Source organism: Candidatus Magnetaquiglobus sp. (assembly GCF_058402785.1).
On sequence record NZ_JBZVFG010000003.1, the window covers coordinates 76,048 to 117,926 of the forward strand.

Here is a 41,879-nt window from a genome sequence, read left to right on the forward strand (position 1 = left end):
CTGCTCCATCTGCTGCTGGCGCTGCTGCTCCATCTGCTGCTGGCGCTGCTGCTCCATCTGCTGCTGGCGCTGCTGCTCCTGCTGCTGGCGGCGCTGCTGCTCCTGCTGCTGGCGCTGTTGCTCCTGCTGCTGGCGCTGTTGTTGCTCCTGTTGCTGGCGCTGCTGTTGCTCCTGTTGGCGGCGCTGTTGCTCCTGCTGCTGCTGGCGCTGTTGTTGCTCCTGTTGCTGGCGCTGCTCCTGCTGGGGGCGTTGCGGCTGCTCCTGCCGCGGGTGCTGACGGCGCTGCTGTTCCTGCTTGCACGCCTCGGGGTTGATATTGGGCGGGCACTCATCCTTGTCGTCCGGGACCGCCGAAGCGGGTGCCATCCGCGCCAGAAGGAGCAGGATCACGAGTTTCTGGATCAGACCGGATGAGAGGCGCATAAAGGAACTCCTGGTCGCGGGGGGATGATGATGTGCGAAAGGAATGCTAACGCATCTGTTCCATCGGGACAACCGGGGAATCGTTTGTGTGGCCGCATTGACCGCCTGGATGTCTGATGCGTCGCATCGATCCTGATCACGGCGGTGAGGTTTGGAGCGATTCATGCTTGCAGGCCGCCAGGAGTTCGAACGCCATGGCGCATCGAGGCTCTGGATCCAGCCACCCACGGAGGTCATCGACGTGTCATGAACCAGGAAGAGATCATCCAGACCGTGCGCGCGGCGTTGCGCGCCGGGGTGGAGCAGCGCGCGGCGGGGCAGTTGGTCGAGGCCGACGCATCGTTCGAGAAGGCGTTGGCCTTCGCGCCCCGCGAACCGGAGATCCTCTATCTTTCGGCCACCGTGATCCACGCGTTGGGGGATCCGGCCAAGGCGGTGCGCCGGTTGGGGATGGCCCTTGCGACCGCGCCCGACGAAGCCCGCTATCACCATGAACTGGCGCGGGCGCTGGTCTCCCTGGGCCGGTTGGAGCCGGCGGTCGAGCGCTTTGCCGAGGCGTTGCGGCTGGACCCCCGGGATGCGGGCATCCATGTCAACCGCGGTGCGCTGATGCAGCAACTGGGGCGGGTCGAGGAGGCGGTCGGCTCCTATCGACAGGCTTTGGCGCTGGATCCGACCCTTGCCGAGGCCCATTGCAACCTGGCGACCGCCCTCCAGGAACTCGAAAAGCCCGACGAGGCCGCCGTCCACTACCGCGCCACCCTGGCGTTGCGTCCCGAGCATGCCCGCGCCTGGTACAATCTGGGGGTGCTGGCCCAGAACGAGGGCAACGACGAGGAGGCCCGCGGGGCGTTCGGAACGGCGTCGCGGCTGCGTCCGGAGTACGAACGGGCGCGTTGGAAGAGTCTGCTCGATCTGCCGGTGCTGATTCGCGACGAGGAGGAGATCGCGCCGTTGCGGGCCCGCTGGCGGGCGGGGGTCGAGGCGTTGTCGGCGTCGATCCGGCTCGACACCCCGGCGCGCATCCGGGAGGCCTGGGAGGCTGCCGAGGCGGTCAGCAACTTCTATCTCAATTATCATGGTCTCAACGACCGTGACGAGCAGATCCTGTATGGAAAACTCCTGACCCGCGTGGCCAGGGCCGCCTTTCCGGGTCATGCGGACCGCCCGGAGACGCGGGTTCGGGAGCGTGGCGAAAAGATCCGCGTGGGGTTCGTGTCGAGTTTCTTTCATGGCCATTCGATCTTCAAGACCCATGGCCGCTGGCTCACCGGACTCGATCCCGACCGCTTCGAACGACTGGTGTTTCACACCGGCGCGCGGGTCGATCTTTCCAGCCGGTATCTTCAGGAACGGGTGGATCTTTTTCAACCGTTGCCGCCTTCGCTCCCGGCAGAGCGGATCATCGAGACCATCGCCCGGGCCAGACTCGATATCCTGATCTACACCGATCTGGGCATGGAGCCGCGTCTGCATCCGATCTCCGCGTTGCGCCTCGCCCCGCTCCAGTGCAACGGCGGCGGACATCCGATCACCTCCGGGCTCGAGGCCGTCGATGTGTTCTTGAGCAGCGATCTGATGGAACCGGAAAATGCGGAGGGGCACTACAGCGAACGGTTGATCCGCCTGCCGAATCTGGCCAGCAGTTACCCGACTCCGCGCGTCGGGCTGGCCCGTTCGCCGGAGGGGTTCGAACCCGGTCGGGTGAACTACGTGAATCTGCAAAGCCTCTTCAAGCTTCTGCCGCGCCACGACGATCTCTATCCACGCATCGCGCGGGAGGTGCCGGGCAGCCGGTTTTTCTTCGTCGGCTGGACCCCCACCATCACCGAACGGTTCCGTGCCAGGCTTCGGGAGGCTTTTGCCCGCCATGGCCTGGATGCCGGCGCGTTTTGCACCATCCTGCCGCGCATGCCCCAGGAGGCATTTTTCGGCCTGGCCCGCGCCGCGGACGTGATCCTGGACGGCATCGACTGGTCGGGCAACAACAGCTCCCTGGAGGCGTTGGCCTTCGGCACGCCGATCGTCACCCTGGCCGGTTCGTTCTTCCGGTCGCGACACACCCTCGGCATTTTCCGGCGTTTGGGGATCATGGAGACCGTGGCCAGGGATCTGGAGGATTATGTGGCCCTGGCGGTGCGCCTCGGTGAGGATGTCGCATGGCGTCAGCACTTGCGCGCCGCGATTCTGGAGCGGAACGTACGACTCTACGAGGATCCGGCGGTGCCGGCGGCCTTGGGAGCGGTGTTGGAGGAACTGGTCGGAAGGGGGTAGGGTGGCGCCACCCTTCGGGAGGGGATCCGATCAGGCGCCGGTGAAGCCGCAGAAGACCAGACGCGGCATCCAGGTGTCGCCGATGCGGTCCACGCGGATGCGTGCCAGGGCCGCGTAAGGGACGGTGATGCGGGAGAGATGCTCCAGCGGGGTGAGCAGCACCAGCGAGAGCAGCACGCGGATCACCCCGCCATGGGCGATGATCAGCACCCGTTCGCCGGGTCGATGGCCGTGCAGGGTGTCGTGCCAGAACCCTTGCAGTCGGGTATGCACGTCGCGCAGGTTGTCGCCGCCGGGCGGCGGATTTTCCAGGGGGTTTCTCCAGAAGCGGGTCAGACGGTCGCCGTCGGCGGCCAGGAGTTCGGCGGAGGTGCGCCCCTCCCAGTCGCCGAAGCTCATCTCGCGCAGTCGCGGATCGATGCGCGGGGTGAGCTTCACCCGTTCGCCCAGGGCATGGGCAAAGGCGGCGCAGCGGATCAGCGGCGAGGAGAAGAGGTGATCCCAGGGGCCGTGATCGCGGGTGGTGGCCCACATCGCCTCCCACCCTTCCGGGGCGAGGGGATCGTCGAGCTTGCCGCGATATTTGACGCCGCCCACCGGCGCGCCATGCCGCAACAAATCGATGACCAGGCTGCTTTCACCGGAGCGGTTCTTGAAATCGGGAGGGATCATGGCGTGGGAGGCGTCGATTCGTGCAGCAGGGCGCAGGCGGCGCGGATCAGGGGGATGGCGGCCAGGGCGCCGGTTCCCTCGCCGTGGCGCATGTCGAGGTTGAGGATCGGGCGTTTGTCCAGGGTGTGGAAGATGGCGAACTGACCCGGTTCGGCGGCGCGATGGCCGAAGATCATCCAGGATTTGAGCGGTGGATGGAGGGTGACCGCCACCAGTGCCGCGACCGACGAGCAGAAGCCATCGACGACGGCGGTGATGCCGAGTTGGCCGCAGGCGATGTAGGCGCCACACAGGGCGGCGGTATCGAAACCGCCGAGACGGCGCAGCACGTCGAGGGGGGTGGAGAAGAACCGTTGATGGTGATCGACGGCTTGTTGGATCACCGCGGCCTTGCGGACCAGCAGTTCCGGCGTGCCGTGGCCGGAGCCGGGACCGGCGATGCTTTCGGGAGGCAGGCCGAGCAGGGCGCAGGCGATGGCTCCCGCCGCGGTGCTTTTGCCGGCGCCGATCTCGCCGCCGCCGAACAGAACGCACCCTTGGTCCGCGGCCCGCTCCACCGCCTCGCGACCGGCGGTCAGGGCGGCGTGGAGTTGTTGATCGCTCATGGCCGGCGTGGCGCGAAAATCGGTGCTGCCGGGGCCGATGCGTCGGCGGACCAGGCCGGGGATGTCGCCCGGATCGTGCATCAGGCCCACATCGACCACCTCGAGTCGCGTGTCCAGGGCGCGGGCCAGCACCGCGCTCGGACTGCCGCCCTGGATGGCGTTTCGGACCAGGCCTGGTGAGACCTCCGGGGGCATGCCGGCCACGCCGGCGGCGCAGATGCCATGATCGGCGGCAAAGAGGGTGATCTGGCAGGGATCCGCCCTGGGATCGAGACGGTTTTGCATGCCGGCCATGCGTGTGGCCAGCTCTTCCAGGACGCCGAATGAGCCGGGAGGGCCGGCCAGACGGGCGAACTGGTCCCGCGCGGCCTGGGTTCTGGCGTTGGAGACGGGTTGGATGGGGTGTTGATGCCAGGCTGAAGTCAACGGGGATCTCCAGGGTTGTAACTTGGATCGGCACGACAAGACTCTCCCGGAGATCATAGCGCAGAAGCGTTTTTTTCGAAAGACCAAAGGGGCGCGGGGAAAAATTTCTTGATCAGACCATCGGCCCGGTTGCGGTCGGCGGGCGTGGCGGGTAAACTGAACCGTTCGTATTATCGTAACATCCGCTTTCGAAGGAGTCGTCATGCGGGAGATCGTGATCGGACTGGTGACCCAAGCCCTGGAGCGGTTGCGCGGCGAGGGGGTGCTTTCCGAAGAACTCAACGAGACCTTTTTGCAGCGTAACGCCGGTTTCAAGGTGGAGCGTCCGCGGGAGCGACTGCATGGGGATTTCTCCACCAATGCCGCGTTGATCCTGGCCCGTCCGGCGGGCCTGAAACCCCGTGATCTGGCCCAGCGTCTGCTCGCGGCCATGCCCGTGGAGGGGCTCCACGGCGTGCGTTGCGAGATCGCGGGACCTGGATTCATCAACTTCCACATCGCTCCGGAACGGCTGCGCGAGCTGATCCCGGAAATCCTCGCGCGCGGTCGCGCGTACGGTCGTTCCCGGCGCGGCGTGGGGGAGCGGGTGCTGGTGGAGTTCGTTTCCGCCAACCCGACCGGGCCAATGCATGTCGGTCATGGTCGCGGCGCGGTCACCGGCGATGCCATCGCCCGCCTGCTGGAGGCGATCGGTTGTCAGGTGGAGCGCGAATACTACATCAACGACGCCGGCGCCCAGATCGACGTGCTCGGTCGTTCGGTGCTCTACCGCTACCAGGAGTGTCTGGGCCGGGCGGTGACCCCGCCGGCGGATCACTATCCGGGCGAGTATGTCATCGACATCGCCCGCGATCTGGTCGCGCGGGACGGGGATCGCTGGGTCGAGGTGCCGGTGGATGTGGTCAGGCCGCCCGTCGAGGTCATCGATTTCGCCATCGCGTGGGTGATGCGTGAGATCAAGACCGACCTGGAGTCCATGGACATCCATTTCGACACTTGGTTCTCCGAACGCACGTTGCATGCCGGCGGCGGCATCCAACGCGCCCTGGACCATCTGGCCGCCAACGACTGGCTTTACGAAGGGGTGCTCGAACCCCCCAAGGGGCGCGAGGTCGCCCCGGAGGAGATGGACGGGCGGGTCCATCTGTTGTTTCGCGCCACGCGGGCGGGGGACGATTCCGACCGCCCGCTGCTCAAGTCCGACGGCTCGCCCACCTATTTCGCCGCCGACATCGCCTACCATTACCACAAGGCCCAACGCGGTCATACCCGTCTGATCGACGTGTGGGGCGCGGATCATGGCGGCTATGTCAAGCGGGTCCAGGCCGCCATCGAGGCCATGACCGGCCAGAAGGATCTTCTGGACGTGGTGCTCACCCAGATGGTCAATCTGACCCAGGGGGGCAGACAGGTGCGCATGTCCAAGCGGGCCGGCACCTTCGTCACCTTGCGCGAGGTGATCGACGAAACCGGTTCGGACGCGGTGCGTTTCTGGTTCCTGGGCCGCTCTTCGGGCGCGGGGGTCGATTTCGACCTCGATCTGGCCAAGTCCAAAAGCAACGACAACCCGGTCTACTACGTGCAATACGCCCATGCCAGGGTGCATGCCGTGCAGGTCAAGCTCAAGGAGCGTGCGTTGTCGGATGAGCCGGGCGATCTGGATCGTCTGACCGCCCCGGAGGAGCTGAATCTCATCCGCATGCTCGGGCAGTTCCCGGAGGTGATCGAGGGGGCGGCGTTGAGTCACGAGCCGCATCGGGTCACCTATTATCTGTCGGAACTGGCGGCGATCTTTCATGGTTATTACAATCAATACCGCATCCTCGACGAGGATCCGGCATTGCGAGGCGCTCGTTTGGCGTTGCTCCGGGCGACCGGACAGGTGATCGCCAACGGGTTGAACGTATTGGGTGTCAACGCTCCGGAATCGATGTGAACCCACGTTATCCAACCACCCGGCAGTTCCGACGGCATCGGAACGAACGCAAACTGGGTCGCCCCCTGCTGGCGCTGGGGTTGTTGGCGGGCGTGGGGCTTTATTGGATCTTCTCCGGTCCTTCCACGCCCAAGCGTCAGCCTGAGATGGCCTCCGTGGCCGAGACACGCGCCCTGGAAGAGGAGATCGCCGCTCACCTGAAAACCACCCAAACCGCTCCAATCGTCGCCGCGCCGGCCAGCGAGACGGGACACAAGGATGCCTTGCCCGACAATCCGGAAAATCGCCGCGTGGCGGTGATCGATTCCCCCTCCTTGACCGATCCGACCGGTCGTCTGGATGCCCCGGAGACGCTTCCGGTCGTCGATCCGATCATCAAGGATCCCGCGCGCGTGGCCGCGTTGAAAAATCTGGCCGCCGCCCCTGCCAGGAAAAACGCCGAGGAATCCAAGTCCAAATCCAAGGATGCGGCCAAAACCGGCGACGGGAAGTCCGGGGATGGCAAATCGGGTGACGCGACCAGGGAGCCGGTTGTCGTTCACGAGGTCAAGAAGGAATCCCCTCCCAAGGAGGAGGGCGGCATGCCATCGGCCCCTGCGGATCTGCCGCCCAAGTCCAAGCCGCCGGATCTGGACATGACCTTTTATCGGGAGTTGCCGAAGCGCAAGGTGGTGGTGCCGATGGAAGAGTCGCTGGACCAGGCCGGCAAGCCCGTCGCGACCACCGCCGAGGCCAAACCGGCCTCCCAGACGGAAAAGAACAACGGGCGTCACGGTGCGTATGTCGTGCAGTTGGCGGTGTTCAACGATTCGCAGCGTGCCTCGGCCATGGTCGCGGATCTGCAACGGCGCGGGGTGCCGGCCAAGGTGGTCAAGAGCAAGGAGGGGACGTTATACCGGGTGCGTTTGGGACCGTTTCCAACCCAGGCCGAGGCGAATCGCATGATGAATCAGTGGAAGCTTGGCGGGCAGTCGGCGTTGATCTTTCAGGATCACGAGGGGTAGAGGCCGGGGAAGAGGCCATGGCGTCGGGCGACCTTGCCGGTCATGGGGCCTTCCCTCGATTCTCCAGATGGATCAACAGATCGTCACCGGTTCCTCGTCCGCAGCGGACGGATCCGGGATGACCATTCAGGTACGCTCCGAGCCGCTCACAGGTGACCGTGGATCCAGAACTTCCCATCGGGTCGGATGACTCCCACCCCCTCGAAACCCCCTATACGTCGCTCTCCGCTTGGATCGCCTCCTGGCGCGCCCTGCTCGAACGCCTTTCCGCATGGCGCGCCACTCTCGGCCAAACCCAACCCCTGCCCGCCGAGGAACGGCTGCGCGAACTGCTCGACGCCCGCGCGGAACTGCTCGACGCCCGCCGCGAGGTGCGACGCATCGCCAGGGCCGAAGGTCGCGACCTTCCGATCCCGGATGTCTCCCCATGGCGCTCGGCGATCAACGCCTACCGCTGGCATCGCTTCGAGGCGCTGATCGCCGAGGCCGGCGAGGAACTCACCGCCGAAACCCGCGCCATCGACCGGCAACTGGTCCACGAAGAGACCCACGATCCCCAGTCGCTCTTTTTGCTGCCCTATTGGAACTATTTCGGCAAACTCAACAAGGCTCTCGACCAGCTGCGCCTGCAACGGGAGACCGCGGCGGTCACCCGCATCCATGAGTTCCACGCCCTGTTTCCCGCCCGCGAACGGTTGCGTCGGGTCACCATGTATCTGGGTCCGACCAACTCCGGCAAGACCTTCCAGGCCCTGCAACGTCTGATCGAGGCGGAAAACGGCATCTATCTGGCGCCGTTGCGTCTTCTGGCGCTTGAGGTGGCGGAAACCCTCAACGAATGGGGCGTCCCCTGCAACATGATCACCGGCGAGGAGCGGGTGCTGGTGGAGGGGGCGCGGCATACCGCCTGCACCATCGAGATGCTGCCACTGGCCAAACGCTACGAGGTGTGCGTGATCGACGAGGCGCAGATGCTGGGCGATGTCGATCGCGGCTGGGCCTGGACCCAGGCGATCCTGGGCGCGCGCGCCGAGGAGTTGTTGATCATCGGCGCGCCGGAGGCCCGTCCCGCCGTGGAAAAACTCCTGGCTCTGACCGGCGATCCCTCCGAGGTGGCCTACCTGGAACGGCTGGCGCCGCTGCAACTTCTGCAAAAGCCGATCAAGAACCTCAAGGAGCTGGAACCGGGCACGGCCATCATCGTCTTTTCCCGTTCGGCGGTGTTGGGTTTGAAGGCCGAAATCGAACAGCGCACCGGTCAGCCGACCGCCGTGCTGTATGGGGCGCTGCCGCCCGAGGTGCGCCGGATCCAGGCCCACCGGTTCGCCAGCGGCGAGGCGTCGCTGCTGGTGGCCACCGATGCCATCGGCATGGGGTTGAACCTGCCGATCCGTACCATCCTTTTTGCCCAGGACGCCAAGTTCATCGACCGGGTGGAGGTGCCCCTGACCCCCATGGAGGTGCGCCAGATCGCTGGTCGCGCCGGTCGCTACGGCAAGAACGAGGTGGGGTTCATCGGCACCTACCTGATTTCGACGAGTCGCATCGCCGCCGGCTTTCGCACCGATCCACACCCGGTGCGACGCGCCCATCTGGCCCCCAATCTGGAGCATCTGTTGGCCATCGCCTCGCTGCGTGGCGAGCGCAACCCCTCCCTGGCACGGCTGTTTTCGATCTTCACCCAGACCGTGAAACCCGATCCGGCGGTTTACGAACTGGCCGATCTGGAAGATCAAACCGTGCTGGCGCGCATCGTGGATCGTCACAAGAATCTGGATCTGGAGACCCGCTTCACGCTTTCGGCGGCTCCGGTGCCGCTGAGGGAGGCCATGGCCGTATCCGCCTTCGAGAGCATGACCGCCGCCGTGGCGCGGGACAAGAGTCTGTCGCTCGCCAAGGTGCTTCCCGAGGATTACGGTGGGCGTGGGGGGCGGTTGGCCTTTCTGGAAGGGTCGATGCGCATCGTCAGCCTTTACTGCTGGCTCCATTTCCGGTTTCCGAACCACTTTCCGGATCTGGAGTTGGCCGAGGCGCGGCGGCGGGAGATCAATCGCGAGATCGGGACGTTGTTGAAACGCGAGCGCAAGCTGGATCGTCACTGTTCGATCTGTGCCGATCCCTTGCCGCCGGGCTACAAATATCCGGTGTGCGACAGTTGCTGGAATGCCCGTCGGCCAGGGGGAGGGGTGGCGCGGGTGCGACGCGGCCCACCGTTCCGGCATGCGGGTCCGCGTGCGGGGCGGGGACAGGGTTGAACAGCCGGGGACCTCGCGGTCCCCGGCAAACATGACCCGCGGACCGGCTTTTTCGTTCAGGCATCCGCCAGCACGGAAACGCCGGGCAGATCCTTGCCTTCCAGCAACTCCAGAAAGGCTCCGCCACCCGTCGAGATGTGGGAGATCTTGTCCGCCACCCCGGCCTGGGCAATGGCCGACTCGGTATCCCCGCCTCCGGTCACCGACAGCGCCGATCCTTGCGCGATCGCATGGGCCAACGCCATGGTTCCGTTCGAGAAGGCCGGCACCTCGAACATCCCCACCGGACCGTTCCAGACCACACAGGCAGCCTTGGCGAGATGGTCGGCAAACAACTGGACCGTCTCCGGTCCGATGTCCAACCCTTTCCAGCCGTCGGGAATCCGATCCGCCGGCACCACGCGGGTTGCGCCCGAACCATCGGTCGATTCGGAGACCACCGCGTCCACCGGCAACACCAGGGCCACCCCCGCCTCGCGTGCCTTGGTTTCGGCCTGCCGGGCGATCTCCAACATCTCCGGCTCCACGAGTGACGCCCCCACCTGTCCGCCACGGGCCAGGATGAAGGTGAAGGCCATGGCCCCACCGATGAGAATCGCATCCATCTTGCCCAGCAACGATTCGATCAACTGGATTTTGGTGGAGACCTTGGAGCCCCCCAGCAAAGAGAGCACCGGACGCTCGGGCGCGATCATGGCGCGGTGGAAAAAGGCCAGTTCATCGGCCATCAGCAGACCCGAGACCGCTGGTGGGACCAGCCTGGCCACGCCAACATTCGAGGCGTGGGCACGATGGGCGGTGCCGAAGGCGTCGTTGACCACCACATCGGCCAGACGGGCGAAACCGGCGGCGAGTTCCGGATCGTTCTTCTCCTCGCCCGGACGCAGACGCACATTTTCCAACAACACCACATCGCCCGGCGTCAAGGCATTCACCATCGCCTCGACCTCGGGTCCGATGCAGTCCGGGGCCAAGGGGACCGGTTTGCCGAGCAGTTCGGAAAGCCGCGTCGCGACCGGTTTGAGGGAGGGACCGACCCCATTTTTTGGGCGGCCCAGATGGGAGGCCAGAATCACCCGTCCGCCGCGCTCCATCGCATTCAGGATGGTGGGAAGGGATTTGCGGATGCGCGCATCCGAACCGATGGAACCATCGGCGGCCATCGGGACATTGAAATCCACGCGGATGAACACCCGCTTGCCAGCGACATCCAGATCGGAGATGGTCTGTTTCAACATGCTCGACTCCTGACGAATTTGACCAATTGGCATGATGGAGGGAGAACCCCTTGCCCTGGACCGTGAACCTCCGTGACGGGGTTCCAGGCGATACCTGGGAGAGGGGACGAAGGCGTGATCGTTTGGGTGACGTTTTTTTTCGAACGCCACCCTTTTTAAATAGCATGACCGCGCGCGCGTGCAAAGTCAAAGCATGCGATCGTCCCTGGAAACAAACCAACCGCTCACGACTTCAAGAACCATGTATGTTCCCCCCTTCCCAGGGTATAAAGGAACGGAAGTCGCAACCGCTTCCGGCGCCAGCCGGACGAATTCGCCGCGATCTCCGTTCCGGGTTGCGTGGAGACGGCGACTCCGCCGCGCATGCGGGAGGCCTCCGATCGGACGGCAACACGTCTCGGATGTTTCGGCGACTTCACCGCACCTGCGGGAGGCTCTGTTCGCGGCCCGGTCGGGCGGCGAGCGAGCCGGGACGGATGGACGCCCGCGCGGACAGGCTCCCTGGGCGTGGGGTCAGGATTTCGAGACAATTGGCAAGGACCGGTCAATCGATGTCGAAGGGTTGCTTTCACTGTGGACTGGAAATCCCGTCCAACGTTTCCATTCAGGACGAAGAGCGGGCATTTTGTTGCACCGGATGCCTGGGTGCCTGGCGTCTGATTCGCGGTCTGGGTCTGGACGAATATTACCACCGCCGCGAGGGGGTGGCCGGAACCCGTCCCGAGGAGAACGACCGCGCGGCCCTGGCCCCGTTCGACGATTCGACCTATCAGAACGGTCTGGTCGCCGAGGTGGACGGAGGCCGGGAGGTGTGTCTGTTGATCGATGGCATTCACTGCGCGGCCTGCGTCTGGTTGAACGAACAGATGTTGCGGCGTCTGCCCGGCGTTTCCGATGTCTGGATCAATTTTGCCACGCATCGCGCCCGAGTGCGCTGGAATCCGGACCAAACCCGACTGTCGGAGATCATCGGAACCGTGCGCGGCATCGGCTACCGCGCCGAACCGTACGATCCGACCCTCGGCGAGGAGGGACGGGCGCGTCGTGACCGGGCGTTGCTGTCGCGGTTGGGCGTGGCCGCCTTCGGGGCCGCCAACGTGATGTTCATCGCCGTGGCCCTCTATGCCGGCTATTTCCAGGGCATGGATCGCGAGGCCAAAAACTTCTTCCACTGGGTCTCCCTGATCCTGGCCACGCCGGTGATTCTCTACAGCGGCGGCGTGTTCACCCGCGGGGCCTGGAACGGCCTGAAACTGGGACGCCTGACCATGGATCTGCCCATCGCCCTCGGGGCGTGGGTGACCTATCTGTACAGCGTCGCGGTTACGCTGCGCGGCGTGGGTGAGGTCTATTTCGACTCGGTGACCATGTTCATGTTCGTGCTGCTCACCGGGCGTTTCCTGGAGTCGATCGCGCGCGGCAAGGCCGCCGGCTCCATGGAACGATTGATCAATCTCGAACCGCGTCAGGCGGTGGTGCTGCGCGACGGGGAGTCGGTCACGGTGCCGGTGCGGGATGTCCGGGTCGGCGATCGGGTGGTGATCAAGCCCGGTGAACGGGTGCCGGTGGACGGCAGCATCGAGTCCGGGGTCACCAGCGTGGACGAATCGATGCTGACCGGCGAATCCCTGCCCGTGACGCGGGGACCGGGTGCGATGCTGGTGGCCGGCACGCAGAACCTGGAGGGCTCCGTGATCCTGGTGGTGGAGCGCATCGGCGAGGAGACCGCCCTGGCGCGCATCCTGCGTCTGGTCGAGACCGCCCAGGCCGAACGACCGGCGATCCAGGGAGTGGCGGATCGGGTGGCGGCCCGGTTCATCGCCATCGTGCTGGTTCTGGCCGGCGTGACCCTGGGTTACTGGTTGTGGCGCGATCCGTCGCGGGCTCTGGAGAACAGCGTTGCGGTGTTGATCATCACCTGTCCGTGCGCGCTGGGACTCGGAGCCCCGGCGTCCATGCTGGTGGCCATGGGCGCCGGCGCGCGTCTGGGAATTCTGTTGAAGAACGGCGAAACGGTCGAACGACTCGAACGGGTTACGCGGGTGGTGATGGACAAGACCGGCGTCTTGACCCTTGGCCTGCCCCGGGTGGAGCGGATCGTTCCGCGCGGCGACCGGGACGAACGGGAGGTTCTGACCCTGGCGGCAGCGGTCGAACAACACTCGGAGCATCCGGTGGGAAGGGCCATTCATCGGGCGTTCCAGACACAGGGCTGGCCCATGCCCCACCAGGTCGTCGATGCCCGCAACGTGCCCGGTTTGGGCATGGAGGGGGTGGTGGATGGCCATCTCGCGAGGGTCGGGCGTCTGGAGTTCGTGGTCGAGGGTGGGGAAGATCCTGGCCAGGTTCCGGATGATCTCAAGGAGGCCTGCACCTGGAGTGCCTGTGGCGTGGATGGGCGGTTGTGGGGATGGATTGGCCTGGCCGACGCCCTCAAGCCGCACGCCCGCGAGGCGGTGACGGCATTGCGCGAGGCGGGTTTGCCGGTGACCATGCTTTCCGGGGACCGGCGCGCGGTGGTGGAGCAGGTGGGTGCGGAAACCGGCGTGGAGCAGGCCGAAAGTGCGTTGCTGCCCGAGGAGAAGGAGCAACGCATCGCCGAGATGCAACAATCCGGCGCGGTGGTCGCCATGGTGGGAGACGGGGTGAACGATGCCCCGGCCCTGGCGCGTGCCGACGTGGCCATGGTGGTGGCCAATGCCACCGATCTGGCCGTGGCTTCCGCGGACGTGATTCTGCTCAATCGTGAGTTGTCCACCGTGCCCATGGTGTTTACCCTGGCGCGTCGCACCTTGCAGATCATCCGTCAGAATTATCGTTTTTCATTGTTCTACAATCTGTTGGCCATTCCGTTGGCCATGGCGGGCTGGGTTTCGCCGATCGTGGCGGCGATCGCCATGCCGCTTTCCAGTCTGGTGGTGGTGGGCAATGCCTTGCGGTTGCGGGATTTGGAAAAGAAAAAGTGAATTCGATGAGAGGCGGTTTGGTGATTTCCTGAATCGAATCACCAAACCTGCACGAATCGAAACAACCGATTCATGCTTTTCAAATTGCTGCGCGATTTGGCGGGCCATGAAATGGCCCACGTCGGCTGTTTGGCATGTGCAAACAGCCTCTGAGAGGGTGCGATGAATACGATCTTTATTCTGTTGCCGATCGCGGTGTTGTTGAGTCTGGTCGGGCTGGGCATGTTGATCTGGTCGGTGCGCAAGGGGCAGTTTGACGATCTGGAGGGGCCGGCGCACCGGATTCTTTTTGAGGATGATCAGACCTTGATCCCGGAGAGGGTGAAGAAGGGAGAGCGTGATCCGGTGGAGGATGGGGGTGAGGGGCCTTCTTCTTCACGATAACGGCCATGTCGTGGAGTCGCCACACCCCCAACGGTGAAAGATCGGGGGCGTTTATGTCTGTCCCCAACACGATTTCACCAGGATTGGCAACGATTCAGGGTGGATTTGCCCCCTTGTTCATCCCTCCCCGGTATTCGCATCCTGCATCTGTTTGCGCTCGCAAAGTTTCTGAAGCTCCGACAACAGTTTCTTCTTGCTGATCGGCTTGGTCAGATACACGTTCGCCCCAGCCGCGCGACACCGCTCCAGCTCTCCCTCCAGGGCATGGGCGGATAACGTGATGATCGGCACGGGCATACGGTCGTTCTCCTTCTCCCACTGCCGGATCCGACGCGTCGCGGTGTAACCGTCCATGCGCGGCATCTGCACATCCATCACCACCACGTCGAATCGACCGCCGACAAAACGGTCTACCGCTTCGATGCCATCCACCGTCTGCACCAGCCGGTGCGGGGTGCCGAGCAGATAGGCCTCGAACAACATCCGGTTCTCCTCCACATCCTCGGCCAACAAGATGTCGAGACCCACCACGGGGGTGATGGTCGGACAGGGCTCCGCGGGGGGAACGGTGGGGTGAAGGGAAGGCTGGGCGAGCCGCATCGGCATGGTGAAATGAAAGGTGCTGCCCACGCCGGCTTGACTCTGCACGCGAATCCAGCCCCCCATCATGCCAACCAGGTGACGGGAGATCGCCAACCCGAGCCCGGTCCCCCCATAACGACGGGTGATGCCGAAATCGGCCTGGGTGAACTGCTCGAAGATGTGTTCGAGCTGTTCGGTCGGCACGCCGATACCGGTATCGCTGACCGAAAAGAGCAGCATGTCCCGCTCTTCCGGATGGACGGTCAGATTCACCTCGACCCGCCCGCGTGCGGTGAACTTGATGGCATTGCCCAACAGATTGATCAAGACCTGACGCAAGCGATTGTCATCCCCGAGCATCGCCTCCGGGATGGCCGGCGAGATGCTGGCATGCATGGTCAACCCTTTCTCCTCGGCGGCCAGACGCATCAACTGCACCGTCTCCTCCACCAACCGGGCCGGCGAGAAGATCTCGTCCACCAACTGCAACCGCCCGGCTTCGATGCGTGAGAAGTCGAGAATGTCGTTGATCACCCCCAGCAGAGCCCGACCCGAATGGTGCATGGTCTGGGCATAATGGTGCTGTTTGTCGGTGAGTTCGGTATCGAGCAGCAGTTCGGCCATGCCCAGCACCACGTTCATCGGTGTGCGGATTTCGTGACTCATCGCGGCCAGGAATTCACCCTTGGCGCGATTGCCCGCCTCGGCGGCCTCCTTGGCCTGCCGCAACTCGGCCTCGAACAGATGACGTTCGGTGACATCGGCGATCACGCCATCCCAGATGCTGTCTCCGTTGCTTTCGCGCTGTCCCGTGGATTCGATCAGCACCCAGCGGATCTGGCCGTGGATGAGAAAGCGTCCCTCCCAGCGGAACGGTTTCAAGGCGCGACCGGCCTCGCGATTGGCGGCGATGAAGTTGGTGATGTCTTCGGGATGAACCGGGTCGAAGGCGGCGTTGGCGTTGCTCAGGATCGCCTCGCGGCTCTGGGCGATCAGTTGACAGAAACGGTCGCTGACATAATCGAAGCCCATCGAGCCATCCGCGTGGATGCGGAATTTGTACACGCCCACCGGAATGCGGCTGGTCAGTTCTTCGTATTGCCGCTGCTGGGCCAGCAAGGAGTGCTCCAGCTCCTTGCGCGCGGTAATGTCCCTGGCCACGGCGTAGATCAGATCATCCACGGCACGGGCATGCCATTCGATCCAGCGGGAACCGCCATTCTTGTGCAGGAAGCGGTTGACGAAATTGATCACCGGCAGACGCAGCGTCAGGGTGCCGATCGCCTCCAGAGTGGCGGCCATGTCGTCCGGATGGACAAAATCGAGCACCCGGCGTCCTTCCAGCTCGATGAGGGGGTAACCGAGGGTTTCGCGCCAAGCCGGATTGAGCTTGCGGAAGGTGCCTTGCAGATCCGCGATGCACAGCAGATCCAGCGAGTTGACGAAATAGCGGTCCAACTCCTCGGTTTTCCTGCGCAACGCCGCCTCGGCGTTGCGGCGGATGTGTTCGCGGATGCAGTTGCCGAGTGTCAGGGCCAGATGGGTGAAGAAGATCGGCAGATGACGGCGCAGGGTGGAACTGTTGAGTTGGATGTTCTCGATCTTGACCACCCCGATCAGCTCCGTGCCCACCAGCAGGGGAAAGGCCCAATGCCAGGGCCCGGGGGTGATGCCGTCGTGCAGCATGGGATCGACCTGGCCACAGGCGTGCTCGATGAACTCCCGACGCATGGCGACCTGGGCGGACAAGGGGTCGTCGATCGACCCGACCACCCGCTCCTCGCCCAGAAAGGAGGCCAAATGCAGTTCGTTGCCGATCCAATAGTGGATGGTCATATCGGTGCCACCGATGATTTCGATCACCGAGGTGAGCATCTGTTGCACCATGTCACGGGGATTGGAACCGGTGGTCAGGCGTTCGATCAGGCTCAGGATCAATTGAAGGTTGGATTTCTCCTCGGCCAGTTTTTGCAGGCGCTCGCGCAGATGGTGAGCTTTCGGATCGGTTTCCGCCATCATCCGGCTCCGGGGGTGCTCTTGCGCGTCAGGGCTTCGGCCAGAACCCCTTCCAGATGATCGAGGGTGACATCCAGCCAGCGCAGGGGGAGATCGAGATAGTCGGCCATTTCGAGGGCTTCGGGGGTGAAATCATCGGAACAGGGGGTGCGGATCGCGACGATCCCCTGGTGACTGGCATGAAAGATCTCGCGCACCACGGAACGGTTCGCACCAAACACCTCCGCGAACATCGGACGCCAACTCATGGCCCAATCCTCGAGCAGGAAATAGCTCCCCAGTTCCAGTTCATCCATGAACCATTCGTGGCCGAGCAGCATGACGATGCAGTTCTGTCCCTGGGTGCGCAGGGTGTGGTGGGACGTCAGGATTTTTTCCATTTCGGGGTGACAGCAGCCGTAAAAGACGATCGTATCGCGTCCTTTTTCATCTTCCCGATCCAGGGCCAGGTTCAACCGGTTGGAGAGCCGGGCCAGATGGTTGTGGAGGCTGGAGTCGAGAAATCGGGACTCCAGGTTCCAGCCGTTCTTGCGGATCAGGTGATCGACCTCCTTGTGCAGGATGCCGCAGCCGACCAATCGCAGGGGCGGTGGGTCGGATCGAGGGGGGGTGTTCATGTGTACCGGCCCCACTCCCGGCCCGCCTCGATGAAGGTGCGGATGTTGGCCTCGGGCACCGCCAGGGGCATCACGCCGGTTCCGAGCAGAAAATGTCCCCCCGGCATGCCGATGGCGCACAGACGACGCACCTCCTCCCGTGTCTCCTCCGGGCTCCAGGAGATCATCTTGATGTCGTCGATCACGCCGCAGGTGAGCCCCTGGGTGCCGACGATGGCTTTGGCCTCCTCCAGGCTGTCGAGCGGGCTGATGTAATGGATGTTGATTTTCAAGGTTTCCATCACCGGACGGATCGCCCGGATGAAGGAGGCCATGCCGCAATAGTAGACGATGCCTCCCACCCCGCCCGGTTCCAGGTCCCGTTGCATCCAGGGGAGCGAAAGCTGCTCGAACCGTTTCATGCCCACGAAGGAGGGGGAACCGAACGGGGTGGAGTAGATCAACACCTGGGCCCCGGCGGCCCGATAGGCGGCCACCTGTTTCCGAAACAGCTCGGAACATTTGGCCAGCAGTTCGTCACGGAGTTCGACCGGACCGGAGAGCAGCAGCTCCATCCATTTGTCCATCCCCATGAGCAGGGCGGGCAGGGTGGTGGAGGCGGTCAGATAGGCGCAGATCGGGAAACGTCCCGCGGATTCGCGGGTGAGGATCTTGAGGCAGGTGGCGGTCTCCCGCCAGGCCGGATGGGCGGTGATGTCGTCGGGCACGGTCAGCTTGTGGATGTCGTCCGGGCGCTTGATGACGAAATCACCCACGTTCGGCGGACCATCCTCGGCAAAGAGGATCTCTTCGCAGCCGAGCAGTTCCGCTTCCTTGCCCACGTAGAAGAGGCTCCAGAGGTTGTCGTGGCCATGGCGTTCGCGCATGGCCAGCTGTCCCAGGGCCACGTTCTCGCCGCTGGCATAGTACTCCCGCATGGAGAGTCCCAGCGTCCTGGCGCCTTGATCCAGGAGGTTGCAGAAGATCGGGATGCGTGGGGCGGGACGTCCCGCGATGGCCGCCGCCAGGATCTCCAGGGGGGAGATCTCCGGCGTGGCGCGCGATGCCGGGGCGTTGAGGGGAGTTTTGGGTTCGGATGGTGGAGCGATGCCGGGAGGAGCGGTTTCGAGGGGCGGGAGCGGCGTGGATTCGGGCCTGGGCAGCAGATCGATGATGACCTTGCCGGCGGAAACTCCGTCCGCGGCCCAACCGTCCGCGCCCACATGGGCGAACAGGTGGTCGTCGAAGCGGTAGGGGGCGCCACCCACCACGAGTTTGATTCGTTTGTCCAGTCCCCGTTCCCGAAGCAGTTCGCGCACCTTGCGCGCCCCCTCCGGTCCGGTGGCGGTGTGGACCATCATCGCGGAGATGGCGATGATCTGGGCATCGAGCCGCACCGCCTCCTCGACGAACCGTTCCGCCGGGACATTCACCCCCAGATCGATCACTTCGACCATCAACGCCTTCAGACATCCGGAGACGATCCGTTTCCCCAGGGAGTGCAGATCTCCACGCGCCGTGCCGATCACCACCCGTCCGATCGCCTTGGGAGAGCGGCTGAACCGTTTGAGCATCTCTTCGGTGATTTCCGCCGAGATCTGGGCGGTCATGAAGTGCTGGGCCAGGTTGGCGTCCGGATCCCTGGAGATGCGCGACATCATCTCTTCGCTGGCCGGGACCACCACCCGGAACACGATTTCTTCGGGGGAAATGCCGTGGTTGAGGGCGTCATGCACCACCGCGAAGGCGGCATCGCGATCGGTGTCGAAGACCGCATCCTGGTAGGCGGCGACGAAAGGGGTCAAGGCGCTGATCATGATGGGTTTTTTTGTTGAAAATATAAGAATATAAGCATTATTCTATCTTATAGATCCGCCGGAAGAGGTTGTCAACCTTAAATGCCGGAAAAATGTATCCGCGAAGCATTCGTCCGTGGCCAGGGAGACCGGGAGAATGGCGGCGCGGGTTGCGGAAAAGGGGTCGGACTCCTCGGGGGCAAAAAGTGCGGTTTCACATCCGGCCAGGGCCGCGCCGGCCATCTTGTGGATGCGCGCACCCTCCAGTGGGGGGAGCAGGCCGAGCCGTTGGGCGTTGGCGATGTTCAACCCCGCGCCGAAGGCTCCGCACAGCCACAGGCCGGTGGTGTGATGCCAATCGAATCCCGCCCGTCCGAGCAGGGTTTCGATGGCCGCCGCGCAGGCGGCCTTGCCGCGCTGGAACTGATCGATATCCCGGCTGGTGATGGCGGTGGCCGGTTGGTCCGGGTCCAGGGGGAGGCCGGTTTCGGTCACCGGCATGGCGAAGCGTCCCGAGGGTTTGACCCATTGCCGCCGGCAGAGCAGGGCCACGGCATCCAGCAGACCGGTCCCGCAATACCCCTGGGGTGGGCCATGCCGATGGTCGAGAAAACCGGGCATCCGTCCACCTCGTCAACATGGGTCACGGCTCCCGCCGCGTCGCCCGTCAGACCGTGGCGGATGCCGTTCATCTCGAAGGCGGGTCCGCCGGGGGTCGAGGCGACGTGCAGGGATCGACCATCCCACAAGGCCATCTCGATGTTGGTGCCCAGATCCAACAGCAGGGAGCCGGGGGGCTGCTCGATCAGGCGGGTGGCCAGCAGACAGGCCAGTAAATCCGAGCCGATGAAGCCCGCCACCGGCGCGATCAGGCGGATCCGGGCGTTGGGCAATCCCCAGAGGGTCTGCCAGCGCTCCGGATCATCGGGTTGACAGGGGAGCGGGGTGTCCCAGCCATCCGGATCCAAAAGGGTGGCGGCTCCCGCGCCTGCCAGGAGGATCAACATGGCGGTGTTGCCCACGATCCGCATGCGACCGATCCTGTCGAGCATGGAGGTTCCCTCGCCCAGATCCCGGGCGATCATGTCGGTGATCGCTCCCAGGATCGCCTGGCGGGCCAGATCGGCCAACTCCCCGGCACGGACCGGATCGCGACTGGCCTCGTGCAGCCGGTTGAGGATGTCCGCTCCGTGGATCGACTGGGGATTGAGCCCCCGGCGGCTGGCCAGACGGCGGCGGCGATTCCACAGCGAGACGCGCAGGTGGGTGGTGCCCAGATCCACGGCCACGCCCAACGGGTGGGGGTCTGCCCGACCGTCGCGCTCGCCTCCTCCAGGGTCTGGCGCCACGCCCAACGGGTGGGTGGGTGTTCCTTCGGAGGGATGGGGATCGAGCGGATGCAGTTCGTCGGCGGGGAGGCTCCGCCAGGGGGAGAGAGGGGCGGGATCGTCAAGTTCCAGCAGGCACGATCCGACCGGTCGCACCTGACAGGCCAGGCGGTATCCGCGTCGCTGTTGCTCGGGGGTGAGCTTCTCCCGCTCCGCGCGGGTCAGGGGGTTGGCGGAGCCGGAAACCAGACGGATCACGCAGACCCCGCAACCGCCAGTCCCGCCACATGCGGCGCGCACCCGCAGCCGGGTGGTGTCCAGCCACGCCCGTACCGATTGTCCCGGCGTGGGGGTGAGTTGCCAGGTCGTTGCGCCGACCCGGAGCGTGACCCGTTCCGGCGTGTCGGTCATGGGCGTGGCGCGGCGCCTCCCTGGGCATGCCGTTTCAACGCGGCCAGAAGGGTCTTCTTGCTGATCGGCTTGCCCAGATGGTCGTCACATCCGGCGTCGCGGCACTGTCTGGCCTCGCCCTCCATGGAGTGGGCGGAGAGCGCCAGGATGATCAACGGAGGTTGGTTTTTGTGTTTGGCCTCCCAGGCGCGGATGCGGGACGTGGCGGTCAGACCGTTCATCACCGGCATCTCGATGTCCATGAGCACGATGTCGAACGGCTCGCGCTTCACCTGATCCACCGCCTCGGCGCCGTTGCCCACCACGTACAATTGGTGCGGGGTCTCCTCCAGATAGATGCGGATCAACTCGCAGTTCTCCTCCACATCCTCGACCAGCAGGATCTTCAACGGTCGCATCGTCTCCGCGGGCGGACAGGGGAGAGCCCCGCAATCGTCCAACTGGAGCGGCGGCGTGGCGACCACGAGGGGAATCACGAAATGGAATTGACTCCCCTTGCCGACCTGACTCTTCACCCAGATCCGTCCCCCCATGCGTTCCAGGAGCCGTCGGGTCAGGGATAGGCCGAGTCCGGTGCCGCCGTAACGACGCGAAATGCCGGAGTCGGATTGGGTGAAACTCTCGAAGATCAGCTCCAGCTGATCCGACTGGATGCCGATGCCGCTGTCCGAAACCACGACCAGCAACTCACCGGCGTTCTCCGGATTCTGCCCGATATCCAGCACCACCCAACCCGTGTCGGTGAATTTCACCCCGTTGCTCAACAGGTTGTAGAAACACTGCCGCAACCGCAGCGCATCGGCGACGATCCACTCCGGCAAGGCAGGATCGATGCGCACCTCCAGGGCGAGTCCCTTGGTGTTGGCCAGCACCCGCGACATTTCCACCACCTCGCGGGCCAGTTCCCGCAACTGGACCGGCTCCTCGTGGATGCGCAACATGTTCGCCTCCACCTTGCTCAAATCGAGGATGTCGTTGATGAGCATCAGCAGGTTCGATCCCGCGTTGCGCAGCATCGAGAGATAGTAGCGTTGCTGGGTGGTCAGGGAGGTCTCCATGAGCACGTCCCCCATGCCGATGATGATGTTCATCGGCGTGCGGATCTCGTGGCTCATGGCGGCCAGAAAATCGCTCTTGGCCTGGTTGGCCTGGTTGGCTTCGGCCTGGGCGCGACTCAAGGCCAGTTCGGTCTGCTTGCGCTCCGTCACGTCGCGCAGCATGGCCAGAATCAGAGGTTGATCCCCCTGATTCAGCAGTTGCACATTGGTTTCGGTATGGTGCAGCCGCCGTTGGGGATCGAGGTAGGAGCCTTCGACGACCAGATGACCGACGGCGCGCAACCGGTCGAGAAAAAATTCCAGATCCCGATCCTCGCCGATGAGCAGATGACAATCCTCCAGGTGGAACTCTCCGATCAGTTCTTCCCTGGGCAGACCGAGACGTTGGAAGGCGGTGGCATTCGCCTCGATCAGAAGTCCGGTGCGGGTGTCGAAGATCAGGATCTCGTCGCTGGATTCGTCGAGCAGGTTGTGAAACAGCCGGATGGCCCGTTCCTGGGAGCGGATCTGCTCCTTCTGCCGGTACAGCTCCAGAAAGACCTTGACCTTGGCGCGCAGGAACTCCGGTGGAAAGGGTTTGACCAGATAGTCCACGGCGCCCAGATCATAGCCGGTCAGGGCGTGTTGGTCGTCCTTGAAGACCGCGGACATGAAGATGATCGGGATGGTTTTGGTGCGGTTGACGCTCGACATCAGCTTGACCACCTCGAAGCCGTCCATGTCCGGCATGTGGGCATCGAGCAGCACCACGGCGAACTCCTGCTTGGTCATCTGCAACAGCGCCTCGCGACCGTTGCGCGCCAGGACCATCTCCGCGTCCAGGTCGGCGAGCAGACCGGCGGTGGCGGTGAGGTTGTTGTCGAGATCATCGACGATGAGGATATGGGGTTTCATGGTGTCACCGGTTCGTGGCGAGCCAGGGTTGCATCATCGACAGAAGTTTCTGGGTATCCACGGGTTTGGAGAGATAATCCGAGGCGCCGGCCTCCAGACACCGTTGTCGTTCGCCCTGCATGGCCTTGGCGGTGAGCACCAGCATGGGCAGTTCGCGCCACTCCGGCTGACGGCGGATCTCGCCGAGCAGGTCATAGCCGTTCATGTCCGGCATCATGATGTCCAGGAGCAGCATGTCGATGCGCGGGTGCTGGCGCAGCAGTTCCAGGGCGACGCGACCGTTTTCGGCCATGATCACCTGGGCGCCCTGATCCTCGAGCAGGCTGGTGAGGGCGAAGACGTTGCGGATGTCGTCGTCCACCAGCAGGATGCGGCGTCCGGCCAGATCGCGCATCGCGGCGCGGGTGGCGGGATGGGACGGAGGCGGGAGGGAGGCGACTCCGGTGTCGTCCGTCGCGGTGTCGGGTTCTTGCAGGGTGGGCGGCGGCGACGGTTCGCTGGGCGCCAGGGGGGAGGCGTAGATCGATTTCAAGAATTGCAGGCTTTCCGCGTCGATGCGTTCGTTCTCGCGCAGCAGGGGGGTGACGATGATGCGCTCGGTGGAGAGATCCTCGAGGGGTGGGGCATTGGCCGGATGGAGATAGAGGGCCGGCATGGCATCGTGATCGGCGGTGGTGCGCAGGCGGCGGATCAACGGCACCGTGGCCACGCCCGGCAGATCCCCCACCATCACCAGACCGGTGGGACGCAGGAAGTTGGCCAGAAAGAGCGCGGCGCTCTGATCTCCGGCCACGATCACCCCCAATCCCAGCGCGCGTGCCGTGTCTCCCAGGGCACGGATGCGGTGGTAATCCATGCCTACGAGCAGAATGGCCCGATCCTCGGGGGTCAGATGGCGCCGGTCGTCCGGAATGGCATCCACCTGACGGTTGCGCACGTCGATCTGGGCGTCGGGAAGGACGAGCGGGATGCTTTCCACGGCCTCGAACGGCAGAATGAGCGAAAACAGACTCCCCTTGCCCTCTTCGCTGATCAACTCGATGCGACCGTTCAGGAGCTGGGCCAGCTCCTTGCAGATCGCCAGACCCAGGCCGGTGCCGCCGTATTTGCGATTGGCCCCGTCGTCGAGTTGCCGGAACGGCTCGAAGACCAGCGCGTGTTGATCGCGGGGAATCCCCACCCCGGTGTCGGCCACGGACATGCAGACGCAATCCTTGTTGGCCTCGTTCACCATGCGGAAGGTCACGGTCACCGATCCGGCGTGGGTGAACTTGATGGCGTTGGTGATGAGGTTTTTCAGGATCTGTTCCACCCGGATCCGGTCGGCGCGGATCGCCAGGGGGAGCTGTCCCTTCATGAGTACATGGAACTCCAGCCCCTTTTGACGGGCGGTCTGGGTGAAGAGCCGTTCCAGACTGGTGGCCAGCTCCGAGAGTTTGACCGGATCCTTGAAGATGCGGATTCGACCGGCCTCGATGCGCGCCAGATCGAGGATTTCGTCGATGAGGGTCAGCAGATCCGATCCGGCGGCGTGGATGGTCGAGGCGAACTCCACCTGCTTGGGGGTGAGGTTGCCGGATCGGTTCTCCTTGAGCAGTTGCGCCAGGATCAGCAGGCTGTTGAGCGGCGAGCGTAACTCGTGGGACATGTTGGCCAGAAAGCGCGACTTGAAGCCGCTGCTCTGTTCCAGCAGCTGGATGGTATCGCGCAGCACCTGCTGGTTGATGGCCAGCTCCTCGGTTTTGCGGCGGCTCTCCTCCAATAGTTTCTGGCGGGCCGAGGAGTCGCGCACTCCGGTGATGGCGCGGGCGATGGTTTCGCCGGCGCGGTTGAGGAAATCGAGCTGACGCGGCTGGAACGGGGATTTCGTGCCCAGGGCCAGCACCCCCTGGAGCTGATCGTCGTGGAGCAAGGGCAGGACGATCACCTCGTTGGGACAGCTCTCGACGAGCACCGCGCGCACCTGCAACGGTGCGCAGGACTGGCCCGTCACATGCGCCGGTTTGCGGGTGATGGCCACCTGCCCGAGGATCCCCTCGCCGGGTTCGAGGGTTTTGGCGATCTCCTTGTGCGGCGGGGTGCCGAGGCTGGCGAGCCATTGCAGGCGTTGTTCTTCGTCGAGCAGGTAGATGACGCCGTTCAGGGCATCGAGCCGTTCGGTCAAGAATTGCAGGGTGATCGCGCCCAGGGAGTTCAGGGTGGTGACATGCCGCATGCGGTTGCTCAGGGAGAAATGCGTGGCATGGATCCACGACCGGTAACTCAGCTCATGGCGCAGCGGCAGATGAAAGAAGATCAGAACGATGAGAAGATTCCAGAACAGGATCCCGGCCATGTGAAACGGGGGAACCCCGAGGAACCAGCTGCCGGACGGATCCGTGCCCGGCGGGGAGAAGACCACGATTTCTCCCAAGGTGAGCAACACCAGACCGAGCACGAAACGTATCGGCGTGATGTGCTCTTCCCAGACTCCCCGAAAAAACGTTTTCATCGCATCTCCCCCGAAATGCGTCCAGGGTTCGTGCATCCATGGTGTTGGCGTGGCGGGATCCCCGTGGATGCTTGTTTTGAGGGGATCCGGATTTATTCTGAAATTTATTATCGTTTATTCTGGTGTACAAATGCAATCTTTGTTCTTCACCCTTCCCGCGATTCCGGGTGTCGGGAAGGGTTCATGGCGTTGATTCGGGACGATAGAAGTGATAACGATTCTTGCCGCACTTCTTGGCCTGGTACATGGCCTGATCCGCGTTTTGCAGCAGATCGGCGGTGGTGTTCGCGTCATCCGGAAAGAGGGTGATGCCGATGCTCGCCGAGATGGTGGCCGGTTGCCCATCCAGATCGAACGGTTCGGCGACGGTGACGAGGATTTTGTCCGCGACCACCTGGGGATCGTGGGGGTTGCCGATCGGGGCGATGATGGCGGTGAATTCGTCTCCGCCGAGACGGGCCAGGGTGTCGGAGTGGCGGATGAGATCCTTGAGCCGCTGGCCGAGCTGGCGCAACAGGGCGTCGCCGGCGGCGTGACCGAGGGTGTCGTTGATCTGCTTGAAGCCGTCCAGATCGATGAACAGCAGGGCCAGACGCGACTGGTTGCGGGTTGCCAGTTGAATGGCGTGGTCGAGTCGGTCGAGGAACAGGGTGCGGTTGGGCAGATCGGTGAGCGCGTCGAAGGTGGCCTGATGGTGGATGCGCGCCTCGGTCCCGCGCCGTTCCAGCAGCACGCGGATCCGCTGACGCAGGATCGCCCAATGGACCGGTTTGGTGACGTAATCGTCGGCCCCGGCCTCGAAGGCCCGATCCACCGAACCGGCGTCGAAGAGCGCGGTGAGCATGATGATCGGGATGCGGGGTCCGATGGTATCCTTGCGCAAGGTCCGGCAGGCGGTCAACCCATCGACGTTGGGCATGCGCACATCCAGCAGGATCAGATCCGGCATGGCCGAGGCGCACACCTCGAGGGCCTCCTGGCCGTCACCGGCCAGCATCACCGCGTAGCCCTGCCGGATGAGGAACTGTTGCAACGCTTCGCGCATCGCCGCATCATCCTCGGCGACGAGAATCAGACTCTGCTTGTCACGCTCCGCGGCTTGCATCGTCACCTCATGAGAGATTGCCGTCATGGTTCGAATCGGGTCAGGCGTCTCTCCGGTCTACGCGTCCTCCTTGGCAAAGAACGGTTTGGGTGGTTCCGTGCCCTGGCAGTAGCGAATGAGTTCCTGGTTGGCGACGATGCTCGCGGCGATCAGTTGCTCCACCAGGGGTTCCGCGGCATCCAGTTCGTTGGAGGCGCCCATGGCCTCGAGTTGGGCGGACATCTCGCCCATGCGCACGAGCCCCACCTGACGGCAGACGCTTTTCAAGGAGTGGCTCTCCAGGGCGACCTGTTCGGCGTCGTGGTCGCGGATGGCCTGACGGATCCGTTCCGGACGGTGCAGGATCCCCGCCTGATAGTGGCGGATCACGGTGGGGAACCCCTCTTCCAGTTCCTCGCGCATTTCGTTGAGTTTGTAAATATCCAGAAGTTCGTGGTTTTCATGCCCGCTGTTCATGATCGTCGCCTTTCTTCCTTAATGAGGCTGTTTGGCAAATGCCAACCAGCCGACGCGGGCCATTCATGGTCCGCCAAATTGCGCAGCAAGTTGAGAAGCACGAATCGTTTTTTCGATTCGTGCAGGTTTGGTGATTCCATTCATGGAATCACCAAACAGCCTCTCAAGTAAGCGTGGCCAGTGATTCCATTCATGGAATCACCAAACAGCCTCTCAAGTAAGCGTGGCCAGTGCCGACTGGACCTTCTGCAACACGGTTTCGGCGTGGAATGGTTTGGTGATGATCTCCATGGCCCCGAAGGATTGCGCCATCTCCAGGGTGAGTTTGGAGTTCATCGCCTTGTACCCGCCGGAAATGGCGATCATTCTGGCATTCGGGTGCTCGGCGAGCACTGCGGCCAGCAGGTCGATCCCATCCATCTTGGGCATGAAGATATCGGTGATGATCAGATCGATCTTCATCGTGCCCACCAGATCAAGGGCCGCCTGCCCGTTCTCCGCTTCCAGCACGGTGTATCCGGCCTTCTGCAATACCGTGACGAGGTAGATCCGGAATATCTCGTCGTCATCAACCACCAGAATGTTTGCCATGTCGTTTCCTTAGCATTGAAACCCGATACCCATCATCCAGCCACGTTTCACGTCAGTGAGGCCAAGGCTTGATCAACGGCCCGGAGCACCTCTCCGGGCTGAAACGGTTTGCTGATCAACTCCGTGGCCCCCAGTTTTTTGGCCACGCTCAAGGCCAGGTTCGGGCTCATGGTCATCCCGCCACCGCTCATGGCGATCACCCGGATGCGCGGGTGATGCCGGAGCAGGGCAGAGAGCAGTTCGAATCCATCCATCCGTGGCATGAAAATGTCCGTGATCAACAGGTCGAAGGGGTCGAGGGCGATTTTGTCCAGGGCGTTCAGGGCGCACTCGACCTCCAGAACCACATGTCCCGCGTTGCGCAACAGGGTGCCCAGATGGACACGAAAGGGTTCGTCGTCGTCGATGATCAGGATTCTGGCCATTGTCAGCTCACTCCTTCGAGCATGCGTCTCATGCTTGTTTTTTTCCAGAGCGCATGATCCGGTAACGGGACAGGGCATGCTTGATCGAACGCACCAGGATCTTTTTGTTCACCTGACCTTTCACCAGATAGTCCTGCGCGCCCTGGGCGACCGCCTGGTCGGCTTTTTGTTCATCGTCGATGCCCGTGAAAACGATGATCGGGGTGTCGCGGATCTTCTGGTTGATGCGTCCGAAGGTCTCTTCCAGCCCGCGGCTGTCGGAGAGGTTCAGATCGAGCAGGATCAGGTCGTAGTGGTTGTGCTCCAGGTACGCTTCGGCATCCTGGAAGCTCTTGGCATTGGTCAGATTGACCGACGGGGTGGTCAGGCGGGTGGTCTCCTTGTCGCCCTTGTCGCCCTTGTCGCCCTTGTCGCCGGTGCCCGGCCAGGTCTCGAGCCACCCCTTGATCAGGGAGTAGAACTCGGTTTCGTCCTCGACGATCAGGAAGTGCAGACCGAGATGGACCGGCGGCAGCGGACGGACCTCGATGGGCGCGGCGCGATGCTGCGGGGCATTGGCCTGTTCGGCGGTGATGTAGCCCATTCGTTCCATGGCGTGGACGATGATGTCCACGGCATGCAGCGGGTCGATGCGGTCGGAGTTGATCACCAGATCGTAGTAGGTGCGGGTGTTCGGATAGCGTTTGAACAGCCCCTTCATGAAGGCCGAGCGGTCCTTTTCGGTGCTGATGATCTTGCGTTTGGCCGCCTCGTCGCTGATCCCTTCCCGTTCGGCGACCCGCTTGATGCAGACATCCCGCGATCCTTCGATGCTCACCCGGAAGACCAGCGGATCGTGGGCGAGGATCAGTCGCGCGCCGCGTCCGACGATCACGCCGCCGAGCTTGGAGATGTTGAGTACGGTCTTGATGAGGTTTTTGTAGTACCCGGCCACCGAGTTGTCCGGCTTGACGAACAGCGAGTAGAGGAAACTGTCGATGGCGCGCGGGAGTTTTTCGTCCATGAGCGTCATCAGTTTCTTGGTGGTATGGGTCTTGTTCATCATCTCGTCGATCATCGAGTGACCGTAGCACGTCACGCCGAGCCGTTCGGCAAGGAGTTCCGAGATTTTTCCGCCGTTGGATCCGAAGTTGCGCGACACGCTCACGACGATCGGATGCCGGGTGACGACCTCATCCTCTTTTTCGGACTCCGTGAAAAGCCCTGACTTGACGACACTGCCGATTCCGGTGTTGGTTTCCATTTGGTTGGGTTCTCCGCGTTCAAGGGTCCGATGGATGTGATTGTCAGGCCCGTAATCGATGTTCGGCCTTCACCGACCAGTCGAAGAGGTTGAAAGAAAATCTTTCCACATGATTTTCGGTCTTTACCTCCGCTTCGGTCAAGGTTTTCCGGTACTGGTCGTGTCGGGACAGGGCGTGGCGGATGGCGCGGTGGAACGCCCGACGGCTCACCTCCCCCTTGATCAGATAGTCCTGGGCACCCGCGTCCACGGCCAGAACCGCCTGTTGGTCGTCATCCATGCCGGTGAAGACGAGGATGGGGGTGTCCAGTGCGCGTTCATGAATCTGGACGAAGGTTTCCGCGTATCCGTGACTGTCCGGCAGATTGAGGTCGAGCAGGATCAGGTCGAATTTCTCCGTGCCGAGCAGCGTTTCGGCCTCGTGCCGGTTCCAGGCGTGGGTGAGTTTGCAGGAGCCCAGTTGACAGGGGGAGTCGCGGGTTTCGTCATCGTGTTTCAGCCAGGCGGTGATCAGGCTGAAGAACTCGATTTCGTCCTCCACCACCAGAAAATGGTGACCTACCGAGAAGTCGTGGACATTCAGGCGTCCGCGTTGGGTGGCGGGCAGGGCGAGATCGAGATCGTGGATCCGTTGGGAGAGGTGACGGATGACGCGAAAGGCGATCGACGGATCCTGATGAAGCCGGGCCATGAAGATCTTCGCGTCCACGCTCATGATCACCGATTCGACCGCGGCGCGGGCGGTGGAGAAACGTCGGCGTCCGGCCAGAAACAACGAAACGATGCCGAACACCTCCCCGTCGCCGGATTCGACCAGCAGGGTCTGCCCCGTGGCGGTCTCCCGGGTGATGACCACGCTGCCGCGCTGGATTACATAGAACTGTTCCGCCGGATCCCCCTGCCGGTAGATGATTTCATCGGCCTGATAGGTGCGCCCCATCTGTCGAAAGGAGTCGTCAAGCATGGTCGTTTCCCCTCTGGCCGGTGCGCCGGTGTGGTCGCAGTCGGCTTTCAAGCGGTTCTGATAAGCGTTCGTATGTATTATTTTCCTGTTTTTCTGGCATTGCAAGATTAATTTTTTCCCGTTTTGCATTTTTTTCAGTATTATTTTTACGGGTATCACCTGACTCACGGGGCTGTCCGTGCGTATCTGTTTATCAATCTTATGGAGAACTTTTTCCTTGCTTGGGAGGGGTGATGCGGGTATGATCCGTATTCAATGCTAAAATTTTTCCAGCTTAGAGGAAAATTAGGCAAATTTTGCAGTTTATCGTTTCACCCCTCAGAATCATGCGTTTGGAATCGCCATGCCCGTGTCACGCATTCCGGAAACCACCGATCCCGTGGTAACCACCTCCAAGGCAGCGCAGATCCTGGGTGTCTCCCAGCGCACCATCCATTACTGGATGGAAAGGGGGATCATCAAATCCTGGAAAACCGCCGGGGGCCATTGCCGCATCCCCATGAGTTCCATCAACCTCCTGTTGGCCAAACGCCGCGAACAGCTCCAGGATCCCGAATTGCCCGAGCTGACCCTGCTGCTGGTCGAGGACGACGAGAATCTGCGCGAAATCACCAAGGCCGTCGTGGCCAACTGGGGATTGCCGGTCCGTCTGGTGGTGGCCGGGGATGGTTACGACGGGCTCATCCAGGCTGGTTTGCACAAACCCGGCGTCATCATCGCCGATCTGATGATGCCTGCCATGGATGGTTTCCAGATGATCCGCGCCTTGCGCGAGTCCGCGGAACTCAGTCGCAGCCACATCCTGGTGGTCACCGCCATGGATGAGGTGCAGATCGCCGCCAAGGGGGGGGTTCCCGAAGATGTCGAGGTGCTTCACAAACCCACCCCCTACGAACGGTTGAAGGTGGTGGTGATGGAGGCCCTCTTTTCTCAGCAACGGGGGCGGCGCGGGGTGGAACGGATCACCGCCTGACTGGTGTGATGGGCGGAGTCCCCGGAACCCTGGACCCCGCCCGTTTTTTCTCCCTCCGCTCTCTCACGAATCCGCCTGCTCCAGCAACGTCTCGCGCCACTCGACCACCCGGTTGCGCCCCAGATGCTTGGCCGCGTACAGGGCCTGATCGGCCCGTTTGATCAACTCCTCCTGGGTGCGCACCATCCGGTCACAAACGACCACGCCGATGCTCACCGTCACCTTCAGACCATCCACACGCATCTCCTCGATGCCCTCGCGCAGGCGTTGCGCGGCGAGCATGGCCCCGGAGAGCGACGTTCCGGGCATGATGATGCAGAACTCCTCCCCGCCGAAACGGCAACAGATGTCGATCTGCCGGTAGTGCAGATGGAGATTCCGGGCCACGGCCTGCAACACCCGGTCCCCCTGATCGTGACCGTGTTCGTCGTTGAACCGCTTGAAATGGTCCACATCCAGGAGCGCCACGGCAAAACCATGACCGCTACGCTGGAAACGCTGCATCTCGGCGTGCAGGTTCTCCTCGGAGTGACGGCGGTTGAACAGGCCGGTCAACGGATCGGTGATCGACTGACTGCGTAATTTCTCCTCGAGCTTCTTCTCCTCGGTGATGTCTCGCAGCAGGGCGGCGGATCCCATGGTGCTCCCGTTGCGGTCGTGGATGGTCGAGGCGTAGAACTGCAACACATGCTGGTTGTAAACCAGGGTCTCCGGCATGTCCACCCCTTCGTCGGCCACGAACCGCGCCACGAACTCCGGATCATCGACCACCTTGAGGAAGCCCTCCCGCTGAATCCGCTCCGCGGATTTGCCCAACAGCCGCTCCGCCGCCGGATTGACCAGCACCACATCCCCCGCGTCGTTGGTGACGACGATCCCTTCACGGGCACTCAAGATGATGGTGGTGAGCTTGTTCTTTTCGTTCTGCAACCCGTGGTGGAGCTTGTGCAGCTCGTTGCTCATGCGGTTGAAGTTCGCCGCCATGTCGGTCAACTCGTCGCGCCCCTCCAGGGGAAGCGCACGGGTGAAGATTCCCTGGGAGGTGGCGGCGATCGCTTCCATGAAGGCGTGGATGCGGCGTTGAATGCGGATGCGGGTGGCGATGATCACCGTCAGGAGGGTGAGGGCCATCAGACCCAGGACCAGCGAACTGGTGGCGACGATGCGGTCGATCCGCGTGCGCCAGGCGGTGATGTCCGAGTAGATCTCGAAGGCGCCCTGGAAGGCGTTGGCCCGCATGATCGGAACATAGGTCTCCACCACGTCGAGGAGAATGGTTTCGTCTTCGCGGTTCTTGCCGTTTTTCCGGACCACCTGGCTGTAGGGGGTCCCCTTGGCCACGATGTCGTGGAAATAGGCGTGTTCGTTGATTTTTCCGATCTCCTGGGGGATCGAGGAGTGGATGATGCGTCCGGAGGCGTCGAACAGTCGGTATTTGTGGAGCTTGAACCCGACCGCGACTTTCGCCAGCTCCTTGCGCAGCTCGTCGGTGACTTGCGGCTGGTTGGTGGCGGGATCGAAGGGGATGTCCCCGGCCAGGTGGTCGGCCAGTCGTACCGCGTCTTCCTCGGTGAAGCGGATGAGCACGTCGCGGAAGGCGGGATTGCCGACCCACCAGGCATGCAGGGGGATCAGAATCACGAACAGCACGGAGAGAAAAAAGCTGAACCTCAAGAAGCGGGTTCGGAACAGGCCGGTCAGCAGGCCGTGCGGTGCTGGGCTGTTGGGGTGCATGCGACGTATCCTGGAGTCTGGAGTCGATCATTCCTCGAAATGCAAAAGGACTCCTTATGATGGCATAGAACAGAATCGGGCGCACGGTTATTTGTTAAAGAGCTGATTATAAAATAGAATAATTGATTTATTAATATATTTTATCAATAATAAGAAAATTCAATCGCCGTGCGTTTCGAGCGCCAGAATCTCCAGTCGCCGTTGCATCAGGCCGGCTTCGTCCAATACCGTGTCGAGCGCATCCTGAAGCAGGGTCAGGGATGCCTGGCGCACGGCGAGTTGTTCAAGCTCGGCGCAGGCATGGGCGAAGCGGGTGGCGCCGAAGGTGCTGGAGGTTCCCTTGAGCTTGTGGGCGACCTGACGCAACCCTTCCGCGTCGTGGGTCTCCCAGGCGGCGCGCAGGGCATCCAGCCGGCCCGGAAAGTTTTTCAGAAACATCTCGAGGATGCGCGCAAAACCGCTGCCAGTCTCGTTTTTCAGCTGCTCGAGCATCACGGGGTCGATCACCTGGGGAGGGGATTTGGCGGATTGAGTCGGTTCCGGGATGTGTTGACCCCGTGCCAGGAAGCGGTTGAGCACCTCCAGAACCTCCCCCCGGCGCAGCGGTTTGGAAAGGTGCAGATCGCACCCGGCGGCCAGGGATCGCTCCATGTCCTCCTTCAGGGCGTGGGCGGTGACCGCGATCACCGGCGTGCGCGGGCGCCCCGTATCGGTCTCGGCGGCGCGGATCCGTCGCGTGGTCTCCAGGCCGTCCATGCCCGGCATCATGATATCCATGAAGACCAGATCGAACGGTTCGGCCAGGAACCGTTCCAAGGCTTCGGTGCCGCTGGCCGCCTCGACGATCACCTGGTTGCCTCCCTCGAGAAAGGCCAGGATCACCTGGCGGTTGTCTTCGGTGTCATCGACCACCAGCAGGCGCGGGGCGTCACCCGCGGGGAGGGCGATCTCCTCCGGGGGGGTGGACAGGATGACCGGTTCCGGCAGGTTTTGTTCCTCGCCCAAGGGGAGTTGCACATAAAAAATGCTCCCCGATCCCACGCGACTCTCCACCCAGATCCGGCCACCCATCAGGGTGACCAGTTGATGGCAGATGTTGAGTCCCAGTCCGGTACCGCCGAAACGGCGCGGGGTGGAGGCGTCGCCCTGGGTGAAGGGTTGAAAGATCTCCTTCAGGCGATCCTCGGGGATGCCGATGCCGGTATCCTGGACCAGAAACTGGATCATGCCGCCGTCCACCTGGCGGGCGCGCAGCGCGATCCCTCCCTGATGGGTGAACTTGATCGCATTGCCGAGGAGGTTCAACAGAACCTGACGCAACCGTTGCGGATCGCCGCGCACCTGGCGCGGCAGACCCGGTTCCAGGGAAATTGCCGCCTCGATCCCCTTGGTCGTGGCGCTTTCGCGGATGATCGCCAGGGTCTGGTTGAGTTCCACCTCGAGCACGAAGGGGATCGATTCCAGCTGCATCTGCCCGGCTTCGATCTTGGAGAGATCCAGGATGTCATGCACCAGGGCCATGAGCGATTCGCCGGCCCGGTTGGCGATCTGCACCATCTGTCGTTCCCGCGGGCTCAGTCGTGGCGACTCCCGGAGCATCTCGCCCATCCCGAGAATGGTGTTCATCGGGGTGCGGATTTCGTGGCTCATCGTGGCCAAGAAGCGGCTCTTGGCCCGATTGGCGGTATCGGCTTCCTGTTTGGCATCGAGCATCGCCTCTTCCAGGGCCTTGCGCTCGGTGATGTCGATCACCACCCCATCCCAGGTGGTATCTCCGATCAATTCGATGTTCGGCGTGGACTGGATGTGCAACCAGCGCACCCGGCCAGCCACCGTGAAACGACCGATCCACAGGAACGGCTCCCGCTTTTTGGCGATCTCCAGGGTCAGGCGCAGGAACTCCTCCTGTTCCTCGGGATGGGCGACGCGAAAAATCTGCATCACATCCCGGCTCAACGTCTCCCGATCCAGCCCGAACAGCGTGCAAAAGGGTTCGCTCACGTAGTCGAAGGAGATTTCGTTCTGCGCGGTACAGCGGAACTTGTAGACTCCGACCGGAATGCGCGTGGTCAGTTTTTCGTAATTTTCGCGACTGCGACGCAGCTCCTCTTCCATGATCTTGCGCGGCGAGATGTCCTGATGGGTGCCCACCGCCCGCAAGGGAGTGCCGTTGCGCGCGCGGGCCACCACCTTGCCACGGTCCAGAATCCACATCCACTCGCCACTCTTGGTGCGCAGGCGGTGTTCGGTCTGGTAGAGGGGGATCCGTCCGGCCAGATGGTCGTCGAGCCGCGCCATGACCGCCGCCTTGTCCTCCGGGTGGACCAGGCGGGCCCAGGAACCGACATTGGGTTCGATCTCGCCAGGTTCGTAGCCGAGCATGGCGCACCAGCGCGGACTGAAATAGACCGACCCGGTGGCGATGTTCCAATCCCACAACCCGTCGGTGCTCCCCTCGAGGGCGAATTTGAACCGCTCCTCGGAGAGATGCAGCTCCTGGCGCAACTGTTCGGATTCGTTGCGGGCGTTATACAGATTCAGAAACAGCCGCACCTTTGACAGCAAAATGACATCATCGATCGGTTTTTCGATATAATCCACCGCGCCGCTCTTGTACCCCTGCAAACGGTGGAAATCATCCTTGTAGGCCGCGGTCAGAAACAGGATCGGCAGATTCCGGGTCTGTTCCAGCTTGAAGGCGGTACGCGCCACCTCGAAACCGTCCATGCCGGGCATGTCCACATCCAGGAGCATCAGCGCGAAGTCGTGTTCGATCAGCAGGGCCAGGGCTTCGTGGCCCGAGAGGGCGGGATGGACTTCGGCGTTCACCCGTGACAACAACGCGCGCAAGGCGGTCAGATTGGCCGGCTTGTCATCGACGATCAGGATGCGGGGGCGTGGGAGCGGGTTCATGCGGGCGGTCTGGTCGAAGGTTGCCGGATGGGGTCGGGGTGGCCATGAGACGCCACGAAACTCCGTTGGGGACATGGATGGGTGCGCGCACCTTTCGACATGTCCACTTTGTATCTTGACATGTTTTGGCAAAATTAGCAATAAATGCAAATACAGTCAACCCCTTGTGTGACAGGGAAAGCGCATGTCCGAATGGTTCACCCAGCAGATGGACTACATCTATTTCGTCTACGGGCTGAGCTTCCTGATTCTGGGGGTGGTATGCCTCTTTTTGCCCCGTGAGGATCCCTCGGGACTCTCCTGGCGACTGCTGGCCGGATTCGGGCTGACCCATGGCCTGGTCGAGTGGCTGGAACTCGTGGAGATGTTCACCGGCGATACCCCGGAGTTCAATGCGCTGCGTTTTTTGATCCACGCGGTTTCGATCCTGTTTCTGGCCGAGTTCGCTCTGACCGGGGTGTTCGCCCGGTTCCGGCTGCCGAAACTGCTGGGAATCTCGCTGGTGCCGCTCGCCTTGACCGGTGCGTTGGCCTGGAGTCTCGGCATCGAACGCTTCCCGATCCTGATCCGCTACACCCTCGCCTTTCCCGCCTGCATGGCCGGGGCCTGGCTCTTCTGGCGCGCTCGCGGGGTGGACCCCACTCCGAACCGTATCTTCTGGCTGGCCATCGGCGCCCTGGCCATGGCGCTCCATGGGCTCGCCAGCGGCCTGGTGGTCAAGCCCAGCGACTTCTGGCCCGCCTCGCTTCTCAATACCCAGACCTTCCACGGCGCGGTCGGGGTGCCGATTCAACTGTTCCGCGCATTGGCTGCCCTGCTGATGACCATTTCGGTGTGGGGGTTCGCCGTGACCGCCAACTCCGACGCCACGCCGCTCTTTCACCACAAGAAACGCTACTTCGCCCTGTTCATCGGCGGATTCTGCATGCTGCTCGGCGCGGGATGGTGGCTGACCGATCATCTGGGCAGACTCTTTCAGGCCGACCAGACCCAGGCGCTGCGCAACGACCTGGATGGCCTGGTGAACCGCCTGAGTCGCGAAACCTTCGCCATCGACGGCAGCGTCATCGCCCTGGCCGGGATCCTTCAGCCCTTGTTCCAGCATCACCACCCGGATGAGGAGCATCGTGCCGAAATCGATGGCACCCTGGATCAGTTGGCCGCCTCGGTCAAGGGGGTGGCCTACCTGATGGGACCGGATGGCAAGGTGCTCGCCGCCTCCAATCGCAACACCCCCAACAGTTTCGTGGGCAAGAACTATCGCTTCCGTCCCTACTTCCTGGAGGCCATGGAGGGTCGGATCGGCCATTATTACGCCTATGGGATGACCTCCGGCGAGCCGGGCTATTATGCCGGCGCGCCGATTCGGGCGAAATTGCCGGATGGTGGGGGAAACGCCTCCTCCCTCCTCGGGACGGGCGGCGAGGAGATCATCGCCGTGGCGGTGATCAAGAAAACCCTGGTTCCCAGGGAGATGGGGTTCACGATGTTCTCCCACGCCTATCTGCTCAATCCGGACGGGGTGGCCCTGCTCTCCGGTCGCGATGCGTTCCCGCCGCATCCGCTGTGGACCCTCGAGCCGGCGGCGATGCGGCGTCTGGAGGAGAGCAAGCAGTTCGGACCGTTGGACGAACACGAACCGATCTTCAAACGCGAACTGCGTGATGGCATGACCATCATGCTGGAGCGGGCGCGTCACCTGGTGGGGCGGGTGGCCATCGACGATATCGGCTGGTCGGTGCTGCTGGTCAAATCCGAAAACACCACCCGCGTCAACCGCATGCTGGGCATTCTGATCGCGCTGCTGGTCAGCATTCTGATGCTCTCCTATTACGGGATCCTGCATCGCGAAACCACGGTGCTGCACGCGGCCCGCAAAATGGCCGAAAACGCCAGTCAGACCAAATCGTTCTTTCTGGCCAACATGAGTCACGAGATCCGCACCCCGATCAACGCGGTGCTCGGCATGATCCATCTGGCGCTCCAGACCTCGCTCACCAGTCAGCAACGCCATTATCTCACCCGCGTCGAGGAGGCCGGACGGACCCTGCTGCACATCATCAACGACATCCTGGACTTTTCCAAGATCGAGGCCGGCAGGCTCACCCTGGAGACCATTCCCTTTTCCATCGAGAAGGTGGCGGACCGCATGACCAGCATGGTCGCCCCGAAGACCCAGGACAAGGCGTTGGAGTTGATCGTGTTCGTCGATCACCACATCCCGCCGGTGTTGATGGGCGATCCGGTGCGCCTCGGACAGATCCTGCTCAACCTGGTGAGCAACGCGGTGAAGTTCACCGAACAGGGGGAGGTGTGCCTGGAGATCATGCTGGCCGAGAGCAACGACACCTCGGCCACCCTCGATTTCCGTGTGCGCGATACCGGCATCGGCATGACCGGGGAGCAGATGTCGCGCCTCTTCACCGCCTTCACCCAGGCCGATGCCTCGACCACCCGGCGTTTCGGCGGCACGGGTCTGGGGCTGGCGATCTGCCGCCATCTGGTGGAGCGCATGGGCGGACACATCGAGTTGACCAGCGAGCCGGACAAAGGGAGTCAGTTCGCCTTCCGGTTGCGTTTTTCGCGCGCCGGCGCAGGGGAGGTTCCGCCGGATGCCGCCGAGGGTCCGATCCGTCTGGCCGCCTCGCGCATCCTGCTCGTCGATGACCATCCCATGGCCCGGCGCGTCTGTCGCGACATGCTCGCCCCTTATCCGTGCCGCATCGAGGAGGCGGAAAACGGCTTGCAGGCCGTGGACCGCATCCTGCGCGCCGCCGGCGGCGATCCCTTCGACCTGGTGGTCATCGACTGGCGCATGCCGGGCATGGACGGTCTGGAGGCGATGCGGCGGGTACGTGACCTGTTGGGCGAGAGTGCCCCGCCGATGGTCCTGGTGACGGCCTACGGTCGCGAGGAGGTGGTCTCCGCCGCCAGTCGCGAGGAGGTTCCCTGGCTGCTCATGAAGCCGTTCGGATCTGCCGCCCTCCTGGAGATCATCGCCCAGGCCCTCGGCGGACGGGAGGTGCCGCGTCAGGTGCTTCTCGACGAGAAACCGATGATCGGCGGACATATCCTGCTGGTGGACGACAACGAACTCAACCAGGAGGTGGCCAAGGGAATTCTCGGCTTGGTGGGGTGTCGGGTGGCGGTGGCCAACAACGGGGTCGAGGCGATCGAAAAGGTGCGGACCGGAGGGTTCGACCTGGTGCTCATGGATGTGCAGATGCCGGTCATGGACGGCTACGAGGCGACGCGGCGCATCCGTGGCGATGCGCGTTGGGCCGGCCTGCCGATCCTCGCCATGACCGCCAACGCCATGAGCGGAGATCGCGAGGTGTGTCTGGCCGCGGGCATGAACGATTACGTCTCCAAGCCGATCGAGCCGCGTCTGTTGTATGCCGCGTTGCTCAAGTGGTTGCCCGAGGAGGCGCGCCAGACAATCGTGCAGCCGGAGTCCGAGTCGGCGGCTTCGGTGGTCGGGAGCGACGAGCGGTTCGAGAAACCGGTCCGGGAGGCGAGGAGGGATCCCGGACGCGACGGGTCGGTGGGAACGATTCCGGGCTGGCCACCCCTGCCGGGCGTGGATACCCGCCTGGGATTGAAAACCATGGGGGGCAACGTGGAACTCTATCGTTCCATTCTCACCAAATTCGTCCACAATCAGGGCCAGGCCGGACGGATCATGGCCGAGCGGTTGGTCGAAGGGGATCGGGAGGGGTTGGAACGGGCGGCTCATACCCTCAAGGGGGTGGCGGCCAGCATCGGGGCGCTGATGGTGCGCGATGCCGCCAAGGAGTTGGAACAGGCGGTTCATGCCGGTCTGGAGGCCGAACGTCTGCGCCCGTTGATCGCCACCACCGCCGTCGGTCTGGCGGAAGTGGTCACGACCCTCTCCCAGGCATTCGACGTGGAGCCTCCCGCGCCGGAAAAGGGGATGGCGGCGGACGGGGATCCGGAGGCGTGTCTGGATCCGGAGGTGGCCAGTCCTCTGTTCCGGCGGGCGCGGACGCTGTTGTACCATTTCGATTCCGACGCCGAGGCGGTGATCGCGGAGCTGGCCGGATGCCTGCGCAACGAACAGGAGCGCGAACGGTTGCGTCGGATGCGTCAGCGCCTGGAAGGGTACGATTACGAAGGGAGTCTGGAGATGTTGGAACAGTGGGCCGGCGAGTTGGGCATCGGTTTGGAGGCGTGACATGGAGAATACCGCGGATTCTCAACCCAAGACATTGTTGATCGTCGATGACGCACCGGAAAACATCACCATCTTGAAGGGGATTTTGGGCGATCTGTACCGGATCCGCCCGGCAATCCATGGCCGGGCGGCGTTGCGTGCCGCGCTGGTGGAGCCGATTCCCGATCTGATCCTGCTCGACGTGATGATGCCGGAGATGGATGGGTACGAGGTGTGCCGGCAGTTGCGCGACGATCCTCGCACCCGTGAGATTCCGGTCATCTTCGTGACGGGGTTGAGCGATGATGCCGACGAGATCCTGGGGTTGGAACTGGGCGCGGTCGATTACATCACCAAGCCGGTGCGCCCGGCCATCGTGCGGGCGCGCGTCAAGACCCAGCTGGCCTTGCGCGAGGCGGTCCAGACCATCGAGGCGCAGAACGCCCGGTTAAGGGAGGAGCGCGAGATGATCGAGAGCACCGTCCTGCGCATGCGCGAGGCGGATTCGTTCGTCATGGACCGGATTCGGCATCTCTACCATCCGGTGGAGCAAACCTCCGGTGATCTGCTCCTCTCCGGGATGACACCGGATGGACGGCGCATCGTGCTGCTGGGGGATTTCACCGGCCATGGTCTCAAGGCCGCCATCGGCGGGCCATTGGTCTCCTATATCTTCCAGTCCCTGCTCGCCCGTGGCGAGTCGGGAGCGTCGTTGTTCCGCGAGATCAACAATCAATTGCATGTCCGGTTGCCGGTGGGCACCTTTCTGGCCGCCACCCTGGTCGAGGTGGATGCCACGCGGGGAAGCGTGACGATCTTGAATGCCGCCATGCCGGAGTGCTACATCTTCCGGGATGGGGCGTTGACGCGGCGGATTCGCTCCCGATTCACCCCGTTGGGCGTTGCCCGCATGACCGATCCCCTGGTCATGGAGGAGCCTTTGAGGCTGATCTGCGGCGATCGGATCTGTCTTCACACGGATGGAATCGTCGAAGCGTCGGCGCCAGGCGGGGAGCAGTTCGGCGGAGAGCGGTTGCTGGCGTTCCTTGAGGAGGGGGCGGCCCGTGGCGGGGCGCTGGAGGATTTGTTGCCGCTTTTGAGGGGCTTTGGCGCGCGGGAGGTGTTCGAGGACGACATCGCCCTGATCGAGATCACGGTTTAAAACGCGATTCCAGCATCACGGAGGGAGCCCGTTATCCGTCCGTGGAATGGTTTGGAGGTTGTTTGGTGATTCCATGCATGGCATCACCAAGCTTGCACGAAGCGAAGCAATCGATTCGTGCTCGAATCAATTGCTTCGCAATTGGGCAGCCATGAATGGGCCGTGACGGCTGTTTGACTTTTGCCAAACAGCCGCTCAAGAGATTTTTCCGGGTGATTCCCCATCCATCGAACAATCCGATACAACGGGTTGCGAGGCGAACACCTCATCCACGGAGGTGGCGAACACGAAGGTGTCGCTCCAGGCTTCGATCTGCTCCAGATTCGCAGTCTTGATCTGCTCGATCATCCAGTCCGGAGTTGGGCCAAACTTGTGCCGGATCAGCTTGAGGAGCAGGGAAGCGGCCTCTTCCTGCCGGCCTTCCATGCGGCCTTCCATGCGGCCTTCCATGCGGCCTTCCATGCGGCCTTCCATGCGGCCCTGGTTCAACCACTCGGGTTTTTCCTTGGCGATAATATCCCGCGCAAACTGGGACATCATGGCGTGATCGCTCACGAGGCGAACACCTCATCCACGGAGGTGGCGAACACGAAGTTATCGCTCCAGGCTTCGATCTGCTCCAGATTCGCAGTCTTGATCTGCTCGATCATCCAGTCCGGAGTTGGGCCAAACTTGTGCCGGATCAGCTTGAGGAGCAGGGAAGCGGCCTCTTCCTGCCGGCCTTCCATGCGGCCTTCCATGCGGCCTTCCATGCGGCCTTCCATGCGGCCTTCCATGCGGCCTT

General features: G+C 63.0%; 28 protein-coding genes and 1 pseudogene. 10 read left to right on the top strand and 19 right to left on the bottom strand.

The window, feature by feature from the left end; genetic code table 11:
- The coding region (locus ACV4UY_RS01945; RefSeq protein ID WP_491605979.1) for a hypothetical protein at window positions 1-414 on the top strand (414 nt) is incomplete at its 5' end.
- A gap of 255 nt (window positions 415-669) precedes the next feature.
- Window positions 670-2,697, top strand: a complete 2,028-nt coding sequence (locus ACV4UY_RS01950) for an O-linked N-acetylglucosamine transferase, SPINDLY family protein (RefSeq protein WP_491605980.1) — start codon at window positions 670-672, stop codon at window positions 2,695-2,697.
- Between the two features lie 30 nt (window positions 2,698-2,727).
- Here ACV4UY_RS01950 and ACV4UY_RS01955 read toward each other — a convergent pair whose 3' ends face one another.
- A complete protein-coding gene (locus ACV4UY_RS01955; RefSeq protein ID WP_491605981.1) occupies window positions 2,728-3,369 on the bottom strand; it encodes a histidine phosphatase family protein in 642 nt (213 codons plus the stop codon).
- On the bottom strand, window positions 3,366-4,400 hold the full coding sequence (gene cobT, locus ACV4UY_RS01960) for a nicotinate-nucleotide--dimethylbenzimidazole phosphoribosyltransferase (protein WP_491605982.1): 1,035 nt from the start codon (window positions 4,398-4,400) through the stop codon (window positions 3,366-3,368). Before cobT ends, ACV4UY_RS01955 begins: the two co-directional genes overlap by 4 nt.
- Before the next feature lie 202 nt (window positions 4,401-4,602).
- Between cobT and argS the strand changes: the two genes are divergently transcribed.
- From argS to ACV4UY_RS01975, 3 genes are all read left to right on the top strand, one after another.
- On the top strand, window positions 4,603-6,336 hold the full coding sequence (gene argS / locus ACV4UY_RS01965; RefSeq protein ID WP_491605983.1) for an arginine--tRNA ligase: 1,734 nt from the start codon (window positions 4,603-4,605) through the stop codon (window positions 6,334-6,336).
- Complete coding sequence (locus ACV4UY_RS01970; RefSeq protein WP_491605984.1) at window positions 6,333-7,340, top strand: SPOR domain-containing protein; 1,008 nt, start codon at window positions 6,333-6,335, stop codon at window positions 7,338-7,340. Before argS ends, ACV4UY_RS01970 begins: the two co-directional genes overlap by 4 nt.
- A gap of 152 nt (window positions 7,341-7,492) precedes the next feature.
- The gene (locus ACV4UY_RS01975; RefSeq protein ID WP_491605985.1) at window positions 7,493-9,595 is read left to right on the top strand and encodes a helicase-related protein; all 2,103 of its coding nucleotides are present in this window, start codon (window positions 7,493-7,495) and stop codon (window positions 9,593-9,595) included.
- Window positions 9,596-9,651: 56 nt separating this feature from the next.
- On the opposite strand, the gene ACV4UY_RS01980 is transcribed toward ACV4UY_RS01975, so the two are convergent.
- Window positions 9,652-10,866 carry a phosphoglycerate kinase gene (locus ACV4UY_RS01980; RefSeq protein WP_491605986.1) on the bottom strand — a complete coding sequence of 405 codons (1,215 nt, stop codon included), beginning with the start codon at window positions 10,864-10,866 and terminating at the stop codon, window positions 9,652-9,654.
- A gap of 518 nt (window positions 10,867-11,384) precedes the next feature.
- On the opposite strand from ACV4UY_RS01980, the gene ACV4UY_RS01985 reads away from it, so the two are divergent.
- The gene (locus ACV4UY_RS01985; RefSeq protein WP_491605987.1) at window positions 11,385-13,799 is read left to right on the top strand and encodes a heavy metal translocating P-type ATPase; all 2,415 of its coding nucleotides are present in this window, start codon (window positions 11,385-11,387) and stop codon (window positions 13,797-13,799) included.
- Between the two features lie 162 nt (window positions 13,800-13,961).
- The gene (gene ccoS / locus ACV4UY_RS01990; protein WP_491605988.1) at window positions 13,962-14,183 is read left to right on the top strand and encodes a cbb3-type cytochrome oxidase assembly protein CcoS; all 222 of its coding nucleotides are present in this window, start codon (window positions 13,962-13,964) and stop codon (window positions 14,181-14,183) included.
- 117 nt (window positions 14,184-14,300) lie between these two features.
- Here ccoS and ACV4UY_RS01995 read toward each other — a convergent pair whose 3' ends face one another.
- From ACV4UY_RS01995 to ACV4UY_RS02050, 12 genes and pseudogenes are all read right to left on the bottom strand, one after another.
- A complete protein-coding gene (locus ACV4UY_RS01995) occupies window positions 14,301-16,784 on the bottom strand; it encodes an ATP-binding protein (RefSeq protein ID WP_491605989.1) in 2,484 nt (827 codons plus the stop codon).
- Entirely contained in the window at window positions 16,781-17,398 is a 618-nt protein-coding gene (locus ACV4UY_RS02000; protein ID WP_491605990.1) for a DUF1638 domain-containing protein, read from the bottom strand. The genes ACV4UY_RS01995 and ACV4UY_RS02000 overlap by 4 nt, the downstream gene beginning before the upstream one ends.
- Window positions 17,395-19,194 (bottom strand): uroporphyrinogen decarboxylase family protein, encoded by a 1,800-nt coding sequence (locus tag ACV4UY_RS02005; RefSeq protein ID WP_491605991.1) that lies wholly within the window; start codon window positions 19,192-19,194, stop codon window positions 17,395-17,397. The genes ACV4UY_RS02000 and ACV4UY_RS02005 overlap by 4 nt, the downstream gene beginning before the upstream one ends.
- Before the next feature lie 42 nt (window positions 19,195-19,236).
- Window positions 19,237-20,912, bottom strand: a pseudogene (locus tag ACV4UY_RS02010) (ASKHA domain-containing protein).
- Window positions 20,909-22,864 (bottom strand): response regulator, encoded by a 1,956-nt coding sequence (locus ACV4UY_RS02015; protein ID WP_491605992.1) that lies wholly within the window; start codon window positions 22,862-22,864, stop codon window positions 20,909-20,911. Before ACV4UY_RS02015 ends, ACV4UY_RS02010 begins: the two are co-directional and overlap by 4 nt.
- 4 nt (window positions 22,865-22,868) lie before the next feature.
- Window positions 22,869-25,355 carry a hybrid sensor histidine kinase/response regulator gene (locus ACV4UY_RS02020; protein ID WP_491605993.1) on the bottom strand — a complete coding sequence of 829 codons (2,487 nt, stop codon included), beginning with the start codon at window positions 25,353-25,355 and terminating at the stop codon, window positions 22,869-22,871.
- Window positions 25,356-25,536: 181 nt separating this feature from the next.
- Window positions 25,537-26,487 (bottom strand): diguanylate cyclase domain-containing protein, encoded by a 951-nt coding sequence (locus ACV4UY_RS02025; protein ID WP_491605994.1) that lies wholly within the window; start codon window positions 26,485-26,487, stop codon window positions 25,537-25,539.
- A gap of 30 nt (window positions 26,488-26,517) precedes the next feature.
- Entirely contained in the window at window positions 26,518-26,916 is a 399-nt protein-coding gene (locus tag ACV4UY_RS02030; protein WP_491605995.1) for an Hpt domain-containing protein, read from the bottom strand.
- A gap of 213 nt (window positions 26,917-27,129) precedes the next feature.
- A complete protein-coding gene (locus ACV4UY_RS02035; protein ID WP_491605996.1) occupies window positions 27,130-27,507 on the bottom strand; it encodes a response regulator in 378 nt (125 codons plus the stop codon).
- Window positions 27,508-27,554: 47 nt separating this feature from the next.
- Window positions 27,555-27,932: a response regulator gene (locus ACV4UY_RS02040; RefSeq protein ID WP_491605997.1), complete on the bottom strand. Its 378-nt coding sequence runs from the start codon at window positions 27,930-27,932 to the stop codon at window positions 27,555-27,557.
- Between the two features lie 28 nt (window positions 27,933-27,960).
- On the bottom strand, window positions 27,961-29,175 hold the full coding sequence (locus ACV4UY_RS02045) for a cytidylate kinase-like family protein (protein ID WP_491605998.1): 1,215 nt from the start codon (window positions 29,173-29,175) through the stop codon (window positions 27,961-27,963).
- Window positions 29,176-29,218: 43 nt separating this feature from the next.
- Window positions 29,219-30,139 (bottom strand): cyclic nucleotide-binding domain-containing protein, encoded by a 921-nt coding sequence (locus ACV4UY_RS02050; protein WP_491605999.1) that lies wholly within the window; start codon window positions 30,137-30,139, stop codon window positions 29,219-29,221.
- Window positions 30,140-30,482: 343 nt separating this feature from the next.
- On the opposite strand from ACV4UY_RS02050, the gene ACV4UY_RS02055 reads away from it, so the two are divergent.
- Entirely contained in the window at window positions 30,483-31,112 is a 630-nt protein-coding gene (locus tag ACV4UY_RS02055; protein WP_491606000.1) for a response regulator, read from the top strand.
- 63 nt (window positions 31,113-31,175) lie between these two features.
- Here the strand turns inward: ACV4UY_RS02055 and ACV4UY_RS02060 are convergent, their stop codons facing one another.
- Both ACV4UY_RS02060 and ACV4UY_RS02065 read right to left on the bottom strand, forming a co-directional pair.
- A complete protein-coding gene (locus ACV4UY_RS02060; RefSeq protein WP_491606001.1) occupies window positions 31,176-32,846 on the bottom strand; it encodes a sensor domain-containing diguanylate cyclase in 1,671 nt (556 codons plus the stop codon).
- A 159-nt stretch (window positions 32,847-33,005) separates the two neighbouring features.
- Window positions 33,006-35,834, bottom strand: coding sequence for a response regulator (locus ACV4UY_RS02065; RefSeq protein WP_491606002.1), 2,829 nt, complete (start codon window positions 35,832-35,834; stop codon window positions 33,006-33,008).
- A gap of 109 nt (window positions 35,835-35,943) precedes the next feature.
- Between ACV4UY_RS02065 and ACV4UY_RS02070 the strand changes: the two genes are divergently transcribed.
- Together ACV4UY_RS02070 and ACV4UY_RS02075 are read left to right on the top strand one after the other, a co-directional pair.
- Window positions 35,944-39,954, top strand: coding sequence for a response regulator (locus tag ACV4UY_RS02070; protein ID WP_491606003.1), 4,011 nt, complete (start codon window positions 35,944-35,946; stop codon window positions 39,952-39,954).
- Between the two features lies 1 nt (window position 39,955).
- Window positions 39,956-41,095 carry a SpoIIE family protein phosphatase gene (locus ACV4UY_RS02075; protein WP_491606004.1) on the top strand — a complete coding sequence of 380 codons (1,140 nt, stop codon included), beginning with the start codon at window positions 39,956-39,958 and terminating at the stop codon, window positions 41,093-41,095.
- A gap of 195 nt (window positions 41,096-41,290) precedes the next feature.
- Here ACV4UY_RS02075 and ACV4UY_RS02080 read toward each other — a convergent pair whose 3' ends face one another.
- Together ACV4UY_RS02080 and ACV4UY_RS02085 are read right to left on the bottom strand one after the other, a co-directional pair.
- A complete protein-coding gene (locus ACV4UY_RS02080; protein ID WP_491606005.1) occupies window positions 41,291-41,635 on the bottom strand; it encodes a DUF4351 domain-containing protein in 345 nt (114 codons plus the stop codon).
- Window positions 41,636-41,646: 11 nt separating this feature from the next.
- On the bottom strand, window positions 41,647-41,879 hold a 233-nt coding region (locus ACV4UY_RS02085), incomplete at its 5' end, for a DUF4351 domain-containing protein (protein ID WP_491606006.1).

What these genes read in the sequence shown, in the direction of transcription:
- ACV4UY_RS01950 (WP_491605980.1), top strand. Translation starts at nt 670, where the DNA reads ATGAACCAGGAAGAGATCATCCAGACCGTGCGCGCGGCGTTGCGCGCC.
- ACV4UY_RS01955 (WP_491605981.1), bottom strand. Translation starts at nt 3,369, where the DNA reads ATGATCCCTCCCGATTTCAAGAACCGCTCCGGTGAAAGCAGCCTGGTC.
- argS (WP_491605983.1), top strand. Translation starts at nt 4,603, where the DNA reads ATGCGGGAGATCGTGATCGGACTGGTGACCCAAGCCCTGGAGCGGTTG.
- ACV4UY_RS01980 (WP_491605986.1), bottom strand. Translation starts at nt 10,866, where the DNA reads ATGCCAATTGGTCAAATTCGTCAGGAGTCGAGCATGTTGAAACAGACC.
- ACV4UY_RS01985 (WP_491605987.1), top strand. Translation starts at nt 11,385, where the DNA reads ATGTCGAAGGGTTGCTTTCACTGTGGACTGGAAATCCCGTCCAACGTT.
- ccoS (WP_491605988.1), top strand. Translation starts at nt 13,962, where the DNA reads ATGAATACGATCTTTATTCTGTTGCCGATCGCGGTGTTGTTGAGTCTG.
- ACV4UY_RS01995 (WP_491605989.1), bottom strand. Translation starts at nt 16,784, where the DNA reads ATGATGGCGGAAACCGATCCGAAAGCTCACCATCTGCGCGAGCGCCTG.
- ACV4UY_RS02000 (WP_491605990.1), bottom strand. Translation starts at nt 17,398, where the DNA reads ATGAACACCCCCCCTCGATCCGACCCACCGCCCCTGCGATTGGTCGGC.
- ACV4UY_RS02005 (WP_491605991.1), bottom strand. Translation starts at nt 19,194, where the DNA reads ATGATCAGCGCCTTGACCCCTTTCGTCGCCGCCTACCAGGATGCGGTC.
- ACV4UY_RS02015 (WP_491605992.1), bottom strand. Translation starts at nt 22,864, where the DNA reads ATGAAACCCCATATCCTCATCGTCGATGATCTCGACAACAACCTCACC.
- ACV4UY_RS02020 (WP_491605993.1), bottom strand. Translation starts at nt 25,355, where the DNA reads ATGAAAACGTTTTTTCGGGGAGTCTGGGAAGAGCACATCACGCCGATA.
- ACV4UY_RS02025 (WP_491605994.1), bottom strand. Translation starts at nt 26,487, where the DNA reads ATGACGGCAATCTCTCATGAGGTGACGATGCAAGCCGCGGAGCGTGAC.
- ACV4UY_RS02030 (WP_491605995.1), bottom strand. Translation starts at nt 26,916, where the DNA reads ATGAACAGCGGGCATGAAAACCACGAACTTCTGGATATTTACAAACTC.
- ACV4UY_RS02035 (WP_491605996.1), bottom strand. Translation starts at nt 27,507, where the DNA reads ATGGCAAACATTCTGGTGGTTGATGACGACGAGATATTCCGGATCTAC.
- ACV4UY_RS02040 (WP_491605997.1), bottom strand. Translation starts at nt 27,932, where the DNA reads ATGGCCAGAATCCTGATCATCGACGACGACGAACCCTTTCGTGTCCAT.
- ACV4UY_RS02045 (WP_491605998.1), bottom strand. Translation starts at nt 29,175, where the DNA reads ATGGAAACCAACACCGGAATCGGCAGTGTCGTCAAGTCAGGGCTTTTC.
- ACV4UY_RS02050 (WP_491605999.1), bottom strand. Translation starts at nt 30,139, where the DNA reads ATGCTTGACGACTCCTTTCGACAGATGGGGCGCACCTATCAGGCCGAT.
- ACV4UY_RS02055 (WP_491606000.1), top strand. Translation starts at nt 30,483, where the DNA reads ATGCCCGTGTCACGCATTCCGGAAACCACCGATCCCGTGGTAACCACC.
- ACV4UY_RS02060 (WP_491606001.1), bottom strand. Translation starts at nt 32,846, where the DNA reads ATGCACCCCAACAGCCCAGCACCGCACGGCCTGCTGACCGGCCTGTTC.
- ACV4UY_RS02065 (WP_491606002.1), bottom strand. Translation starts at nt 35,834, where the DNA reads ATGTCCCCAACGGAGTTTCGTGGCGTCTCATGGCCACCCCGACCCCAT.
- ACV4UY_RS02070 (WP_491606003.1), top strand. Translation starts at nt 35,944, where the DNA reads ATGTCCGAATGGTTCACCCAGCAGATGGACTACATCTATTTCGTCTAC.
- ACV4UY_RS02075 (WP_491606004.1), top strand. Translation starts at nt 39,956, where the DNA reads ATGGAGAATACCGCGGATTCTCAACCCAAGACATTGTTGATCGTCGAT.
- ACV4UY_RS02080 (WP_491606005.1), bottom strand. Translation starts at nt 41,635, where the DNA reads ATGATGTCCCAGTTTGCGCGGGATATTATCGCCAAGGAAAAACCCGAG.